The sequence below is a fragment of the Clostridium sp. AF19-22AC genome, assembly GCF_003479085.1.
GTDB classification, from domain to species: domain Bacteria; phylum Bacillota; class Clostridia; order Lachnospirales; family Lachnospiraceae; genus Faecalicatena_A; species Faecalicatena_A orotica.
On the sequence record NZ_QUGN01000010.1, the window covers coordinates 57672 to 115342 of the forward strand.

Below are 57671 nucleotides of genomic sequence, written 5' to 3' on the forward strand. Positions count from 1 at the left end.
GCTTCGGAAAACTGGGACAAACCGGTCATTGTTACAACAAATGTCCAGTTTTTTGAATCGCTCTTTGCAAACAGGTCATCTAAGTGCAGGAAATTACACAACATGGCAAATAGTGTCATTATTTTTGATGAAGCACAGATGCTTCCGAACGATTATTTGAAGCCGTGTATTGCGGCAATGGAGGAACTGATACAGCATTATGGGGCCAGTATTGTTCTTTGCACAGCGACACAACCAGCATTACAGCAGTTTTTTCAGAGCAGTATAGATGCGGTGGAATTATGCCCGAGACTGGACGAGCAGTTCCGGTTTTTTAAACGAGTTACACTGAAGGACCTGAGCCGGATTTCCGAAGAAGAATTAGCTGAGAAACTAGAGAAGGAGGAACAAGCGCTTTGTATTGTAAATACAAAAAAGAAGGCCCAAAGCATTTATCAGAGACTCAAAGGTGAAGGCGTCTATCATTTGTCCACAAGCATGTATCCGAAACATAGGAAGCAGGTACTAGAAGATATCAGAAAACGTTTAGATGGTGATAAAAAATGCATCGTCATTTCAACGAGCCTTGTAGAGGCAGGAGTGGATTTGGATTTCCAGTCTGTCTATAGACAATTAGCAGGAGTTGATTCCGTCATACAAGCCGCAGGAAGATGTAACAGGGAAGGAAAAAGATCAGCGGAAGAAAGTAATACTTACATATTCAGGCTGGAAGACAGGGGATATGTATCCGGGCAGCGGCAGCAGATCGCGGTGGCAAACGATTTGATTGAGGATGGGCGGGACATTTCATCACTAGAAGCTATCATGGAATATTTTGAAATGCTGTATCATTTCCGTGGGGAGGGTCTGGATAAGAAAAACATACTTGCACAATTCAGGCGTGGAAGGTATCCTTTCACAAAAGTCGCAAAGGAATTCAAATTAATCGAAGAGAATACAACGACAATCTTTATTAATCGGGAAGAAGAGGCAGATAATCTTCTTAAAGAAATACAACGTAATGGTTTTACAAAAAAACTGGTGCGTCAGGCAGGACAATACTGCATCAATGTATATGAAAATGATTTTGATAAATTAAATGCCGCGGGAATGCTGCAGGCAATCTCAGAAGACGGGGGAGAAGACTTCTTTCTGCTGCGGGATGACGGGCAGTATACAGAAGAGATGGGGCTGAGGCTGGATGTGGAGTATGGGAGGGCGGTAGTATTTTGAGTTGGGATAAAACAAAGAAGAGATAACTTATTAATATATCTATTAAAATATGGTATTATTAAAAATAAGGAACAATCACTTATAGAAGTTTTTTTATCATTTTACATAGCATGGGGGTATGCAATTTGGAGTATTTTTTATGAGCAAGGTTAATGTTTACTAGTTTCATTTACCATTAGCAATGAATAAATTCTAGATAATGCTCAATCATTAATTATTTAGTGCGAACCTGAAGTGAACATAAAAATACTGGGGGATTCGCACCAGAAAAAATGCACAAATTGAGTGTGTTTGTAAATGAAAGAAAGAAAAAAGAGCATAATGTAGACAAACTTCATTAATATTTAGTTAAAAATGTCTAAATATCTGAGGTGGAAATTGTCTATTTTGCAGTCGTTCCCCTTGCGGGGACGTGGATTGAAATGTCTTACCTAGTAAGAAGTGTTGCTATTGTCAAGGTCGTTCCCCTTGCGGGGACGTGGATTGAAATTAAGTCTACTCGTTATAAAAAGCCTGTAGTCTGGGTCGTTCCCCTTGCGGGGACGTGGATTGAAATAATATACCGGTATCTGTTTTTTGATCGGTATAGCGTCGTTCCCCTTGCGGGGACGTGGATTGAAATATAAGTCCCTGCCCCCGTATTGGCATACACTTGGTCGTTCCCCTTGCGGGGACGTGGATTGAAATATAAAAATACCTTCTTTCCGCCCCTTTTAAAAGGGGTCGTTCCCCTCGCGGGGACGTGGATTGAAATAATGGCAGGGGGTGTAAAAAATTGAGAAAATAAGTCGTTCCCCTCGCGGGGACGTGGATTGAAATTCCTGCTGGCTGCGGTTGCTTATCAGGCAGACAAGTCGTTCCCCTCGCGGGGACGTGGATTGAAATTCGGCAAAGGGTCCGGCTTTGACAGACAATTTTTCGTCGTTCCCCTCGCGGGGACATGAATTGAAATGAATAAAGGGGATGAGTCATCAAATGAAAAAGTTAAATTACAGGAAGGAGGAAAATGCATGGGGATCGGTGTGAAAGTTAAAGTGTGGGGGGATTTTGCCCTATTTTCTCGCCCAGAGATGAAAGTGGAAAGATGTACTTACGATGTCATGACACCTTCGTCAGCCCGGGGGATTTTGGAAGCCATATACTGGCATCCGGGATTAAGGTGGATCATTGACAGGATTTATGTGAACAAGCCAATTCAGTTTACAAGTGTGAGGCGAAATGAAGTAAAAAGTAAAGTCTCCGCAAATAATGCTCTGTCGGTATATAATGGAGGGGAAAAACCTTTATTTATGAGCAGTAAAGAAGAGATCGTGCAGAGGGCATCACTGATTCTTCGTGATGTGGAATATGTCATTGAGGCTCACTTCGAAATGACTGACAAAGCGAATGAAGGTGACAATCCGGGTAAGTTTAAGGACATTATGATGCGGCGTCTGAGAAAAGGAGAATGTTATCATATGCCGTATTTCGGCTGCAGGGAATTTCCGGCTAATTTTTGCCTTTGTGAAGAAGAGATTGTAACAGCCTATGAAGCAGTTGAGGAAAAGGACTTGGGGTTTATGCTGTATGATATGGATTATTCAGACCCCGAAAATATCCAGCCAATGTTTTTTAGGGCAGTTATGAAAAGGGGCGTACTGGATCTGAGAGACTGTGAGGTGGTTCGATGATACTGCAGGCACTTGTTAAACATTATGAGACCTTGGCAGAGGATGGAAAAGTTTCCCGACGGGGATGGTGTCACGCAAAAGTTTCTTTTGCATTGAATCTGGCAGAGGATGGAAGGCTGAAAGGTGTAGTCGATCTTAAGAAAGAGGAATACAGAGGGAAGAAGCAGGTGTGGGTTCCCAGTCTTATTGAAGTTCCGGAAATGGTTGCGAGATCTTCGGGAGTGTCCTCTAACTTTCTGTGTGACAATTCAAAATATTTACTTGGGATTGATAAAGAGGGGACGAACCAAAGAGTATTGGACTGTTTTCAGGCGGCAAAAGAAAAACATATTGATATTCTGGAAAATGTACATAATAACATGGCAGAAGCAATAAAAAAGTTTTTTGCAACATGGGAACCGGAACGTGCAAAAGAACATTATGAGCTTCAGGAATTATGGGACGAAATTACGGAAGGTGCGAATCTGATATTTTGTATGGGAGTGGATTATGCTCAGGATGATCCTGATATTAAAAAGGCATGGATGCAGGCTAATGAATCGAATTCAGGAGAGTCAGACGGCATTTGTCTGGTAACAGGAAACAGGGCGGAAATTGCAAGAATTCACAGTACGGTCAAAGGTGTTCCGGGCGCTCAGTCCAGCGGTGCGGCGCTGGTATCCTTTAATGCTCCGGCATTTGAGTCATATGGGAAGGAACAGAGTTATAATGCCCCAGTTGGAAAATATGCTGCATTTGCATATACTACGGCATTGAACTACCTGCTGTCCCAGAGAGAGTATACATTTCAGCTTGGGGATACTATGGTGGTGTTTTGGGCAGAAAATGGAGATAAAATTTATCAGGATGCTTTTTGCTGGTCTATAGACCCCCAACCGGATAATCAGGAAGTAATGAAAGGTATCTTTGATGCTTTAAAGGAGCATCGGGCAGTTGCAGTAGATGATATAGAGTTGGATACGAGCCAGCGATTCTATATTCTGGGGTTGGCGCCAAATGCGGCAAGGCTGTCTGTGAGGTTTTTTTATCAGGATTGCTTTGGCAGTATATTAAGTAATATAGCGAAACATTATGAACGCATGGAGATCGTGAAGCCATCCTGGGAAGAACGGAAGTATCTGGGAGTGTGGCAAGTGCTTCAGGAAACCGTGAACCAGAAATCGAAAGAGAAAAAGCCTGTTTCAAATATGGCTGCTTTGGTATTGCAGGCAATACTATCCGGCGGGAAATACCCGGTTAGTCTGTACAGCAACCTGATGATTCGCATAAGGTCGGAACAGGGCCGGATAACATGGGGCCGTGCGGCGATTATAAAAGCTTATCTGATCAGAAATTCTGTGATGGAGGAAGGAGAGAAATATATGAGAGTTAATGAAGAAAATCATGATGCGGCGTATGTCTTGGGAAGAGTTTTTTCTGTACTGGAAGCAATTCAGGAGGAGGCAAATCCGGGAATTAATGCAACCATAAAGGACAGGTATTTTAATGCAGCATGTGCTACTCCCGCATCTATATTTCCTGTGTTAATACAGTTGAAAAATAGTCATATTAAAAAGATTAAATCCTTAAGGAGGAGAGATTCTTCTGAAAAAGATTATAAGATGGATTCTGAAGAACGTTTGGCAAAGCTTTTGAAAGATATAGAAGAATTTCCAAAGAAACTAACACGGGAAGAGCAGGGGAGATTTATTTTAGGCTACTATCATCAGGTTCAGAAAAGATATGAGAAAAAGGAGGACAAGTAAATGAGTGAAGTGATTAAAAACAGGTATGAATTTGTGATTTTATTTGATGTGGAAAATGGAAATCCAAATGGTGACCCGGATGCGGGTAATATGCCAAGAATTGATCCAGAAAGCGGCTATGGACTTGTTACAGACGTCTGCCTGAAGAGAAAGATCCGGAATTATGTTGAGACTGTAAAAGAAGATGCAGAAGATGCTGCAGGATACAGAATCTATATTAAAGAAGATGTCCCTCTGAACCGAAGTGATAATGAGGCATACGAATATCTTGGAGTTAACGATAAGACTATAAAGGACCTGAAGAAAAAAGATCCGAAAGCAGATGAGAAAATCAGGGATTTCATGTGCAGTAACTTTTATGATATCAGGACATTTGGTGCTGTTATGACTACATTTGTAAAAGCGGCGCTGAACTGCGGTCAGGTCAGAGGTCCTGTGCAGCTTGGTTTCGCAAGAAGCATTGATCCTATTATCAGTCAGGAAGTAACAATTACAAGAGTGGCAATTACGACAGAAAAGGATGCCGAAAACAAGAGCACAGAAATGGGAAGAAAAAGTATCGTTCCATATGCGCTGTATCGTGCAGAAGGATATATTTCTGCAAATCTTGCCAGAAAGGTTACCGGATTTTCAGAGGACGACCTGGAGCTTTTATGGGAGGCGATCATTAATATGTTTGAACTTGACCATTCTGCAGCAAGAGGTAAAATGGCAGTCCGTGAATTGATTGTATTTAAGCATAGTAAAGAATTAGGAGACTGCCCGGCCTATAAGTTATTTGACGCGGTAGAGGTTAAGAGAAAAGAAGGTGTAGAATTTCCAAGGAAATATCAGGATTATACGGTGGAAATTCATGAGGATGCAATTCCGCAGACAGTGGAAATGACAAGGAAAATATAATGGAATACCGTGAAGATGAGTATTTAATGATATCCGGGATACAGCATTTTAAATTTTGTCGCCGGCAATGGGCACTTATCCATATTGAGCAGCAATGGGATGAAAATGTACATACTGCAGTGGGCGGGTTGATGCACAAAAAGGTACACGATCCCTATTTAACAGAAAAAAGAAAGGATGTGCTTATTACCCGCGCACTGCCGGTTTCCTCCAGAAATATGGGGGTCAGCGGTGAGTGTGATGTGGTGGAGTTTCATAAAAATGAAGATGGGATTAAATTGCAGGGGCACCGGGGATTGTATAACGTCTATCCTATTGAATATAAAAAGGGGAAGCCTAAAGCAGGTGAAGAAGATATATTACAGCTCGTGGCACAGGCGCTATGTCTGGAAGAGATGTTTTCTACATCTATCCCGGAAGGAGCTATTTTTTACGGGGAAACACGAAGGCGTGAAATTGTAGAAATAACAGACGGCCTCCGCCAGCAGGTAAATGAAATCTTTCATGAAATGCATCAGTACTATGAAAGACGCTATACACCAAAAGTAAAATACAGCAAGGCGTGTAACGCATGTTCGCTAAAGGACATATGTCTTCCTAAACTTGGGAAAGCAGTTTCCGTGAAGGATTACATGCATCAGATTTTGAATGAGGATGAAGAATGAAAAAATTATTGAATACGCTTTATGTAACCTCTGAGAACAGTTATTTGGCTCTGGACGGCGAAAATGTTGTTGTTTGGGATTCGGATAAGGAAATCGGGCGCCTCCCCCTGCATAATCTGGAAGGAATTGTATCTTTTGGATATAGGGGGACCAGCCCGGCATTGATGGGTGCCTGTGCAGACAAAAATATTTCCCTGTGTTATCTGACCCCGCAGGGAAAGTTTTTGGCAAGGGTTACAGGCAAGGTTAAGGGAAACGTGATTTTAAGAAAACAGCAGTATGAGAGCAGCCTTGATGAAGCGAGGAGTATGGAAATTGCCAGAAACTGCATTGTTGGCAAGGTTCATAATGCAAGATGGGTTCTGGAGCGTGTCACAAGAGATCACAGCATGCAGATTGATGTCGGTAAGGTTAAGGAAGCTTCTGATAATTTAAAAAGTTCGCTTGAACTTATACAGAATAGTGGATCAAAAGATCAACTGCGAGGTTATGAAGGGGAAGCGGCAAGCGTATATTTTAGTGTTTTTGACGAATTGATTCTTCAACAGAAAAAAGACTTTACTTTTCACGGAAGAAACAAAAGGCCGCCTATGGATAATATGAATGCCTTGCTTTCATTTGTCTATACATTATTGACAAATACAATTACCTCAGCCTTAGAAACTGTCGGACTGGACCCATATGTAGGATATCTACACACCGATCGTCCGGGAAGGGCATCATTATCTCTGGATCTTATCGAAGAATTGCGGGCAGTATTGGCAGACCGTTTTGCTCTGTCACTAATTAATAAAAAAATAGTGACAGGAAAGAATTTTGATAAAATGGAAAATGGTGCGGTTTTGATGGATGACGATTTACGCAGGACCGTACTGACAGAATGGCAGAATAAAAAGAAAGAAACCCTGACGCATCCATACCTGAAAGAAAAAATAGAATGGGGAATGGTTCCGTATGTACAGGCAATGCTGCTTGCGAGATATCTTAGAGGTGATCTTGATGGATATCCGGTATTTTTATGGAAATGAGGTGTGGAGATGCTGGTACTGATTACATATGATGTAAATACCGAAACTGCCGCGGGCAGAGGGCGGCTGAGAAAAGTCGCAAAGCAATGCGTAAACTATGGTAGAAGAGTACAGAATTCAGTTTTTGAATGTATTTTAGATAATGCTCAATGTGTTATGTTGAAAGCAAAGTTATCGGACATCATAGATGAAGAGGTAGACAGCCTCCGCTTTTACTATTTGGGAAATAACTATAAAACGAAGGTGGAGCACATTGGCGTGGACAGGGGAGTAGCGGCTGATCAGACATTAATTATGTAGTGCGAACCCGAAGTGAACATAAAAACTCTGGGAGATTCGCACCAGAAAAAATGCACAAAATGGGTGCGTTTGCAAATGAAAAAGCGAAAAAAGAGCGCAATGTAGACAAGGTGTTCTGATATTTAGGTGAAAATGCCTAAATATTGAGGGTGGAAATTGTTTATTTTGCCGTCGTTCCCTTCGCGGGAACGTGGATTGAAATATTTTTGCAGAGAGGGGGCATTATTTACATGATGTCGTTCCCTTCGCGGGAACGTGGATTGAAATATCCAATTTATCAATTATCCCTTGTAATGGGACGTCGTTCCCTTCGCGGGAACGTGGATTGAAATTTCCTTTGATGCCGCAGCTATGTAAAATGGAAGCGTCGTTCCCTTCGCGGGAACGTGGATTGAAATCCATGCTGATGCGTGGATGGCGGAAATGTAGATGGTCGTACCCTTCGCGGGAATGAGGATTGAAATCGATAATCCAAAATGTCTCATCAGAAAGGTCATAGTCGTTCCTTTAGCTGGAACGTCATTGAAGTTAAACAAACTAAGCTCTCGGCCAGCCCCCTGTATAGAAGGCGGTTCCCAAAAGATGCTAACACAAAAAATACTTCGGGGCATATCCCCGAAGTATAAATCATAATCTGGCTATAAAAGAACCGCCAAAAGATTCCATAGCATGCTATTGATTCCCTATTGCCCGGTATTTACTGGGTGCCGTCCCGAAATGTTTCTTGAAAAGCTTGCTGAAGTGGTAGGCATCGTCATACCCGACCATAGCTGCCACATTTTGTATACTAAGTTCAGGAGACTCCTCCATCAGTTCCCGTGCTTTTTCCATACGAAGTTCGATCAGATAATTAATAGGGGTATCACCAGTCTCGCTTTTAAAAATCTTGGAGACATAAAATGTACTCAGATACATGTTCTTCGCGATTTGGTCAAGCGAGATTTTTTCGTGATAATGTTCATTAAAGTAGCGGATCATCTGTTTTACGACGTATTTCTTGTTTGGAGATTCGAAGATACAGCCATTTTGTTCTTCCATGACTTCCTGCTGGTCTCTTAACAGGAGCAGGATAAACTGGATCAGGTAGGACTTCAGCATGAAGTAGCGTCCGGGGCGGCATGTATGAAATTCCTTCCCCATAGCAGAACAAAGACGGTACACATCCTGACGCATGCCGTCTTTCATAGGAATGATCATATTCCCGTTTGGCAGAGGCAGGGTATTTGGGGGCATATGCCGAATGTGTATATCGCTGAATCCGATGTAATACTCTGTTGCACAGCACTGCGGGCAAGTTACGAGACTTCTGTGATAAGTTCCGGGATTCAGGATAATCAGATCTCCGGCTTTGATCGGGTATTCTTTTCCGTCTATGTAATAAGTACCATATCCCTTTGTCACGACAGAAATCTCTAAATGTTCATGACTGTGGTAATTCTCTTCAGTTTCTGTACGCTTCAGATTACAGATAAATAAAAAAGTAGGGTTTAAGTCATCATAAGTCAGGTCATATTCCTGTCTGTACATAAAGTCACCTCCCGGATAAATGATATTTGATGCTGATAATTCGTCTGACACCGCATAGGATATAAGAGCGTCCTGAATTGCATGTACTAAAAATTATACTCCTGTACGGGGGGATAATTCAATGAAAATATAAACATTCCTGCAGAAAAGTCAAATGGATGATACTGGCAGTCATGCCCGTCCTGCGGGGTGTCCGGGGGAATAAAGCAAAATACTACATTTAAAGCACAACATATTACATTCTGCTTTTTCAGGGATTGATTATAATAGAACATGTTTACCGGAAATGTTTCCATCTCAGGAAGTTAACTGGAAACAAATTTAAGCAAAACAGGAGGTAACAAGACATGACGAAAAAGATGACAGAAGGCAGACCGTGGAAATTGATTGTGATGTTTACGATTCCCTTATTGATCGGGAATATTTTTCAGCAGTTATATAGTATGGTAGATACCTTGATTGTGGGAAGGACATTAGGGGTGCATGCACTGGCGGCAGTGGGGTGCACGGGCAGTATTAGTTTCCTGATACTCGGATTTGCAATGGGCGTGAGTGCCGGGCTCGCTATCATTACAGCCCAGCGGTTTGGGGCAAAAGATGAGGCCGGTGTCAGAAAGAGTGTGGCAGCAGGGGCGTGGATCAGCCTTGCAGTAACTGTTGTACTGACAGTGGTTTCCGTTCCTCTGGCAAGAAATATTCTGGAACTGATGCGGACCCCGGCGGAGATTATTGATTCGGCATATGAGTATATCGTGATCATTTTCTGGGGTATTATAGCCAGTATGCTGTTTAACTTTTTATCCAATATCATCAGAGCTCTGGGGGACAGCAAGACACCGCTTTTCTTTTTAATTATTGCATGTATTCTGAACATCGTGCTCGATTTCGCACTCATCATGGGAGCGAAAATGGGGGTGGCCGGGGCAGCCTGGGCTACGATTATTGCACAGATGGCGTCAGCGCTGATGTGCTTATGGTATATTAAGAAGAAACTTCCGATACTGCATCTGAAAAAGGATGACTGGAAGGTTTCTGGATGGGATATCGGCCAGCATTTTAAAGTTGCGATGCCGATGGGGTTCCAGATGTCTATCATTGCAATTGGTGCGGTCGTACTTCAGTTTGTACTTAACGGGCTTGGTTCGATTGCAGTTGCGGCATTCTCGGCGGCACAAAGGATCGACCAGATTGCGGCACAGCCGATGAACTCTTTTGGAACAACGATGGCGACCTATGCGGCACAGAATTATGGTGCAGGAAAGATAGACAGGATAAAACAGGGAGTTTTCCAATGCAGCCTGATATCTGTGGGATTCAGTATTGTGATGGCACTCGTGAATATTTTTGCCGGGTATCAGCTCGCGGGATTGTTTGTAGGATCAGGGGAAACAGGTGTCCAGAGTATGGCCCAGACATATCTTCAGATCAATGGAGTTATGTATTTTGTACTGGCACTGTTGTTCATCTATAGATTTACACTGCAGGGACTCGGAAAAGGATTTATGCCTACGGTGGCCGGGATTATGGAACTGGTTATGAGGACATTTGCCGCAATCTTCCTTACAGCCTCCATTGGTTTTGCTGGTGCGTGCTGGGCCAGTCCGCTGGCATGGATTGGCGCATGTATCCCACTTGCGGCAGCCTACTTTATGACAATGCGGAAGCTTACGCAGCAGAGGGCAGAAGCCTGTATGAAGTATGAGGAACAGACTGCTTCTTAAGAAAATAGTCTGATAACGTGAAAAAGGCTGTATCCGTCATGGATACAGCCTTTTTTCGAAGTTACCCGATACCGAGCACCCTTCCGTAAATATCATGAATGCATTTGGGTCAATGCTCCGCACAATCCGTTTCAGCTGGCTGACCTCATATTTTGAAATAACAACAAACAGAATGTACGATGTCTCATTTGTGTAGGCACCTGCCCCGTCCCAGTTAGTGACGCCTCTCCCAGTCTGTTCTATGATTGCCCTCGATATTCCGAGCTTTTTTGTAAAGATCATAACACTCATATTGATGTTCTGAATATGTACGCGGTCACATGCGATGGAGTACACAACACCGTAAATCAAAGAATAAATAACAATTTCAATATTAAACATCAAAAGGCAGATGCCATAGACAAAGAAATTGATGATGATGGATACTTTGCCTACACTGAATCCCGGGAATTTCTTTGTGAAATAAATTCCCAGAATATCCTGTCCCCCGCCGGAACTGCCGCCTCGTAAGATCATGCCAGAACCGGTACCTGCGATAATGCCCCCGATTACGCAGGCGGTCAGGTAGTCATCGATGACCGGGCTGGCCGGAACAGGCAAAAAGGTAAGCGCCGCTGTCTGTACAATAATTGTAATAACGGACCGTCCAAAGAATTCTTTACCCATCTTGCTCCATGCCATATAGATCAAAGGTATGTTGATTAAAAAATAAATGATACCGGCGATATCGGTCTGTCCAAAGGAAAAATGGAATACCTGGACAATCAGGGTACGGATCAGCTGTGAGATACCCATAAAGCCGCCGTTATATAATGAAAGAGGCGTGATAAAAACATTAAGCCCAAAGGCAAACATTACAGAACCCAGAATTGCATTGCCCATCCCATAAACACGCTGTTTCTGCATATTATCTAATTTATTAAAGAATGACATATTAATTTCCCCCACTGCTGTAATAAAGTTGTCTGACGCGTATCTATTCTAGCATTTTGATTTCCCCATTACAAGATAAAAAAAGCGAAATTTTATAATATTTCATTATATGCTTATAATCATGCATTATTGCACCGTAAAAAAGTGTGAAAAGAAAAGCAGAATGTAAATTGTTTCTGCCAGTATTGTCAAAATATGCTATAATATCTCCATTATGATTCATAATCGGGGTGTGTATATGATACATTGGTCACTTGCAGGGGAATACATGGCATTTATTGTCATTGTTGTGCTGATCTTATACTTTTATGAAAGGCGTACGGTTATTAACGCGAGAGAAAAATTATACCGTGTATGTCTTTGGCTTTCGCTGTTTTCTATTATTCTGGATGCGGTATGTGTGTTTGCGGCAGGGCACAGAGGTACCCCGTATGGGGTCAATATGGCTCTGAACAGCATTTATTTCATGCTCACGGTCATCATATGCTCAATAATTGCGGCATATGTGTTTATTATGATGCTGGCGCATGTATATGATAAGAAGTGTCTGATACGTGCCGTCAAAGGGCTGGCAGCAGTGAATATCATTTATTTTGCGGCACTGATTACTAATATCAGGACAGGAATTCTTTTCTATTTTGATAATGCCGGAAGGTACCACAGGGGAGTACTGAATGTATTGGGGTATGGAGTAATGGCGGCTGAGATTGTGATGGTTTACATCTGCTATTGCAGGAACCGTCCAAGTGTCAGTGAATCGATTGTAAGGATTATCCGCACATTACCTCCGATCATTGCACTGATGTGTATTTTCCAACTATGTTATCCTGATATGCTCATGAACGGGACTGGCATGGCTATTGCCAATTTGATTCTTTTCATTAGTTTCCAGAATCGGGAATTTAAGAAAGATCATCTGACAAAGGTAGGCAACCGGGAGAGCTTTTTTGAGAATATCTCCCTGCGGCTTGCAGGGAGACAGCATTTCCAGGTTGTTATGGCAGCACTTAGAAAGTTTGATGTCATCAACAAAAACTACGGACATCAGAAAGGCGATGAATTTCTCTATACAATTGCAACTGAATTGAGCAGGATTATTCCCAAGGCAGAAGTTTTCCGATTCGGAAATGTAGAATTTGCCCTCATTATTCCTTTTGAATCAGAAGAAAAGTCAAAAGAGAATTACAGCATTGTGAAAAAGAGATGCCAGGGCGTCTGGTCAGTGGGGGATATACATACACATATTAAAACGGCATTTATGTATCTTGACTGTGTTGGTCAGCAGCTTACACCGTCGCAGCTGATGGACCATTTGGAATATGCGATTCAGAAGGCGAAGGAAGCACCTGACCGCAGTATCCATTTTGCGGAGTCAGAGATACAGAAATATGAAGAAGATAAGAAGATTCTGGAGATCATGCAGCGGTCTGTGGAACTGAGAAGGTTCAGAGTCTGGTATCAGCCTGTTCGCCATAAAGACGGCAGTTTCAGTTCTGCAGAAGCATTGCTGAGACTGAATGACTATGAGGGCAATCCGGTGCCTCCGTCCAGATTCATCCCCATTGCTGAGGAATCCGGACTGATTGATGAACTGAGCTGGATTGTGTTGGAAGAAGTGTGTGAACTGTTAGAAAAGAATCCGGAGAGCAGTATTAAGAGTATTTCCATCAATTTATCTATGCAGCAGTTTGCGGATGCAGGAATTGAAAAACGGATTCTGGACTGCCTGAAACGACACCATCTGCAGCCCGGCAGACTTAAGATAGAGGTAACGGAACGGGTGCTTCTTCAGGATATGAGATACATGAAGAATGTGATGCATAATATGAACCGGGCTGGCATCGGGTTTTATCTGGATGATTTTGGAACTGGCTACTCGAATCTGGCCAGTGTACTAGAGTTTCCGTTCGAGTGTGTGAAAATAGACCGCAGCCTGCTGATAGGCTTCCCGGGGAATACAGATTCAGAAGTGCTTATAAAGACACTGATCGATCTTTTCCACAGCCTTGGCCAGGTCGTTGTAGTGGAAGGGATTGAGAAAGCGGATCAGGCAGAACTTCTGAAAGAGATGGGGGCGGACAGGATTCAGGGGTATTATTACAGCAAGCCTCTGCCGGAAGAAATATTTGCCAAAGATTATCTGTAAATATCTATCTATTTTCAGTTAAAATGAGTTATAATAAAGCTAACTAAAAGGCGGTAAATCTATTTGTCAGAGAAAAGGAGCTGAGAGTATGACAGAACACACGATTATAACAATTGGCAGACAGTTTGGCAGTGGCGGACATGAGATTGGAAACCGTCTGGCAGAACGTCTGGACATTCCTCTTTATGACCATAACCTGATCAGAATGGCTGCAAAGGAGCTGAAGGTCAGTGATGAGGAGGCGTCCCGTGTAGATGAGACGATTCTGGGTAAGTTTCTGTCGGCCTATGTGGTTGGCACAGGGGATTATACAGCGTTTATGGGAACGGATGTCTATGGCACACCTTTAAGTGACAGGATGTATGAGACGCAGACCGGTATCATAAAGAAGCTGGCAGACAGGAGTTCCTGTATTTTTGTTGGCAGATGTGCGGATTATGTGCTCGGGGATTATTCAAATTGTATTAATGTATTTATTTACTCTTATAAAGAAGACCGGATCCGGAGAATTTCTAATATTTATAAGTTGACTGAAAAGCAGGCCTGGGATAAAATCAAGAAGGTCGATAAGGAACGTAAACTGTATTATGAGGCACATACCGGGCGCGAATGGGGCAGTGCCGAGTCCCATGAGATGGTATTCAATGTAAGCCTGATGGGTGTGGATAGTGTAGTAGATGCACTGGAAGCCATTTACAGAACGTGGGAAGGTAGAAAGTAATGAATAAACATGGAAAGAAAATGGTTGCTCCGGTAATTATTACAGTACTTTTATTATTATATTTTATCGGCTTTGCTGTAGTTGTATTTTTACTCAGGCCGCCATTAGCAGCATGTATTATTGGAGCGGTTATCCCTCTTGCACTTGCAGGAGTAGCACTTGGGGTATGTATCCAGAGAATTAGAGAGATAAGGAGTGGAGAAGAAGATGATCTTAGTAAATACTGATTATATATCAGGAAAGAAGTTTGAAATGCTCGGACTGGTTAAGGGCAGCACCATTCAGTCAAAGAACGTAGGAAAAGACATTACACAAAGTTTTAAGACTCTGGTCGGAGGCGAATTAAAAGCTTACAATGAGATGATGAATGATGCAAGGGCCCTTGCGACGAAGCGTATGACAGAGGAAGCCGAGAGGCTGGGAGCGGATGCGGTTGTCAATATCCGTTATGCTTCCGCGGCCGTCATGGCAGGAGCGGCAGAAGTAATGGCCTATGGGACGGCAGTGAAGTTCGTGGATTAGAGATATGCAAAAAAGGGCTATTAGAAACAAAATAATTTCAATATTCATGGCGGCTTTTCTGCTTTGTATAGGCTGGATGACAGGCTTACAAGGAGCAGAAGCCGCCGGGACAGAAAGCAGTAATAGTTTACTTGAAGTGCACTACATAGATGTAGGGCAGGGGGATGCGACGCTCATCAAGTCAGATGGACATGCAATGCTGATCGATGCAGGAAATAACAACAAAGGAACTGCTGTTCAGAGTTATCTCCAGAAGCAGGGAATCAAGAAGCTGGATTATGTAATCGGGACCCATCCGGACGCAGACCACATTGGGGGACTGGATGTCATTATCTATAAATTTGACTGCACTACAGTAATGCTGCCAGATTACAGTAAGGATACGAAAACATATGAAGAGGTTGTAGACACACTGAAGGCAAAAAACTATAAAGCACTTCACCCGAAGACAGGAGACACCTATCAGCTGGGGGATGCTTCCTTTACAGTAACGGCTCCGTCAGACCGTAAATTTGACAGCGCAAATGACTACTCTATTGCAATCAGATTGGAACATGGAGACAACCATTTTCTGTTTGTGGGAGACGCAGAAGAGGAATCAGAACAGGAAATGTTGAAAACAAAGCAGAAACTGTCCGCGGATGTGTATAAAGTCAGTCATCACGGCAGCAGGAGCGGGACAACAGAGGGATTTTTAAAAGCTGTGAACCCGCAGTATGCAGTGATTAGCTGCGGGGAAGACAATTCATATGGACATCCCCATGCAGAAGTGATGAACCTGTTGAGAACAGAGGGAATTAAAGTTTTCAGGACGGATGAGCAGGGAACGATAGTTGCTGTCTCAGATGGTAAGAAGATTACATGGAATATGTCACCCGATGAAAGCTGGAGAGCAGGGGAACCAAAAGGAACCCGTTCAGATGCAGAACCGGCAGTAAAGAACACGAAAGAAGAGAAAAATGGCGGTTCCTATATTCTGAATACAAATACAAAGAAAGTCCATCGTCCTTCCTGCAGCAGTGTGAAAAAGATGGCAGATAAAAATAAGAAAAAAACAAAAAAATCTCTGAAAGAATTGGAGAAAGAAGGCTATACACCATGTCAGAACTGTATGGATAAATAAGATCAGTTTATGCGGGCATAAAAAAGAACCGGCCAGTAATAACGCTTTAAAAAGCGGATTACTGGCCGGTTCTTTGTCTGTTAATCAGTGTATTAAAAATCCGGCGATAAAGGTGACAACCGGTATGGTGACCATTGACAAAACGGTTGAGAAAGCAAATATTTCCGAGGCGTATGTATAATTTCTGTCATAGCGTATAGCCATCATAGTCATAGTCGTAGCAGTCGGGCAGGCGGCCGCGATCAGTGTGGTGTAGGCAATATCATGGCTGATTCTGGTGATATAAAGGAACAGGGTTACAAGCAGCGGCATCACAATCAGTTTTAAAAAGCTGACCCAGTATATATGCAGGTTGGAAAAAATCCGTTTCAAATCTGCCTGTGCAACAGAAAATCCAGCAACCATCATGGCGAGCGGTGTATTCATGTCTGCAACATAATTCATTGATGCGAGGACCGTCGCCGGAATACGGAACCTGATAAAAAATAATACAATTGCCGCAAGGGTGGCAATAATCATGGGTGAGAGAAGCCCCTCTTTAAGCTGTTTTAAGGAAAACTTATTCTCCAGAAGACTGAGTCCGTGTGTCCAGGTGAAAAGATTGAACACCGTCATATATGCCGTGAGGTAGAAGACTCCTTCGTTCCCAAGAACGCTGTATATCAAAGGAATGCCGATAAAACCACAATTGGAGTAGACAGCGCCGAAGCGGTCGAGATAATACTCCGGATTATTCTTCTCCGGAACAAGAAATCTTGCCATAACAATCCCGATGATGTGGGATACACAGGCAGCGACAAATGCAATCAGAAGACCTTTTACAAGGCCTGCGTTGTAATCGGTCTGATAGACAGTAATGATCAGACAAGGATTCACAACCATAAGCAGGAGATTGGAAATCGCTTTATTCCCCTCCTGTGTGACAACTTTCAGTTTATAACAGATGAAAGCCAGTATCATAATGATAAGCATTTTTAACAATTGGTTGAAGATCAATACAAACATAGTAATTACTTTACCCTCTCATAGATTAAGACAGCCTTCCGGCTGTCCAGTAAAGTATACTTGATATTTTCTGAAAAAGCAATCCTACAAAAAATAAGTAAAAGGAAAGAGGTTGTGCAAAATAGACAAAAAATAACGTAAGAAATTGACTATACTGTCGAAAAGATCTATTCCGTGTTGACTTAATTATAAAAAAATGATAAACTTAGTGAGAAATGAGAATTGGATTCACATATATGAATTATAAGAAAGGAAGGTATTTATCATGGCATTAATGGGAAGAAAGATTGCAGCAATCCGCGCATATGTAGTCGAGGGCGGCGGAGCAGATTATCATGACCAGAGTGAAGAACACTGGATTGTCAGACAAATTGCAACACCAATGAGCATCTATCCGGAGTATAAAGCGACAAGGACCAGCTTTGGAATCAATGCATTGAAAACTTTGGTAGTCGAGGTGGAAGCCGATAATGGAGTAACAGGATTCGGTATTACCACAGGCGGCTACCCTGCGGCATGGCTTGTGATGAACCATCTGGACCGGTTTGTAGTTGGAAAAGATGCCAATGAGATTGAAGCGGCATGGGACCAGATGTACCGTGCATCCCTGTATTATGGACGAAAAGGTGTAGTTATGAATGCAATCTCCGCGATTGACCTCGCACTATGGGATCTGCTCGGCAAACTGCGCGAGGAACCTGTGTATGCAATGCTGGGCGGAAAAGTCCGTGAAGAACTTACATTCTATGCAACCGGGCCGAGACCGGACCTTGCAAAGGACATGGGATTTGTCGGAGGAAAGATTCCGCTTGTTTACGGACCAGATGACGGAATGGAAGGCTTAAGGAAAAGTATTGATCTGGCAGCCGATATGCGTGAAAAATGTGGTGACGATTTCCTGCTGATGTGGGATTGCTGGATGGCACTTGATCTGTATTATGCTAAGAGATTGATGCAGGCATCTGCTGATCTGAAGTTTAACTGGATTGAGGAGTGCTTTAACCCGGATGACTACTGGTCTTACAGAGACTTAAAGAAAGCGGCCGGCAATCAAATCATGGTAACAGGCGGTGAACATGAGGCTTCCAAGTTTGGATTCCGCATGCTGATTGAAGACTGCGACCTTGACGTGATCCAGCCTGATGTCGGCTGGTGCGGAGGTATGACAGAGCTGATCAAGATTGGCAACATGGCTGAGGCCCACGGGAAACTTGTGGTTCCTCACGGAAGCGGCACATACAGTTATCATTATGTAACAACGAAGACAAACTCACCGATCACAGAATGCCTGATGATGGCTCCTCAGGCTGATAAGGTAGTACCTCAGTACTATCCACTTCTGAAAGACGAGCCGATGCCGGTTAACGGAAAACTGAAAGTCAGCGACAAGCCGGGATTTGGAGTTGAACTGAACAAAGACAAGACACTCATTGAAGTGAAGAAGGGCACAAGACTGTAAATACTGTCAGTAAAAGTGCCAGCATAGCAGTTATGCAGGAGGGTAAAGATGTCAACATCATTTTTAATCATAGGTTTGATTATATCTATTGCAGCAGTAGTTTTATTAATCATCAAAGCAAAAATGAATCCGGCCATTGCATTGATCCTTGGTTCATTGCTTCTCGGATTTTTAACAAAAGTTCCTCTGACAGATATTACAGGTGCTGACGGCACAGTAACGACTGGGTTAGTCAATGTGATCAATAACGGTTTCGGAAGCATGCTCGCAAGCATCGGTTTCCCAATCGGTCTGGGTATTATTCTGGGGCAGTTTGTCAGTGACACCGGAGGAGCCAGCGTAATTGCAGATAAACTGGTTTCACTGTTTCCGAATAAATGGGCAATGTATGCAGTCGGGTTTGCAGGATTTGTGCTCTCCATTCCTGTATTCTTTGATGTTACATTTGTGATTCTGATTCCGATCGGCGTAGCACTGATGAAAAAACTGAACAAGGGTATCGGCTATATCGTAGGCGCCATATCCATTGGTGCGGGTGTTGCCCACACATTAGTGCCTCCTACTCCGAACCCGCTTGTGGCACCAGAATATTTCGGATTTGATTTGGGCATTATGATCGCTGCCGGTCTGTTATTTGGTATTCCTATGACGCTGATAGCTGTTACTATACATGGAAAACTGATGGACAGAGGACTCTGGAATGCAGAGAAAGACGAAAATGGTAATGGACTGAGTGTGGATGAACTCATACTCCCGGAAAAGCTGCCCGGGTTCTTTCTCTCACTTCTTCCTATTATAATACCAATCATCTTTATTCTTATCAATACGGTTGCAGGAGCTGTAATGGATAAGACACCGGCATGGATTGATTTCCTCGGACAGAAAACGATATCCATGCTGCTCGGAACACTTGCAGGAATGGCTGTTTCTATTAAGATACTGGGGCTCAGACGGACCGAAGAAGTGGCAACAAATGCACTAAAGTCGGCAGGCATTGTTTTTTTGATTACAGGTGCCGGCGGTTCCTTCTCATCTGTTATTACGGCATCAGGAGTAAGCGAAGCGATTAAGGACATGGTTTCCAACATCTCTAATAATATCGTGCTGATCCTGCTGATTGGCTGGATACTCGGCCTTTTGTTCAGACAGATTACAGGTTCGGGTACGGTTGCATCACTCACAACATTTGCAATCATGCAGAGTGTAGCTGCTACGGTAGCGATTCACCCGGTGTTCATCGCACTTGCGTGTCTGGATGGGGCGCTGTTCGGGGCAACTGTAAACGACTCTGGTTTCTGGATTGTTTCAAATATGACAGGATTTAACTTTACAGGTGGTCTGAAGACCTACACGCTGGGTCAGGCGATTGCCTCTGTGGTAGGTATCATCCTGATTATCATAGTAGGGTTGATTTCATGCTTGTTCGTGTAGTATAACAGCAGTGACAGGAGCGGCGGCTGTGAGGCAGGTTCCGGGGAGACCCCGGAACCTGAAGGCTGCCGGCCATATTTTATGGCTCCTGTCCTACTTTGCGTTATTGGTTACTGTTCACACAAAGTTGACAAGGAAAGTTGGGCGTGGTAATGTAAATTTATCAATGAAACTATGTACACTTTCGTGTATATAGGCAGCAAATGATAAATTAGGCGTGTATCCGTAATATGAGAAAAATTTGGAGTCAGCCTTTATTTTGGGAAAAGGTCAGGTGTTTTTATGGCGGTAAAATCTGCGGAAAGAGTATTGAGGATTTTCGAACTTTTAGAAAGCAGCTCCGATGGGCTGACAAACAAGGATATCAGTGAGCGTTTGAACTATGCACCGAGCAGTACGATTGCGCTCCTGCAGACTATGGCGGAGAATGGATATCTCATTGCCGATGAACAGAAGAAGTATTCTCTTGGAGGAAAGCTTGTGAGTTTGGGAGCTGTGGCTGCTTCCAGATTTGATATAGGAAGGATGGCCACACCGTATCTGAAGCATCTCATGCAGACTTTGGGAGAAACATGTTTCTTAGGAGTTCTCTCACAGGGGGAGATCGTCTATATTGCAAAAGAGAACTGTGAACGTACGATTAATACAAATGCCCAGATCGGTTCCAGAAAGCCGGTCTATTGTACAGGTCTCGGAAAGGCATTTCTTTCTTTCCTGCCTCCGGAAGAAAGCCGTGATATTATGAATGGACTTGACTTCAAGGCATTTACAGAGAACACTGTAAGAAACAAAGAAGAACTGAGAAAACAGCTTCAGGAGTTCAGGCTTCAGGGTTATGCAATAGATGATCAGGAAATAGAAGAAGGACTGTGGTGTCTGGCCGTTCCGGTTTATGACGGTTATCACAGGATGGTTGCGGCAATCAGTGTGTCGGGACCGAAAGCAAGGATGATAGATAAGAAAGAACTGATAGCCGGTGAGATGCTGAAGGCGGGTAAGACGCTTTCAAGAGAATTGGGGTATCAGAAGGAGGAAAAATAGGATGAAGAAGCTATGTGGCGTAAACCCGCCGGTCATCACGATTTTTGACGATAAAAGTAAGATTGATATAGAAGCAAGTAAACGGCAGGCGGATTTTCTGATTGCAAATGGTGTGGATGGTCTGGCTTACCTAGGGACTTCGGGTGAATTCAGTATTATGACCGTTGAGGAGAAAAAGAGTTTTATAAAGGAAATGATACAGCATGTGAATGGCCGGGTAAATGTGATCGTAGGTGTCGGCGACACCTGTCTGGAAAATACGATGGAGCTCCTGAAATATGTAGAAGCAGCAGGGGCTGACGGGGTTCTGTTGATTAATCCGTACTTTAGTGTATACAGTTCGGAGATGGTTGAGGCATATTTCGGATATGTTGCTTCACACACATCACTTCCTATTATAATATATAATTTCCCGGACCTGACAGGATATTGCTTTAATCCGGACGTGGTTTGCAAGCTTGTGAAGGATAATCCGAATATCGTGGGAATCAAGGATACAATCAATGATTTTAACCATGTGCTTGCTATGCAGAAAGTAAAGGAAGTCAATCCTGATTTTTCTGTGTTCTCTGCTTACGAAAATCAGGCGATGGGCCTGTTGGTCTGTGGCGTGGACGGGTTTATCAATGCGACTGCCAACTTCGCCCCCGAATTTACAGTCAATGCATATCAGGCGGCAAAACGAGGAGATTACAATGAGGCGGCAGTCTGGTTTAAAAAGATGGTAAATGCGATGGATATATACGCTTACAGTTCCCCTCTGTTTCTGGCATGCAAGCAGGCGATGTATTACCGTGTGCTAAACAAGGACGGGCATGAGAGGCTTCCGGCGCTTTCACTTGATGCACAGGCAAAGGCAGATGTCTATAATAAGATGAAGGAATTACGGCTTCTGTAGAATATGTGAGAATGGAGTGAATGCACTATGATAATGGATAAACTGGAGCATATCTGTTATTATCAGCGGAGTGTTCCTGAATTATGGGATGCGGTCCGTTTTGTACAGCGTGTGGAAAAGGAGCATCTGCCGGTCGGGAGATATCCGGTCGGAAAGGGAGTTGCGTTTGTACAGGAAGGACAGACCCGGGGCTTTACAGAGGCGGACTTTGAAACACACAATAAATATCTGGATGTGCAGATACTGATAGAAGGCAGTGAAATGTGGGAATATGCGGATAAGTCGGATCTGACGGTCAGGACACCCTATGATCCCGAGAAGGATATTGAATGGCTGGAAGGAAGTGGGGACAAGATCAGGATGAAGCCGGGAATGTTTTATCTTGTTTATCCGACAGATGCTCACAAACCGTGTTGTCATGAGAGTACCCCTGTGTATTACCGTAAGGTGGTAGTGAAGATCCGGATCGATAAGCTGCTGCACAGGGTGGGTACAGACAGCATGGGCATGAATCAGAGAAAAATATCCTGGTAAAGGAGATTGAAGATGGACATAAAGATAGATGATATCGTAAAACAGGTTTTGTCTGAGGTGGGTACTCCTAAAGTGGATAAGACACCTTTTACGCTAGAGAGAAAACCTGTTTTTACGGGCAAGGAAACAGGAAGGACTGCAGTTCTTTCTTCTCCTGAAAATTATGAAGTTAAAGACTGTGAAATCCCAAAGATCAGTGGGAAAGAGATTCTCGTACAGGTCGAAGGCTGCTGTGTATCACCTTCCGATACTGCGGAATTTATGAAAGAAAAGAGAATCGGACAGGCTGTATTTACAGGACAGCAGGGAACCGGTGTGATCGTAAAACTCGGAAGCCCCGCTCTTCAGGATGCGAATGGAAATACACTGAAAGTGGGCGACCGGATTGTGGCTGTCAAAAAAGCAGGAGGCTCTGCTTCATCGTTTAGCGGAAACCGCATGCATTCGGGCATTATGTCAAATGGGTGGTTCTCAAACTATATAGTCCTTCAGGCAGGAAACCAAATATATCAGGTCAATGATCTGGATCTGGAGTCCCGTCTGCTGACTGAGACCGCTATAGCAGTAAACAGCGCTGTACAGAGGGCAGAAAAATTAAATCATTTAGAAGATACCAAAAAAGTAATCGTATTAGGATGCGGCCTGGAAGGGCTTACGGTAATCGCTGCGTTGAAATGTATGGGAATCAGTCAGATTATAGCAATCGACGGATCAGAAGCCAGACTAAAACTGGCAAAAGAATTCGGTGCCCCGGAAGTGATAGACTACCGTGACAAGAAAGGAATGCCGGCCATTCTGGAAAAGATCAAAAAATACACAGGTGGGACTCTGGCAGACACTGTCTTCCAGTGCACCATATCCTCCCTGGGGCGCAGCACAGCAAAACGCCTGATAAAACCTAGCGGCAGCGTATGCGAACTCGGCTACATATTAGGCAGGGGAAAAGCAACGGCAAAATTTTATGAAGAAACAATGCCGTCCGGAGGAAGATTTTACTCCTCGAGAGACTACGAAGAATGCTTTTTATTCTTAAAAAAAGCACAGGAAAAAGAAATACCCCTGTACAAATTAATCACCCACAGATACCTTCTCCCCCAGATCAACGAGGCCCACTGGGCCGCAATCCGCGAAGAAGGCCTGCTGGTATCCGTCTTCAACCGCTAGCCATATATTAGCTATTAATTGGCCTGTTACTGTCGTGTCAGATTCCGTCTGGAATCGCCCCCTTATTCTTATCGGATAATCGGATGAACCCAGCCCGTCAGGCGGCGCGCAGAGGGAGACAGCCCGTGGGATATGCTGTTTTACGGGCATAAAATAAGCTTTAGAGGTACTTAATGAAGCAAGGCCGGATTTTACAGATGGCATTTGATTCTCCAAAATCAAATGCCATAAAGAGCTGAGCTGCGTTTGCATCGGCAAACGGAGTGAATCTCTTTAGTTCTGTAAAATCCGGCCTTGCTTCATTTAGTACATCTTAGCGAATGACCAGCCTGAAAACAGCATATCCCACGGGCTGTCTCCCTCTGCGCGCCGCCTGACGGGCGGACTTCAATTATCCCCAAAGAATAAACCTTATTCCATCAGGGAAGCTACTATGCTGCTGACGAGTTTTCCGTCTGCCTTCCCTTTTACTTTTGGCATCAGTTCTTTCATGATCTTTCCTTTATCCTTTGCTGTCGGAGTTTCAATACCCAGATCTGCCAATACCCCGTTGATGATTTCTTTAATCTCATCTTCACCCATCATCTTAGGCGCATATTCCTCAAGAACTGCGAGGCGTTTCTTGCATTCGTCGATGATATCCGTGCGGTCCTGAGGTGTCATTTCCAGAGTTTCTTTTGTCTGTTTGATCTCTCTTAAAATAACCTGGGTCTCTTCCTCTTCAGTCAGGTCTGCACGTTTATCGATTGCCTTGTTCTTGAGAGCTGATAACAGAAAAGAGAGAGCTGCCTTTCTCTCCTTGTCTCCGGCCTTCATAGCTGCGACCATAGCACTTCTTACTTCTTCAATTTTAGTCATTCTTCATACCTCCATCTGGTTTATTGTCTACCGGTAACTGTTCATGGTTCTGAACAGTTACGTCTAACGGTTGATTCCGGACTGCAATTCGTCTGCCCATGTCTGCAGATTATAAGTATGCCCGTCAAATAATTTTAAAATCACGCCGGTAGGATTATCCTCGTTGGCAAAGGCATTGGCCTCGTCTGTGTCAACATGCATTGCCAGAGAAAAGCCCGGGCTGACGCGGACAACGACGTCTGAAAAAATCAGAGAACGCTCATAGCTTGTCGTGATGACAAAGACGATGTCATTATCCTTGACATGTGCCCTGACGGCATCGAGAGGTGTCATATGGATATGGCGTTTTGCCACAATGACCCCTTCTTTTAGTTCTATTCTGCCTTTTGGCCCCTCTAATATACATCCCGGAGTTCCTTTGATATCTCCGGACTGCCGGATGACGCTGGGAATCCCGAGCCTTCTGGCGTCAGTTACGGAAATCTCCACCTGGGTCGCCGGGCGGAACGGGCCCAGTACGATGACTTTTTCAAAACGCCCTTTCGGACCAATGACCGTGAGTCTTTCTTTACATGCATACTGTCCGGGCTGGCTGAGTTCCTTTACATAGTTCAGGCGCACGCCGGGACCAAATAATTGTTCAAAATCTTCCTGAGAGACGTGAATGTGTCTGGCGGAAGTTTCTATAGGGATTTTCAGGCTCATAATGATTAACTCCATCCTGTGCGTGTATTTAACATCACCTAAATTTTAGCAGAATCAAGTGAGGATTTCAATATGATCTTGCTTTACGAATTTCAAACAGCACAGGTGTCCGTCCGGCATCCCGCCCCGGCTTACGGCAGGCTTCGGTTCATCCGGTCAGTAATAGCGCGATCATGGGAGGGGAAATCGGCGGAGGGCTGCGGATGGATTCGCGTGGTGGGACTTTATGTGGGGAGGGACGTACACGAGGCTGACGCCCGTGTACTAAAGAAGTTGTGCTAAGATTGTGTTAAGAAGGGGAAGGGCTGGTTGACCGGGGGGATTTTTGCGTGATATTCTTGGAACGGAGTGCGTTGATGTTAAGTGAGGGTTAGGCGTACAGTATGGGGATACGAAGGAGTAAATGGGATTATGGGTATTAAGGATGTGCTGGCGCTTTTGGGCGGGCTGGCTTTGTTTTTGTATGGGATGCAGATGATGAGTAATGGGCTGGAGGCGGCGGCCGGGAACCGGATGAAGGCGATTCTGGAGAGGCTGACTTCGAACAGGGTGAAGGGGGTCCTTGTCGGGGCAGGGATTACAGCTGTGATTCAGTCTTCTTCGGCGACCACGGTTATGGTGGTCGGGTTTGTGAATTCGGGACTGATGACGCTGAAACAGGCTGTCTGGGTTATCATGGGGGCCAATATAGGGACGACGATTACAGGACAGCTGATTGCGCTGGATATTGGGGCCGTTGCGCCTGTGTTTGCCATTGCGGGTGTTGCTGCGATTATGTTTGTGAAAAATGAAAAGGTACATCATATCAGCAGTATTTTTGCGGGACTCGGTATACTTTTCATGGGAATGGACATGATGGGGAATGCAATGGAGCCTCTGCAGGATTCGGCGGCATTTATCCAGTTTATGACGACTTTTAGGAATCCTCTGGTGGGAATTCTGATTGGCGCCGTGTTTACAGCGGTAATTCAGTCCTCCTCCGCATCAGTCGGGATTCTTCAGGCACTGGCCGGGACAGGGATGATTCCTCTGTCAAGTGCTGTTTATATTCTGTTCGGGCAGAATATCGGAACGTGCATCACGGCGGTGCTGGCATCAATTGGGATGAAGGTGAATGCGAAGCGGACAACGATTATACATTTGATGTTTAATATTTTTGGTTCCGTTTTGTTTACGGTGGTCTGTCTGGTTACACCTTTTGTGAGCTGGATGGAGGCACTTGCACCGGGAAATCCGGTTTCGCAGATTGCAAATGTGCACACTGTTTTTAATATTGTGACCACACTGATCTTACTTCCGTTTGGAACATATATGGCGGCCGCGGCGGAGAAAATTCTCCCTGACAGCAGAAAGGAAGAGGACGAGGAATACAGGCTGAAGTATATTACCAGATTTGAACCGTCCTATGCGATCGGACAGGCGGCAGTGGCGATTTCCCAGGTGAAAAATGAGGTGGGGAGAATGCAGGCGATGGTCGAAAAAAATATTTCCAGTGCCTATAATGTCCTGATTAAATATAATGATAAGGAACTGAAAAAAATAGATGAGCGGGAAACATACATAGATTATCTGAATGCAGAAATATCAAGCTATATCGTGTCTCTGATGGCAAATGAAATGTCTCTGGCAGATTCGCGCCAGATCAACGGATACTATGTGGTCATCAGCAATCTGGAACGCCTTGGCGATCATGCGGTGAATCTGGCCGGATATGCAAAGGAATTGAAAGGCTGGGATGCCGGATTTTCAGAAACGGCCAGGGAAGAACTGGAGATTATGAAGAAGCAGTGTATGGATGCGCTGGATATCGTAAAAGAAATGCTTCCCGGTAATTCTGGCGTGATTCTTGAAAAGGCTTCGGCGATGGAACAGAAGATTGATGACACAAGGGATAAATACTTTAAGAAACAGATGCAGCGCCTGAAAAAAGGAAAATGTAAGCCTCAGACAGGCATCATATTTACAGAGATTTTGACGGATTTTGAAAGAATGGGGGATCATGTGAAAAATATTGCCGAACAATATGTAGAAATGGAAAACTGATGAAACAACGAATATTTTCCTCTGTTTAACAAATAATAGTAGCAGTGCTAATTATTACTATGACGTTAAATGGAGGAATTTTTTATGAAAGCTACAGGAATCGTAAGGCGGATTGATGACCTGGGAAGGGTGGTCATTCCGAAAGAAATACGAAGAACGCTGCGGATACGCGAGGGAGACCCGCTGGAGATATTTACAGACAGAGAAGGTGAAGTGATACTTAAGAAATATTCTCCGATCGGGGAACTGGGAACGCTGGCCAAGCAATATTCCGAAAGTCTGGCACAGACGATGGGATGCACAGTATGTATCACGGACACGGATCAGATCGTGGCGGCCTCAGGCAGCGGGAAAAAAGATCTGCAGGATAAGTATATCAGTAAAGAACTGGAAAAAGTGATTCAGACGAGAGAACAGGTGCTGGCAAAGTCAGATTCCGCTAAATATGCCGGAATCACGGCGGATGAAAAAGAATTCAAAGAAGAAGTGATCTGCCCGATCCTCTGTGAAGGGGATGCAATCGGGGCGGTTGTGTTCTTAAATAAAGACGACAAGAAAAAATTCGGGGAACTGGAACAAAAGGTTGCCCAGAGTGCGGCAGGATTTTTAGGACGGCAGATGGAGCAGTAAATGAAAGTGTTATAATAATAATAAAGACAGCGGCAGACATAAAATGCTGCTGTTTTTTTCGTTTAAGTTATATTTCCCGCGGGACAATCATATGCTGTATTAGTATATGATGGACGAGGAGGTTTGGGATGGAGAAAAAGACAAATAGAGGACGCGGGGCGGAAGGAAAAGCTGTCTGGATTCTGAAAGCCCTTTTGTGCGCCTATGTAGTAACAGGGATCCTGCTGCTTTTGCTGACACTTTTGCTTTATAAATTGAATCTGGATGAAGGAAAAGTAACAGGGGGAATTATTGCAATCTATGTCATTTCTACTTTTGTCGGCGGGTTTGCCGCAGGAAAGATGGCGAAGGTACGCAAGTTTGCGTGGGGACTGACGATTGGGATCCTGTATTTTGGACTGCTGCTTTTGATTTCTCTGGGGGTGTACCGGACACTACAGGGCAGCGGGGCCAATGTACTGACAACATTTTTGCTCTGTGCAGGCGGCGGAATGCTTGGGGGGATGATATCCTGATCCTGAGACATACGATTATGTTCACGAAAAAAACACTTTAAAAACATATAACAGTATGCTATAATGTTACGAGGTAAATACATGCCTGTAGCATGAATAGTAGGAGGAGAGAACCATGAAGCATATCAAGACATTGAATACACAGACATTGAACAATACAGTAAAAAAGGGCGGCTGCGGTGAATGCCAGACATCCTGCCAGTCAGCATGCAAGACTTCCTGTACAGTAGGAAATCAGACCTGCGAACATAAGAAATAAGATACATATAATTTAGTAAAGAACCATGAAAGGCAGCGACCTCGGCCGCTGCCTTACGCTTGTTACCGGGATTCTTTTTCCGGGGCATGTGAATTAAGATGAAAGTGGGGGTATCTGTTGTGATACATCAGTACCAGAATAATGGATATAACATTGTCCTCGATGTGAACAGTGGTTCTGTGCACGTGGTGGACAAGATTGCATATGACGTGATCGGCTGTCTGGAGGGTATGAATCCCCTTCATACCCCGGAAACTTTACGCAGTGATGAGACCCGGGAGTATCTCTGCGGGAATCTGGAAGATACCTATGCCAGAGAAGAACTTTGTGAAGTGCTGGAGGCCGTGGCTGAACTTGCAGAGGCAGGACAGCTTTTTGCAAGAGATATATATGAAGACTATATAGGGGAAGTGAAGCAGAGGAAGACCGTTGTTAAGGCTCTTTGTCTGCATATTGCGCATGACTGCAATCTGGCATGTAAGTACTGTTTTGCGGAAGAGGGGGAATACCACGGGAGACGTGCCCTGATGTCATACGAGGTGGGGAAGAAAGCACTGGATTTCCTGATCGAGAATTCTGGGAACAGGAGGAATCTCGAAGTCGACTTCTTCGGCGGGGAGCCGCTGATGAACTGGCAGGTTGTGAAAGACCTGGTGGCTTATGGGCGGGAGCAGGAAAAGCTGCACAATAAGCATTTCCGTTTTACCGTGACGACTAACGGTGTCCTGTTGAATGATGAGATTCAGGAGTTCGTGAACCGCGAGATGGACAATGTCGTGCTCAGTCTCGACGGCCGTAAGGAAGTAAATGACAGAATGCGCCCGTTCAGAAACGGAAAAGGCAGTTATGACCTGATTGTACCGAAGTTTCAGAAACTGGCGGAGAGCCGGAACCAGGAGAAGTACTATATAAGAGGGACGTTTACAAGGGAGAATCTTGACTTTTCAAATGATGTCATGCATTTTGCAGAGCTGGGGTTCAAACAGATTTCCATAGAACCGGTAGTCGGAGAGGACACAGACCCATATGCAATCCGGGAAAGTGACCTGCCGCAGATTTTCCGGGAATATGATATTCTGGCAAAGACTATGGTGGAAAGAGAGCGCAGGGGGGAAGGATTTACATTCTTCCATTTTATGCTGGATTTAGAAGGCGGTCCGTGTGTTGCAAAGAGACTTTCAGGCTGCGGCTCAGGGACAGAGTATCTGGCTGTTACGCCGTGGGGGGATTTATACCCGTGCCACCAGTTTGTCGGGGATGAAAAGTTCCTGATGGGAAATGTGGATGACGGAATCGTAAAACCGGAAATCGCGGATGATTTCAGAGGCTGCAGTGTCTATTCCAAAGAAAAATGCCGGAAGTGTTTTGCCAGATTCTACTGCAGCGGCGGCTGTATGGCAAACTCTTATAAATTCCACAATACGATTCATGATACGTATGATGTGAGCTGTGAGATGGAACGTAAACGTGTAGAATGTGCGATTATGATAAAGGCTGCATTGGCAGATGAAGAAAGGAATGTGACTCATGAAGAAAAGTAAAGGCATTATCAGCCTGATTCTGACTGCCCTGCTGATTGCCCTGTTGGGATTTACAACAGTGGTCGGATTCGGGAAAACAGGTTCAGGTGCCGCAAAGAATATCAAGCTCGGTCTTGATCTGGAAGGCGGCGTAAGTATTACATATCAGGTCAAAGGGGACACACCGTCCCAGGCAGATATGGATGATACCATTTATAAGCTGCAGAGACGTGTGGAAGGTTACAGTACAGAGGCTACCGTATATCAGGAGGGCGATGACCGTATCAGCATTGAGATTCCGGGTGTTAAGGATGCCAACAAGATTCTGGACGAATTAGGACAGCCGGGCTCACTGTATTTTATCAGAGAAAAGGACAGTGACGGCAACGCTAACTATTCACAGGTATCTGTTGGGGAATATAAGCTTAACAAGACGATCGATGAGCTAAAGGAGGATGGTTCCATCGTTCTCACCGGTACAGATGTTAAGAATGCATCTGCAGCAACAACGCAGGATTCAATGAATAACAAAAAGAATATCGTCGAGCTTTCCTTTACAAAAGAAGGAACTGAGAAGTTTGCGGCTGCAACAAAAGAAGCGGCAGGCAAAGAGACGATTGCAATTTACTATGATGGAGAACTCGTCAGTGTGCCGAATGTGGAGAATGAAATCCTTGACGGGCAGGCCCAGATCTCAGGAAGTATGGATTTTGAAGCGGCAGAACAGCTGGCATCCACGATCCGTATCGGTGGACTGAGTCTGGAACTCGAGGAGCTGCGTTCCAATGTTGTTGGTGCACAGCTGGGGCAGGAAGCGATCAGCACCAGTTTAAAGGCCGGCGCGATCGGACTTGCAATTGTGTTTATTTTCATGTGTTTTGTATACCTGCTTCCGGGATTTGCGGCAAGTATTGCACTGCTTATTTATACGGGGCTGATTCTTGTCCTGCTGAATGCATTTGATATTACACTGACACTTCCGGGTATCGCAGGTATTATCCTTGGTATCGGTATGGCGGTGGATGCGAACGTTATCATTTTCGCCAGAGTCCGTGAGGAACTGTCGGCCGGCAAGAACGTAAGGGCTGCGCTGAATGCAGGTTTCCATAAGGCGATGTCGGCGATTCTGGACGGAAATATTACAACCCTGATTGCAGCGGCCGTGCTGTGGCTGAAGGGAAGTGGAAGTGTAAAAGGATTCGCACAGACTCTGGCACTTGGTATTGTGGTTTCCATGTTTACCGCACTGGTGATTACACGTCTGATTGTGTATTCCTTCTATGCAGTGGGAATCCGCAATACAAAGGTTTATGGCCGTGTAAAACCGGAACGTAAGCCAATAGACTTCCTAAGTAAGAAAAAAATATTCTTTGCAATATCAATTGTAATTGTTCTGGCTGGATTTGTATTTATGGGAATTAACAGCAGCCAGGGCAAGGGTGCATTAAATTACAGCCTTGAGTTTAAGGGCGGTACCTCAACCAACGTGACCTTTGATAAAGATTACAGTCTGGAGGAGATCGACAAGAATATTGTGCCTCTGATTGAAGATGCAACAGGGGACAATAATGTACAGGTTCAGAAAGTAGAAGGAACCAATCAGGTAATCTTCAAGACAAAGACACTTGAACTTGACAGACGTGAAGCATTTAATAAGGCGATGACAGATGAGTTCAATGTAAATGAGGACGAGATTACAACAGAGAATATCAGTTCAACTGTAAGTTCGGAGATGAGACAGGATGCCATCGTTGCAGTTCTGATTGCAACAATTTGTATGCTGCTCTATATCTGGTTCAGGTTTAAGGACATCCGCTTTGCAACGAGTGCCGTGCTGGCGCTGCTGCACGATGTTCTGGTCGTACTTGCATTCTACGTTGTTGCAAGGGTATCAGTAGGTAATACATTTATCGCATGTATGCTGACAATCGTAGGTTACTCCATCAATGCCACGATCGTTATCTTTGACCGTATTCGTGAGGAGATGAAGACAAAGAAACGCGGCGAGGAACTCTCAGATCTCGTGAACAGATGTATTACACGTACATTGACACGTAGTATTTATACCTCACTGACAACGTTCGTGATGGTTGCAGTATTATATGTTATGGGTGTAAGTTCGATTAAAGAATTTGCACTGCCGCTGATGGTAGGTATTATCTGCGGGGCATATTCATCCGTATGTATCACAGGCGCACTCTGGTATGTGATGAAAGGCAAGGGACTGAAACAGGAAAAGAAGTAAGAACGTATATGCAGGAGGGGGCACCGCCGTGAATTGGCGGTGCCCCCTTTGCAGAATTAGATTACCCCACAGGTATTTCTGATAAAATTTTATACACAAGGAGGATAAAGGGTGGAAAAATGGTTTGTTTCTATGAAAAAAGCAGATTTTAACCAGATTGCCGAAAAGTACCGGATATCTCCGATTCTTGCAAGGCTGATCAGGAACCGGGATATGACGTCGGATCAGGAGATTGATTTTTATCTGAATGGTACGATCGCAGACTTATTTGATGGCATGCTTATGAAGGATATGGATAAAGCAGTAGAGATTTTGGCGGAGAAAATTCGTGAGGGAGCGCCAATCCGCGTAATTGGCGATTATGATATAGACGGTGTCAACGCGACATATGTACTTCAGGAGGGGATCGCGAAGCTTGGCGGAGATGTGGATACGGATATTCCGGACCGGATTAAGGATGGTTACGGGCTGAACCGTATGCTGATCGACCGGGCACTGGAGGAGGGGATCGATACCATTATTACTTGTGATAACGGGATCGCCGCATCGGAGGAGATTGCCTATGGGAAGAAGCAGGGGCTCACAATCATCGTGACGGATCATCATGAAGTGCCTTATCTGGATGCCGGAAGCGGGCGGGAGTACCTTCTTCCACAGGCAGATGCGGTCATTGACCCGCACCGGGCAGACTGTGACTATCCGTTTAAGGGCTTATGCGGGGCGGCAGTTGCCTACAAGCTGGTGGAGGCATTATATGAGGTGATGCAGCGCGATGTGGACGATGTGGATTACCTGATGCAAAATGTGGCAATTGCGACCGTCGGTGACGTGATGGACCTTGTCGGTGAGAACCGGATTTTTGTAAAGCAGGGTCTGGAAATGCTGAAACGAACGAATAATCACGGCCTGAAAGCACTGATGGAATGTACGGGTGTGCCCGTGGACCGTCTGTCAGCTTACCATATTGGTTTTGTAATCGGGCCGTGCATCAACGCAAGCGGCCGTCTGGACACTGCAAAACGGGCGCTTGAGCTTTTAAATGCGCCGAACCGCCGTGAAGCGGTCATGCTGGCGGAAGACTTAAAAGCCCTGAATGACAGCCGCAAGGAGATGACCGAAAAGGGTGTCGAAGAAGCTGTGGAGCAGATCGAAAATACTTCTATGGGTGAGGATAAGGTTCTCGTTATCTATCTTCCGGACTGCCATGAGAGTATAGCCGGGATTATAGCGGGAAGAATTAAAGAGAGGTATTACAGGCCGACCTTTGTTCTGACGGCAGGTGAGGAAGGTGTGAAGGGCTCGGGACGTTCCATCGAGGCCTATAATATGTTTGAGGAAATGTGCAAATGCCGAGCCCTGTTTACTAAGTTCGGCGGACATAAGCTGGCGGCGGGGCTTTCCCTCAAAGAGGAGAATGTAGGGCGGTTCCGGGAGGTGATTAATGAGCTTGCGGACCTGTCTGAGGAGGACATGCTGCCGAAGGTTTCTATAGACATGCAGCTTCCGCTTCCTTATGTGACGGAAGAACTTGTTTCCGAACTGGAACTTTTAGAACCGTTCGGCAAGGGAAATACGAAACCCGTGTTCGCAGAAAAAAATCTGAAAGTAATCAGCCCGAAAATTATCGGCAAGAATCAGAATGTTCTAAAGTTCAGGGTACAGGATCAGCGGGGCAATCAGATGGAGGCAGTTTATTTCGGTGATGCTGCCGCATGTATGGAGTATATGCGGGGGAAACCGGAGATGTCGTTTACCTTTTATCCGTCAATAAACGAATATATGGGAAACCGTACGCTTCAGATTACGGTGACCAACTACCAGTAAGGTCATTTTTTGGCGTTTTTGCGCCATTTTCTGTTTGAAATAGTTTGAAAAAAATAAAAATGATGGTATACTTAGGAATATGAAACTTACGATGGAAGAAAGGGGGAATTGATATGGCGGGGACTCCGGAATATGAATTGCTGAATATGAATCTGGAGATCGTAGACGGGCATGCCGTAAAAGCACCCGAAGATTATCAAGACCCTGAACAATTATATCAGGCCTTGATTGCCAGAGTCAGGAAATATCATCCGTCTGCGGATATTACAATGATTGAGAAAGCATACAGGGTCGGAAATCAGGCACATAACGGTCAGGTGCGCAAGTCTGGCGAACCTTATATTATCCATCCTCTGTGGGTCGGGATTATTCTGGCGGACCTTGAGATGGATAAGGAGACGATCGTGGCAGGCATGCTGCACGATGCAGTAGAAGATACGGAGATGACTCTCGAAGACGTGGCGAAAGAATTCGGAGATGAGGTTGCACTTCTCGTGGATGGTGTCACAAAATTGGGACAGTTGTCCTATTCCCAGGATAAACTGGAGGTTCAGGCGGAGAATCTGCGGAAGATGTTCCTTGCAATGGCAAAGGACATCCGTGTCATTATCATTAAACTGGCTGACCGGCTCCATAATATGCGGACGCTGGAATTTATGGTAGAGGCCAAGCAGAAGGAAAAGGCAAGGGAGACGATGGACATTTACGCGCCCATCGCGCAGCGCCTCGGTATCTCCAAGATTAAGACAGAACTGGACGATCTGTCATTAAAGTATTATCAGCCCGAAGTATATTATGACCTGGTAAAAAATTTAAATGAGAGGAAGACTGAGCGCGAGGATTTTGTACAGCAGATCGTGGCGGAAGTTTCTTCACATATGAGGAATTCTCATATTAACGCGAAGGTATACGGACGTGTAAAGCATTTCTTCAGTATCTATAAGAAGATGGTGAACCAGAATAAGACTCTGGATCAGGTATATGACCTGTTTGCAGTCCGCATCATTGTTGATTCCGTGAAGGACTGCTATGCGGCCCTCGGTGTAATTCATGAGATGTACACACCTATACCGGGCCGATTTAAAGATTATATTGCCATGCCAAAGGCGAATATGTACCAGTCCCTCCACACGACACTGATGGGGCCGTCAGGACAGCCGTTCGAGATTCAGATCCGCACCGAGGAGATGCACAAGACCGCTGAGTACGGTATTGCGGCACACTGGAAATACAAGGAAAGCGGAGACTCCACGAAGAGTGTGAAGGCCCAGGAGGAAGAGAAGTTGAGCTGGCTGCGCCAAATTCTGGAGTGGCAGCGTGACATGTCAGACAACCGGGAGTTTTTAAGCCTGCTCAAAGGTGATTTGGACCTGTTCGCGGAGGATGTATACTGCTTTACCCCAAACGGTGATGTGAAGAACCTGCCGAATGGTTCGACGCCGGTTGATTTTGCATATGCGATCCACAGTGCGGTAGGTAATAAGATGGTCGGCGCCAGAGTAAACGGAAAGCTGGTGAATATAGACTATAAGATCCAGAACGGTGACAGGATAGAGATTCTGACTTCCCAGAATTCCAAGGGCCCGAGCCGGGACTGGCTGAATATCGTTAAGAGCACACAGGCAAAGAATAAGATCAACCAGTGGTTTAAGAAAGAATTTAAAGAAGACAATATCGTGCGCGGCAAGGAGTTGATTAATGCCTACTGCAAGGCGAAGACGATTAGTCTGACGAATATCATGAAGCCGAAGTACCAGCAGATTGTGCAGAAGAAGTACGGTTTCAGGGACTGGGATGCCGTTCTGGCTGCGCTGGGGCACGGCGGGCTGAAGGAAGGCCAGGTTGTGAACCGCCTTGTAGAAGAGTACGAGAAGGAACACAAGAAGACGATCACGGATGAGACGATTCTGGAGAAGATTTCAGAAGCGAATAATCAGAAAGTTCACATTGCCAAGTCCAAGAGTGGTATTGTTGTAAAAGGAATCGATGATATGGCGGTACGTTTTTCGAAATGCTGTAATCCGGTTCCGGGAGATGAGATTGTTGGATTTGTCACCCGCGGGCGCGGAATGTCGATCCATAGGACGGACTGTGTGAATATGCTCCATCTGTCAGAGAAGGAAAGAGAACGCCTGATCGATGCCGAATGGGAAGAGACTGCAGAGGCGGAGAGCGGCGGGCAGTATCTGGCCGAGCTGAAGATGTATGCCCATGACAGGCAGGGACTTCTGATGGACATTTCTAAGATCTTTACAGAGGCGAAATTAGACGTGAAGTCCATGAATATCCGTACCAGTAAGAAAGGCACAGCCACACTGGACATGGGATTCATCGTGCACGGACGGGATGAGCTGAACAAAGTAATTGAGAAACTGCGCCAGTTAGACGGCGTGATGGATATTGAACGAACGGCAGGTTAAGTTGAGATGAAGATAGAAAAGTTTGTAATAGGTATCATAGGCACGAATTGCTATCTTGTGCAGAATGAAGACACAAAGGAATGTATTCTGATAGATCCCGCGGTTTTGAGGGCGGAGATTGTGAGCCATATTAAGAACCAGGGGCTGAAGCTGACAGCCATTCTGCTGACGCACGGACATTTCGACCACATCATGGGTGTGGACGGATTCCTGAAGGAATTTCAGGTTCCCGTATATGCGCATGAAAAAGAGGAGGCACTGCTTAGTGATGCTTCGCTGAACTCATCCTCCACATACGGGCGGGCATATACATTTTCGGATGCCGTATATGTGAAGGATAAGGAGAAGCTGAACGCAGCGGGATTCGATATAGAAGTTATCTATACGCCGGGGCATACCATCGGAGGCTGCTGCTACTATATTCCGGCAGAAGGGGTGCTGTTTTCAGGGGACACTTTATTCTGTTCCTCCATTGGCAGATCGGATTTTCCGACAGGGAATGCGGGACAGCTGATCCGTTCCATTCAGGAAAGGCTGATGTGCCTTCCGGATGAGACAAAGGTATATCCGGGACATATGGACGAGACGACGATTGATTTTGAGAAGAAGAACAATCCGTTTCTTTAATAGAGGGTACCAGATTGCGAATGAATAGCAGAAAGCGGGATTTTTAAAACTATTATGATTGAAATAAGCAGTAAAGATACACTGTATATGTATAATTTATATCATATCACGAAGGCCTTTTTCCCGAACACGGAGATCGGGCAAAAGGTGGATGAAGGGCAAGAACCTCTGGTAAAACTAACGTTGGAAGGGGGCTCTTGCTTTTCCATTACCGAAGGTGAAATCAACGCCCTTACGGACCGGCAGGAGCGCAAGAAGTTTGTGACCAGACATGTGTATGACTGGCTGTCCAAAGAGACTGGGATACAGCTTGCGTGGGGGATGCTCACCGGCGTAAGGCCCACGAAGCTCATCATGCAGCAAGTGGAAACAGGAATGCATGAAAAAGAAATTATTCAGTTTCTGAAAGAAGAATACGCGGTCAGCGCGAAGAAGGCACAGCTCGGACTGGAGATTGCAAAGAGAGAAAAGGCGCAGCTGGTCCGTCTGGACTATGACAATGGGTACAGTCTGTATGTGGGGATCCCGTTTTGTCCGAGCATCTGTTCCTACTGTTCTTTTAGTTCTTCACCTCTCGAAAAATGGAAAGACCGGATGGACGCTTATCTGGACGCGCTTTGCAGGGAGATTACGGCAATTGGCAGGGCGGTACAGGGTAAGAAACTGAATACCATTTATATAGGCGGCGGGACTCCGACGACACTTGAGGCAGATCAGCTGGAACGGCTGCTTCTGCATCTGGGGGACACCTTTTCTTACGGGGAACTGAAGGAGTTTACGGTAGAAGCCGGCAGACCGGACAGTATCACAAGGGAGAAACTGGAAGTGCTTTCCCGGTATCCCGTAACGCGTATTTCTATCAACCCGCAGACCATGCAGCAGAAAACGCTGGATGAGGTGGGGCGCAGACATACTGTTCAGGATGTGAAAGATGTGTTCCATATGGCGAGGAAACTTGGATTTGACAATATTAACATGGACCTGATTGCAGGACTGCCCGGTGAGAATGCAGGGGACATGCGTGATACCTTAAGACAGATAGAAGCACTCGGGCCGGACAGCCTGACTGTACATGCGCTCGCAATCAAACGGGCTGCCCGTCTAGGACAGGAACACTGCCGGATTGACCTGCACAGCGAGATTGAACAGATGGTGGAGGACAGCGCCGGGGCGGCAGAGAGGATGGGGCTTGTGCCTTATTATCTGTACCGGCAGAAGAATATTGCGGGAAATTTTGAAAATGTTGGTTACGCAAAGGTTGACAAAGCCGGAATATACAATATACTTATTATGGAAGAAAAACAGACAATCCTTGCGGCAGGGGCAGGTTCTTCTACAAAGATCGTGCTCCCGGAGAAGGTACAGATGGAGAACGGGAAGAAGAGCAATCTGGTCAGGATTGAGAATGTGAAAGACATTACGGAATATATCGGCCGTATTGACGAAATGATAGAGCGAAAAGGAGAATGGTTATGGCGTTAAAGAAGAAACCGGTCACCGGAATGAAGGACATGATGCCCGCTGAGATGGAGATCAGAGATTACGTGATAGGGCTCATCAAAGAAACTTACAAAGCATTTGGATTTTCATCCATAGAGACTCCCTGTGTGGAACATATTGAAAACCTGTGCAGCAAGCAGGGCGGGGATAATGAAAAGCTGATTTTCAAGATACTAAAAAGAGGCGAAAAGTTAAAGATCGATACAGCACAGACAGAGAGTGACCTGGTTGACGGGGGACTGCGTTATGACCTGACCGTGCCGCTGTCACGGTATTATTCAAATAATGCCAACGACCTCCCGTCACCTTTCAAGGCACTGCAGATGGGGAATGTGTGGCGCGCCGACAGACCGCAGAGAGGGCGTTTCCGTCAGTTTATGCAGTGTGACATTGACATTTTGGGCGAACCGGGCAATCTCGCGGAGATCGAGCTGATTCTTGCGACATCCACGCTGCTTGGAAAGCTGGATTTCAGAAATTTCACGATCCGCATCAATGACCGCAGATTTTTGAAGGCGATGGCGGCTTACAGCGGTTTCAAAGAAGAAGACTACGAGAATGTATTCATTATACTGGACAAGATGGACAAGATCGGCATGGACGGTGTTGCATCTGAATTAGAGGAGTGCGGATATGAGAAAGAATCGGTGGAAAAATATCTTCAGCTTTTCAAAGAAATTACAAACAACGTGGAGGGCGTACGCTACTGCAAAGAGAAACTGGAAGGCTTTCTCCCGGATGAAGCAGCGTCTTCACTGGAAATGATTATTACAAGTGTGGAAACGGCAAGAGAGGCTGATTTCAAGATCAGCTTCGACCCCACACTCGTACGTGGAATGTCCTATTATACCGGGACTATTTTCGAAATCTCTATGGACGAGTTCGGCGGTTCTGTAGGCGGCGGCGGACGTTACGACGAGATGATCGGGAAATTCACGGGACAGAATACCCCTGCGGTAGGTTTCTCAATCGGGTTCGAACGAATTGTCATGCTCCTGCTGGAAAGAGGCTATCAAGTGCCGACAAGCAGGTCTAAAAAGGCGTTCCTCATCGAGAAGAACATGCCTCAGGAAGGCATGCTGAAAGTATTAAGCCTTGCAAAAGAAGAACGTGCGGCAGGAAAACAGGTCATGATCGTTAATATGAAGAAAAATAAAAAATTCCAGAAGGAACAACTGGTGGAGCAGGGATATGAAGACATTGTTGAATGCTACCGCGACTCCATAAATGAACTGTAAATGTGAAAAAAGTGTGACGGGGGTCTGACCCCTTTGCAAAAGGGTCAGACCCCTCTGAAGAAGAGAGGATGGAAATTATGGCAGAATCAATGAAGGGCTTGAAGAGAACTCACCGCTGTGCGGAGCTGTCAAGCGTAAATACCGGTGAGAAAGTGACTGTAATGGGATGGGTTCAGAAGAACCGGAATAAAGGCGGCATTGTGTTTGTGGACCTCCGTGACCGTTCTGGTATCCTGCAGATTGTATTTGAAGGCGAAGATAAGGCAGAACTGATCGAAAAGGCGGCAAAACTCCGGAGTGAGTTTGTTATCGCAGTTGTAGGTAATGTTGAAGCCCGAAGCGGGGCAGTGAACGAGAATCTGGCTACCGGTGAGATTGAAATAAGGGCAGAGGAACTGCGGATTCTTTCAGAATCAGAAACCCCTCCGTTCCCGATTGAAGAAAACAGCAAGACGAAGGAAGAACTCCGTCTGAAATACCGTTATCTGGACCTGAGAAGGCCGGATCTCCAGCGGAACCTGATGATGAGAAGCAAGGTTGCGACTCTGACACGCCAGTTCCTGTCAGAGGAAGGGTTCTTAGAGATTGAGACACCGGTGCTTGGAAAGAGTACGCCGGAAGGCGCAAGGGATTATCTGGTACCGAGCCGTATACATCCGGGCAGTTTTTATGGACTTCCGCAGTCACCACAGCTGTTCAAGCAGCTGCTGATGTGCTCAGGATATGACCGTTATTTCCAGATTGCAAAATGTTTCCGTGACGAGGACCTGCGTGCCGACCGACAGCCTGAGTTTACACAGATAGACATGGAACTTTCTTTTGTGGATGTGGACGATGTGATTGATGTGAATGAGAGGCTTCTGGCGAAGTTGTTCAAAGAAGTTCTGGATGTGGAGGTTACACTCCCGATTCCAAGAATGACCTGGCAGGAAGCGATGGACCGTTATGGCTCTGACAAGCCGGACACCCGTTTCGGCATGGAGCTGACAGATGTAACGGATACGGTAAAGGACTGTGAATTTGTTGTCTTCAAAGGCGCCATTGAAAACGGCGGAACTGTCCGGGGCATCAACGCTAAGGGACAGGGCGGCATGCCGCGTAAGAAGATCGACAAGCTGGTTGATTTTGCAAAGGATTTCGGGGCAAAGGGACTTGCCTATATTGCACTCCAGACGGATGGGACGGTGAAGTCATCGTTTGCAAAATTCATGACAGAGGAGCAGATGCAGAACCTGATTCAGGCAATGGCCGGAGAGCCGGGAGACTTACTTCTCTTTGCAGCAGACAAGAATAAAGTTGTCTGGGATGTACTTGGGAACCTGCGTCTGGAAATTGCGAAACAGATGGAAATCCTGAATAAGGATGAATATAAGTTTGTATGGGTCACAGAGTTCCCGCTTCTCGAGTGGAGCGATGAACAGAACCGTTTTATGGCAATGCACCATCCGTTTACCATGCCGATGGAGGAAGACCTTAAGTACATCGATGACGATCCGGGAAGGGTCCGTGCCAAAGCTTACGATATCGTACTGAACGGGAACGAGATCGGCGGGGGAAGCGTCAGAATCTTCCAGAATGATATTCAGGAAAAGATGTTTGAAGTGCTTGGGTTCACAAAAGAACAGGCATATGAGCAGTTCGGTTTCCTTCTGGATGCGTTTAAATACGGTGTGCCCCCTCACGCAGGCCTTGCATATGGTCTGGACCGTATGGTCATGCTCATGGCAAAAGAGGACAGCATCCGTGATGTCATGGCATTCCCGAAGGTAAAGGATGCTTCCTGCCTGATGACGGAAGCACCAAGTGAGGTTGATGATAAACAGCTTGAGGAATTGGGACTGGAAAAATGCTCTGCTGAATAAAGTTGAGGATAAGGTCGTTCAGTGTCGATTATCAATAAAATAGAAGTCAGATAGGCCTTAGATTTTCGGAATATTCTTTTCAGAATCGGAAAGTGCCGGCGAGGCAGGGCGAAAATCCCTGTCCACCAGCACGTCAAGGCTTACATGAAATGCGTCTGCAATTGATATTAGGATAAAAATATCAGGGAGACGTTTCCCGAGTTCATAAGCGGATAAAGTGGCACGATGCAGGTTGATCTTTCGAGCTAAATTTAATTGTGTCATGTTGCGTTCTTTGCGCAGCCGTCTAATATTTCGGCCAATCGTATCATTAGTTATCATTATTTTCACCAAATTTTTGCACGGAGTTATTAAATTCTATGTTCATTCTATATGATAGCCTGTGAAATTACAAATGGAAAAGCGTGGTAGGCGGGCATCATAATGATGACATGGTTATGCGTTAGTAAGAAATAAATAATCGGGGGAGAAATCCAAACTGAGCAAAAAATTAGAAATTTAAAAAAAATATAAAAAACTTTAAAAAATGTGTTGACAATCTGAACTTCATATAGTATAGTAATTATTGTTCCGGTCAGGAAATATACAACATACGCGATAGTGGCTCAGTTGGTAGAGTACGACCTTGCCAAGGTCGGGGTCGCGGGTTCGAATCCCGTCTATCGCTCTTAAGGCTTCAGAAAGAAAAGACAAGTGTTAGGTAATCGGTTTAGAGACGATTATTTAACACTTGTTTTTATTTCAAAGGAAAGTTCATTTTATGAAACAAAGTGAAGCAAACAAAAAGACGGAGCCCCGGCTAATGGTGCCCGGTTTTCCGCCCTATCAATTCATCGATAGTTATATTGTAGATGTCCGCCATCGCCCATAAAGTATAGATATCCGGGATGCGGCTTCCTGTCTCATATGTAGACACGGTCTGGCGTGTCATATTCAGCGGCTTTGCCAGATCAACCTGAGTCATTCTGCGGGCCGTCCGATACATTCTCAGCCTGTTTCCTAGTTCTTTTTCTGTCATATCCTTCACCAACCATTTTTTGCTTTAAGTAATATCACCCTTGTATGCAAATATACGCGTTCTTTAAAGAACAAATATATTCTCAACAGGGATACCAAGTGCCTTGGAGAGAAGAAGTGCAGTCTCTACGGATGGATTCGTTGTAGTACCAGATTCAATTGCTGATATTGTAGTTCTTGGAACACCGCTCAATCTGCTCAGTTTTTCCTGAGACCAGTCTTTTTCCCAACGTATTGCTTGCAGTCTATTGTTCATATATTTACACACCTGGTTAATTATTTAGTATGCGTAAATCCCAGCCTTCGTTTACATACCAAATATTACCACATAAAGATGACCGATATCTGTCGACTTTTTTTGACAAATTTCGTAAGGTTCCATAAATTCAGTTGTTATATTAACGAGGGACTATTTTTGTCTATAGAAAAGAGACTTGAAACAGGTCTCTTCATGATAGCCGGGGTACTGCCAGTTGTTATGAAGTTAAGACTGTTTAATATTGTATGTTATTAATAATTTTTTTATTTATAATACTTTCTCATGTATTCATTTAGAATACCATCTTGTTTTAGAAAATTAAAGAACTATTTATATCTTTTCACTTTGTAATCATTATCGGTACCGATTCGACGGCACCGTGTATTTTTGTGAGACTGTTTATAAACGTGTCTGTGATCACTAAATTAGTTTGTGCATATCCAGATGTTCTGTTAAAACCCGCTGGTATTTTCTGCATATTTATGCTATAATATGTCCCATTCAAATACGCCCCGGTGTTTTTGCGGCGGAGCATGTGTCCTGATGTGCGTGATGTTATGCGTCTGTATGCTTTGCCCGCCCGCAGGGGGCGGTTATTCCGGAGGGGAAACTTCTGGCAGGATATAATACTTAGTGATAAAGAGGTGCAGAGATGGAAGAAAATAAGATAAAAGAAAATAAGATAAAAGTGGCCCTGCTTGGACTGGGAACGGTTGGCACAGGCGTTTATAAACTCATACACAGAAGAGGGGATGTGATGGAGCGCACGATTGGTGCCGAACTTGAGATTTCCCGGATTCTGGTACATAGCCTGAAGAAAGAGCGTCCGGGTATTGATGCATCTCTTTTGACAGATAACTGGCAGGAGATTCTGGCTGATGATGAGATTCAGATTGTGATAGAGGTGATGGGAGGCATCGAACCAGCCCGTACCATGATACTGGATGCGCTTCATGCGGGAAAACACGTCGTTACGGCGAACAAGGACCTTGTGGCAGAGTATGGCAAGGAGCTGTTGGATGCGGCAGAAGCCGGAAAGTGTGATTTCCTCTTCGAGGCCGCTGTGGCAGGCGGAATTCCGATTATCCGTCCTCTGAAACAGTGTCTGGCCGGAAATGAGATTTCCGAAGTGATCGGAATTGTAAACGGTACAACAAACTATATTTTAACAAAGATGTTTGAAGATAATATGAGCTTTGAAGAAGCTCTGGCAAAGGCGACGGAGCTTGGGTATGCTGAGGCCGACCCGACTGCTGATGTTGAGGGACTGGATGCAGGGCGCAAGGTTGCGATCATGGCTTCCATTGCCTTTCATTCCAGAGTTGTTTTTAAGGATGTTTTTACGGAGGGGATCACGAAGATTACTTCCAAAGATATCGCTTATGCGAAAGAGTTTGACAGTGTAATCAAGCTGCTTGGAGTGGCCCATAATACGGAAAATGGTATCGAAGTCGGTGTTTACCCGATGCTTTTGAATAAAGACCATCCGCTGGCGTCCGTGCGTGATTCTTTCAATGCGGTGTTTGTTCACGGCGATGCCGTGGATGACGCCATGTTCTACGGCAGGGGTGCCGGAGAACTGCCGACTGCAAGTGCGGTGATGGGGGATATCATTGATGTGGCCAGGGATATTCAGTATCATTGTAACGGTAGAATCAGCTGTACCTGTTATAAAGAGCTTCCGATCAAAGATTTTGATGATGTGAAGAATAAGTTCTTCCTCAGGATGCAGGTGAAAAACCAGCCCGGCGTTCTGGCCTGCATTGCAAAGGTCTTTGGAGACCATAAGGTCAGCATCGCGCGGGTTGTGCAGAAACATGCGAAGGAAAATGAGGCGGAGCTGGTTATTGTAACTGATAAGGTAAAGGAATACCATTTAAAGGACGCCCTGGGGGAATTAAGAGGAATAGACAGTATTTTGGACATCAGCAGCCTGATACGCGAGTACTAGGGCACAGGATGCTGCCAGAGCGTAGTTTTGTCCGTGGAAGAGGTGTGAAGTTGACACACCTCTTTTATAATGGTATAACAGAATATAGCACGCTATATATAAAAGGCGTCGGTATCTGGTAAATTTCATGGAGAGGAGAAAAGCATGGAGCGAAGAAACCAGCCGATCGGTTTTACCATTAAGCAGATCAATAACGTATTTGAAAAAGATTTGAATGAAAAGCTGAAAACAATTGGAATTACAGCATCGCAGTGCGCGGTTCTGGATTACCTGTTCCACACGAACAAGGAAGAGGTAAGCCAGCGTGATGTGGAGCGCCATTTGAGCCTGAAGAATCCTACTGTGACAGGACTGCTTAAAAGGCTGGATGAAAAAGGATTTATCTTCTGCGTTCCAAATACAACAGATAAACGTAAAAAAAACATTTATCTGACAGAAAAAGCCTATGACATCCAGCGCAGGATGGAGGCGGACCGCAGGAAAATGGACAGAGAAATGACACGCGGAATGACAAAAAAGGAAATAGCAGCTTTAACAAGAGGTCTTGAAAAGATGCTGTATAATATAGCTGATCCATAAATTTTCAGAATTATCAGAAAACGGAGGGCAAAGGGGTCAGACCCCTTTGCGGAATTTACAGAAGGGAGACGAAATTATGAGTAATGCAGATCGTATTTTTATTGATATGTGCCGTGATATTATTGAGAATGGTACGAGTACTGAGGGGGAGAAGGTGCGCCCGGTATGGGAGGATGGGACGTCCGCTTATACGATTAAGAAGTTCGGGGTGGTGAACCGTTATGATCTCTCGAAGGAGTTCCCGGCCCTGACGCTGCGGCGTACGGGGATTAAGAGCTGTGTGGATGAGATGCTCTGGATCTGGCAGAAGAAGTCGAATAATATCCATGACCTGAATAGTCATATATGGGACAGCTGGGCGGATGAAGATGGATCGATCGGAAAAGCCTATGGCTACCAGATGGGCGTGAAGCACGAGTACAGGGAAGGGATGATGGACCAGGTGGACAGGGTGATCTATGACCTGAAGAATAATCCGTACAGCCGCAGGATTATGACGAACATATATGTGCATCAGGACCTGCATGAGATGAATCTGTACCCGTGTGCATACAGCATGACGTTCAATGTGACAAAGGAAAAGGGCAGTGACAAGCTGACGCTGAACGGAATCCTGAACCAGCGTTCTCAGGATGTACTTGCGGCAAATAACTGGAATGTATGCCAGTACGCCGTACTTCTGCATATGCTGGCACAGGTATGTGATATGAAGGCCGGGGAATTTGTCCATGTGATTGCGGATGCACACATCTATGACCGCCATATCCCACTGATTGAGGAACTGATCTCGAGGGAGCCATATCCGGCGCCGAAGTTCTGGCTCAACCCGGATGTAAAGGATTTCTATGAGTTTACGAGGGAGGATGTGCGTCTGGATGACTATCAGACACATCCGCAGATTAAGAATATACCGATTGCGGTTTAATAAAGGGAGGAAAGAACAATGAATCTAATTGCAGCAGCTGATAAAAACTGGGGAATTGGCTATAAGAATAAGCTACTTGTAAGCATACCGTCTGATATGAAGTTTTTCCGTGAGACAACGACCGGGAAGGTGATTGTTATGGGCAGGAAGACACTGGAAAGCTTTCCGAACGGTATGCCGTTGAAGAACAGGACAAACATTGTCCTGACATCCAACAAAGATTACCGTGTTAAAGATGCAATTATTGTGCATACTTTAGAGGAACTGCATAAGGAACTGGAAAAATATAATTCGGAAGATGTCTATGTGATAGGAGGGGAAAGCGTGTACCGCCAGCTTCTTCCTTACTGTGACACGGCATATATTACCAAGATCGACCATGCATTTCAGGCAGATACGTTTTTCCCTAATCTGGATGAAATGGAAAACTGGGAGATGACACAGGTGAGTGAGGAGCAGACATGCTTTGATCTGGAATATATGTTCACGAAATATGAAAACCGTCTGTAAAGAAGCGGGATATCTGACGATAGAAGGTAAGTGAATATTGAATGATGATATATAAATGGTTAAAATGCAGGAAGTTTTCTGACTGGGCGGAACGTGGAAAGGTATGCAGCCTGATCCTCATACTGGTTCTTTCGGCGGTCTTCCTGCAGGGGTGTGCAAAGGAGGAACAGGAAAATGGCTCTGCGCACACGGAAAAACTGAAAGTGGTCACGACCATCTTTCCACAGTACGATTTTGTACGTCAGATTGCCGGGGACAAGGTTGATTTGAAGATGCTCCTGAAGCCGGGTGAGGAGAGTCATTCCTATGAACCGACGCCGAAAGATATCATTGATATCCAGAAATGTGACCTGTTTATCTACGTAGGCGGTGAGAATGATGAATGGGTCGAGGATATTCTGGACTCTATGGACCGCGGACAGCTCAGGACACTGCGCCTGGTTGACTGTGTGGATACTGTAGAGGAAGAACACGTTGCAGGTATGAAGGAAGAACGCCATGAAGAGGAAGAAGAGGGGGCTTTTGACGAACATGTGTGGACATCTCCTAAGAATGCGGTAAAGATTGTGGAAAACATTACAGAAATTCTCTGTCAGGAAGATTCTGTGAATGAGGAAACGTACAGGCAGGCGGAAAAAACATATACGGAAAAATTAAGAAATCTTGACAGTGAATTCCGAAAGGTTGTGAAAGACGCGCCGGGACATACTGTACTGTTCGGGGACCGTTTCCCGTTCCGGTATTTTGCCGATGCATACGGGCTTGATTATTATGCGGCGTTTCCAGGCTGTGCGTCAGATACAGAGCCAAGTGCCGCAACAATGGCATATCTGATTAATAAAGTGAAGGAAGAGAAGATACCTGTTGTGTTAAAAATGGAACTGAGCAATGATAATATTGCGAAAGCAATTGCAGAAGCTACAGGAGCAGAGGTAAAAGTTTTTTACAGCTGCCACAATATCACAGCTGAACAGTTCCGTGCAGGTGAAACATATCTGAGTATGATGGAGAAGAATGTTGGGACATTAAAGGAGGCGCTGTCGGATGGCATTAATTAAATGTGAGGACCTGTCCATCGCCTATGAGGGACAGACCGTCGTACACGATTTATCTTTCGAGGTCGGACAGGCTGACTATCTTTGCATCGTGGGTGAAAATGGGTCCGGGAAAAGTACACTGGTTAAGAGCCTTCTGGGACTGAAGTCGCCCGTGAAAGGATGCATTACATTAGGAGACGGACTGAAACAGAATGAGATCGGTTATCTGCCGCAGCAAAATGATGTGCAAAAGGATTTTCCGGCGAGTGTTTATGAAGTCGTGCTGTCCGGGCGGCTCAACAGCAGGGGCTTTCGCCCGTTTTACACGGCAGCCGATAAAGAAAAGGCGCGGGAGAACATGGAACTTTTGGGTATCCGTGATCTTGAAAAGCAGTGCTTCCGGGACCTTTCCGGCGGACAGAAGCAGAGGGTCCTCCTTGCAAGGGCGCTGTGCGCGACAAAAAAACTGCTGCTTCTGGATGAACCCGTAACCGGGCTGGACCCAATCGTGACACAGGAATTCTACCAGTTGATTAATGAAATCAATAAAAGATCAGGGATTGCCGTTGTTATGGTGTCCCATGATATAGAAAGTACGATGGAATATGCGAGCCATATCCTCCACCTTCAGGAGACGGCCCTGTTTTTCGGCCGTGCCGGGGAATATAAAAACAGTGAGGTCGGTAAAGCATTTTTGAAGGGCGGTGAGTATCATGGCTGAGAAACTGATCGAGATGTTTTCTTATCCCTTTATGGTCCGGGCAATTCTGGTCGGGTCACTGGTGTCTCTGTGTTCGGCACTTCTGGGGGTCAGCCTTGTATTGAAGCGTTATTCCATGATCGGGGACGGGCTTTCACATGTCGGGTTCGGTGCGCTCGCGATTGCTACTGCAATGAATGCGGCCCCGCTTGCTGTTGCCATACCGATTGTTATTCTGGCGGCTGTGCTGCTTCTTCGAATCAGCGGGAACAGCAAGATAAAAGGGGATGCAGCGATTGCGCTGATTTCTACAGGAGCGCTGGCCGTGGGGGTCATGGTGATTTCCATGACAACCGGGATGAATACGGATGTTTACAATTATATGTTCGGCAGTATACTCGCAATGAGCAGCGGGGATGTGGAGCTGAGTATCGCACTTTCAGCTGCCGTATTGATTCTGTATGTGATCTTTTATAACAAAATATTTGCGATTACTTTTGACGAGACATTTGCACAGGCGACCGGTGTAAAGGCGAATCTGTATAATACTCTGATCGCGGTTCTAACAGCAGTCACGATTGTGCTGGGAATGCGCATGATGGGGGCATTGCTGATTTCCAGCCTGATCATCTTCCCGGCACTGACGTCCATGAGAGTGTGCAAGACATTTAAAAGTGTCATAATAAACTCTGCAATAGTGTCGGTGATCTGTTTGTTTGTCGGGATATCTATTTCCTACCTGTGCGCGACTCCGGCAGGAGCGAGTGTCGTGATTGTAAACATGGGTGCCCTGCTTGTCTATACGATCGCCGGTGGGGTTAAGAGCGGTGCCCTGCGCAAAAAATAAACGTTACTGTGCACGCCCTGCGGGGATGCACAGCATCATTTGAACAGTAACCAGTAATCTGCTTAGGGAGGGAAACTCATGTTAGCTGCAGCTGCGGTCCTGATGGCCGGTTTCGGGTTGATTTACTTTTTCTGGAAGGAAAGCGGAAGCAGGAAGCCGCTTGTATTCAAGGCACTCGCCACCTTTATGCCTGTGCTGCTTGCACTGTACCGTGCGGCGGTGACGGAGGAAGTTTCAGCCTGGTGGATTTTTGCAGGCGTGGTCTTTTATATGGCGGCCGATGTCCTTCTGGAAATCTGGTTCCTCACAGGAGTGGCTTCCTTTGGTATCGGCCATATCTGTGTAATTACAGGATTTTTATACATGGGTGCGGCATCGTGGTATGTGGCCGGATGTTTTGTGATTCTTTACGGTATGATGTTTGTGGCCGTGAGGCGTTATTTAAAAGACCTTGAGAACCTGTTGGTTCCGGGGCTGGCCTATGCGGCCCTGCTCTGTGTGATGGCAGCAATGGCGGTGTCACTTGGCATACAGCATTTTGCTCTTCCTGCCGTGCTGACCGGGATCGGGGGCGTCTGCTTTGTTGTCTCGGACACGATCCTTGGATGGAGCCATTTGAGTGGAAAACGCCGGCGCGCATACAGCGCGGTCCTGCTTGTGCTGTACTATCTGGCGGTGTATCTTCTTGCAGCTGGGCAGTATTTTGTGGCATAGAAGTATTGTTTGTTACTGTTCATTTTGATAAAAGATAAGAAACATCAAGAATCCGGCATTGACAAAGTTAAATACACACATTATAATTAAAACTAACTTTTATGAAAACATAACTGGTGAAATGCTAAGACGGGGAGGAGTACATAATTCTCAGATGCCAAGAGAGAAGGCGGCAGGTGGAAGCCTTCGTGAAGGGATTATGGAAGTAGCCTCTGAGCAGTGGACCGAACAGGAAGAATCCTAAGTAGGCTCCAACGTAGTTCCTACGTTACAGGGAAGCAGTATCGGAAGAAGTTCCCGTACTGGCAGAGTGCAGAGAGTAGACTCTCTGAAGTTAGGTGGTAACACGGATTGCAGATTCGCCCTAAGCTAATTATAGCTTAGGGCTTTTTATTTCATAGGGAAGTACGTCCTATGAAATAAAAAGTCTTCCCGGCGGGATGCGCACTGCGGCGTAAGCTGTAGATGTCGCAGTGCGACCGCCGCAGGCGCGAGTTTCGCAAGCGAAACTCTATTTTAGCTTACAGGGGATTATTCAGGGCCTCTGGAAAGAAAACCACTGGGGAAGTTAAAGGAGGTATATGTATGAGACAGATTTCAGGTAACAAATTGTTGGTGAAGGCATTGAAAGAGGAGGGAGTGGACACACTCTTCGGTTATCCGGGAGCTTGTACGATCGATATCAGTGATGAATTGTATAAGCAGAGTGATATCCGGGTGATCCTTCCGAGACATGAGCAGGCGCTTGTGCATGAGGCAGATGCTTATGCGAGGACGACGGGGAAAGTCGGCGTTTGTCTGGTAACGAGCGGACCGGGAGCGACAAACCTTGTGACAGGGCTCGCAACCGCGAACTATGACAGCGTTCCGCTTGTATGTTTTACCGGCCAGGTGGCAAGACATCTGATTGGAAACGATGCATTTCAGGAAGTAGATATTGTAGGGATTACAAGAAGCATTACAAAATATGGTGTGACAGTACGGAATAGAGAAGACCTCGGACGAATCATCAAAGAAGCCTTTTATATCGCAAGAACAGGCAAGCCGGGGCCTGTACTGATTGATCTGCCCAAAGATGTTATGTCAGAGCTGGGAAGCCCGGAATATCCGGCAGACGTGAATATCCGCGGCTATAAGCCGAACACAAGTGTTCATATCGGCCAGCTGAAAAAAGCGATCAAGATGCTGAATAAAGCAGAGCGCCCGCTGTTCCTTGCGGGCGGGGGAGTGAACATCGCACATGCCAACGATATTTTTACCGAGGTTGTGGAGAAGACGAAGATACCGGTTATCACAACAGTAATGGGAAGAGGGGCCATCCCGACAAATCATCCTCTTTATATCGGAAATCTCGGTATGCACGGTGCATATGCGGCGAATATGGCTGTCAGCGAATGCGACCTTTTGTTTTCTATCGGCACCAGATTTAATGACAGGATCACAGGCAAACTGCATGCATTTGCCCCGAAGGCACAAATCGTACATATCGATATAGACACGGCGGCGATATCCAGAAACATCCATGTTGATATTCCAATCGTTGCCGATGCGAAAGAAGCAGTTTTAAAAATGCAGGAGTATGTTGAACCATGCGATACAGGGGAATGGCTGAAAGTAATTGATTCATGGCAGGAAGAACATCCCCTGACCATGAAAAAGCATGCACAGATGGGCCCGAAGGATATCATAGATGAACTGAACCGCCAGTTTGACGAGGCAATCGTAGTAACAGATGTAGGGCAGCACCAGATGTTTGCGGCGCAGTATGTGGAGATTACGGCTAAGAAAAAAATCATTATGTCCGGCGGTCTCGGTACAATGGGATACGGTTTCCCGGGAGCAATCGGGGCGAAACTGGGTAATCCGGATACACCGGTCATTGCAATCTCCGGCGACGGCGGAATGCAGATGAATATTCAGGAATTTGCAACGGCAGTACTGGAAGAACTTCCGATGGTGCTCTGTGTATTTAATAACACATATCTCGGCATGGTACGTCAGTGGCAGAAACTATTTTATGGCAAAAGATATGGAATGACAAATCTGCGTTCCGGAGCACTGTTCCGCAGGACAGAAGGACAGGAGATGCCGGAGTACACGCCGGATTTTGTAAAACTGGCAGAGAGCTACGGGGCAAAAGGCATCCGGGTAACGAAGAAAGAGGAAATTGCGGCTGCTTTTGAGGAAGCAAAGAAGAATACGAAAGTTCCGACTTTGATTGAATTTATCATTGACCCGGAAGAGATGGTATATCCGATGATCCAGCCGGGCGGTACGCTGGAAGAGATGATCATGGACTGCTAAACGTAAATGGCGGGGCAGGAAGGAAAAGCTGCTTTCTGCCCGCGAAAGGAGAGAAGAGTATGGATAATAACTTAAAAAAGAGATGGATTTCATTATATGTAGAGAACCAGGTGGGCGTGCTGTCTAAAATATCAGGGCTGTTTTCCGGAAAGTCATATAACCTGGACAGTCTGACAGTAGGTACGACGGAAGATCCGACGATTTCAAGGATGACCATAGCAACGGTTAGTGACGATGAGACATTTGAACAGATTAAAAAGCAGCTGAACCGTCTGGTGGAAGTCATAAAGGTGATTGATTTTACTGATATATTTGTGAGGATGAAGGAAATCCTGTATGTCAAAGTCAGAAAGTGCACGCAGGAAGATAAAGTGGAGCTGTTCCAGATCGCCGAGACTTTCAAGGCAAGGGTCATAGATTATGGAAAAGACAGCCTTCTTCTGGAATTTGTGCAGACTGCAACGAAGAATGATGCGGTCATCAAGCTGATGAAAGAAGAGTTTAAGAATATAGAAGTAGTACGCGGGGGAAGCGTTGGAATCGAATCAATCAGCATGATGGAACGTTAGAGTGTGTTTGATAATTTATAAGGCGTGAAAAGGAATAAAAAACAGAGCGCACTCTTGAATTTTGCAAATGAAAGTATTATAATTGGCACAAAGACAGTTTTGGACTGCATGAAAGCAGAGGAATGGAGGAGATACGGATGGATAAGAAAAACATTGACTGGGAGAATCTGGGGTTTGGATACATCACAACAGACAAGAGATATGTTTCCAATTTTAAAGATGGTAAATGGGATGAAGGCGGACTGACAGAGGATGCCAACATTACGATGAGTGAGTGTGCAGGCGTGCTCCAGTACGCACAGACGATTTTTGAAGGGTTAAAGGCATATACGACAGAGGACGGACGTATCGTCACATTCCGCCCGGACCTGAATGCCCAGCGTATGGTTGATTCTGCAAAGAGACTCGAGATGCCGTCTTTCCCGGCTGACCGTTTTGTGGAGGCTGTGGAGCAGGTTGTCAGAGCCAATGCAGCCTATGTGCCGCCATATGGATCAGGAGCGACTTTATATATTAGGCCATATATGTTTGGAATCAATCCGGTCATTGGAGTAAAACCGGCAGATGAGTACCAGTTCCGTGTATTTGCAACACCGGTGGGCCCGTACTTCAAGGGCGGTGTAAAACCTCTGACTCTCTGCGTATCAGATTTCGACAGGGCAGCGCCGAGAGGAACAGGACATATCAAGGCGGGCCTTAACTATGCAATGAGCCTTCATGCTATCGTAACAGCACATGCCAATGGATTTGATGAGAATATGTACCTTGATTCTGCAACAAGAACAAAAGTAGAAGAGACAGGAGGGGCGAACTTTATCTTTATAACAAAGGATAATAAAGTTGTAACACCTCATTCTGACACGATCCTTCCTTCCATTACAAGACGTTCCCTTCTTTATGTGGCAGAACACTATCTGGGACTGGAAGTGGAAGAGAGAGACGTATATCTGGAAGAGGTGAAGGATTTTGCCGAATGCGGATTGTGTGGAACGGCTGCTGTCATCTCACCGGTCGGCAAGATTGTAGACCACGGCAAGGAAATCTGCCTGCCAAGCGGCATGGAAAAGATGGGACCGACGATCCAGAAGTTGTACGATACCCTGACCGGAATCCAGATGGGGCATATCGAGGCACCTGAGGGATGGATCAGAGTAATTGAATAGAAAATATCGAAAATAAAATTGGCTGGTGCAAAGGAATGAAAAATTCTTTTGCGCCAGCCGTTTTTTATGCTGAGTAAATCTAAATTTCCCGGAAAAGCTCGGTCTGAAGAACTTCGTTCATATAATATTTGGCATTTGATGCGACTACGACTTCAAGTTTGTTATACATCAGGGAACTAGATGGATAGATATTCTTGTCAAGGTAGCGGTGAAGAATTTTAATGGCAAAATATCCCTGATTGAAAGGCTCATGGCAGATAGTTGCGGAGATATACCGGCTCTTTAGCCGTTCATAGATACTTTCGTTCAGATCGTATCCAATGATAACTGGAGCCGGGTCTAAATGTAGTGATTGTACAGCATCGGATACTTGAACGAGCGCATCAAAACTGACATAGATGCCTTGGAAATCTGCTGTCTCTGAAAGCAGTTCTGTCAATGTTTCATAAACATCTGACCCATCACGGTTGAAACGTTCGATACGCCGGATGTTTAATTGGTCATGTCTTGAAAGTTCTTTTCTGAAACCTGTAATTCTCTGTTCAATAGAATAAACCGAATCTTTCAGGGTTAACACTAGCAGATCGGAGGGAACCGGAAGGAAACGGGAAAATAATTCACCTGCCAGTATTCCGGACTGTATATAATCACAACCGATATAGCACAACTGATTAGCTGTGGGGATTTCTACATTAATGATTACAATAGGAAAACCACTGCTTGAGAGCCGGTCTATTTCACTGGCAAGGAGCTGTGGATTATTTGGTGCAATAGCAATTCCATGATATCCTTTCTGGGGCAGGGTGCGGATTAGCTCCAACTGTTCTTCTGGTTTAAAGATGTCTGTGACAAAATAGTCTACGATGACACCCTGGGAGGCGAGGTCGTTTTGCGCAGTACTGACTCCGTTCTCGACCAGTGCCCAGAAAAAGGATGGCTGAGAAAAGACAATGACTGCTATATGAAATTCTTTTTTCATAACGAGCGAACGGGCAGTTTCATTGGGGGTATAATTCAGTTCTTTTAATGCATCCAGAACCTTCTGCCTTGTTTCCGGCTTGACGTTTGGATGATTATTGAGAACACGGCTTACAGTTCCCCTTGAAATACCTAGTTTTTTTGCGATCTCTGAGGTAGTCATTGCTTACTCCTTTACTTCTTTTATTCTGATTTTCTGCCCTGTATGTTACATTGTAACAAAAAAATCTTATTAAATCAATAATATGTAAGCAGGGAGGAATTTTCTGAGTGGCGTACAATTTCAATCCTGCGGAAATATATTGAAATGTTACAATGTAATAATACGTATATTAAAAATATAACATTTGTAATATTGAAGGTCAAGGTATAATAATAAAATCAGCATAATACCGAAAACAAATGAAAATATTTGGCAATTTTGTACATAATAATTTGATTGACATGTAACAAAATGTGGGATATGATTAATTAAAAGATGTTACACGTGTATATGATTTCGGAGGAGAAGTATGGATACAAAGGCGTATATGATATGTCATACACACTGGGACAGGGAATGGTATTTAACAAAAGAAGAATTCAGGACAAAACTTGTAAGATTAATTGACGGACTTTTAAATATTGTCGAGAATAATTCCGAATATGTTTCATTTATGCTGGATGGACAGACCATCGTAATCGAGGACTATCTTGCAGTCAAACCATACAACAGAGAACGGCTGTTTCATGCGTTAAGAGAAGGTAAAATCATCTGCGGCCCCTGGTATATACTGCCCGATGAACTGTTGATCAGCGGAGAATCTCATATCAGGAACTATATAAAAGGAGTACAGGTAGTAAAGGATGCAGGGAAAAGGATGGATATAGCATATCTTCCGGATTCTTTTGGCCATCCGGCACAAATGCCCCAGATAGTCGAAGGGCTGGGGATGAATACGATGGTGTTCTGGAGAGGAATTTCAAATCAGGTTGAAAAGTCAGAATTTTATTGGGAATCTCCCTATGATGCATCAAGAATACTATGTGTACATATGCCTCACGGTTACGGAAACAGCGGGAATTTGAGCAGCAATATGGATGTGTCCGTACCGAGGGTAAAAGAACTTCTTCATAGTCTGAGGGAAAAATCCACTACAAACACTGTGCTTTTAATGAATGGATCCGACCATATTACCGGACAGGAAGATATCTGTGAGGTAGTAAAGAAGCTGAACGAACAAATCCCAGAGTGCCGGATCCAATTATCGACGATGGAAAACTATTTAAACGAGCTTCGAGAACAAATTGATAAACAATTCAGAATTCGGAGCGCAAAAGGGTCTGACCCCTTTGAACTTTCAACCTTCCGTGGAGAATTTCGCTCCGGAGAACGATCCATGCTGCTCGGTGGGACATTGTCAACCCGAATGTATTTAAAGCAGCAAAACGAAGTGGTGCAAAATAAAGCAGAACGATATCTGGAACCGATGCTTGCACTAGAGAAGATTTTTGGACAGGAATATGACAGCAGAGGATATATGGATTATATTTGGAAGAGAATTCTGGAAAATCAACCGCATGACAGTATCTGCGGGTGCAGTATTGATGCAGTGCACCGGGAAATGGTGACGCGGTTTGCATGTGTGGAGCAGTTAGAGGACATGCTGATGCAAGATGTGGTAATAAGGAGTGGAAAAGATCATAGAAAAGAGAATGATCGTGAGGCGGGAATTTTTTTGTTTGAGCCGACTGTCAGAAAATGTCCCGCATATGCAGAACTTGAAATTTGTCTTGATGAGATGCTGGTGCAGTCCGTTGATTTTACAAAGTCTGTGATTGTAGATTGTGAGGATCAGATATGCCATCCCCAAATACCTTCGGGAATTAGAATTACAGATGAAACAGGCAGAGTAGTTCCGCATGTGATACTTGAGGCAAAAAAAGATTACACGACGTTGTATCAAGATCATACTATGCCGGAAATTTACAAGGTGAATAAGATTCGGGCGGGAGTACTCCTTCCAGGTTTTACCTTCGGGTATCATCAGTTGTTTGTGCAGCCTGATGATACAGTATCTGTAAGGTGTCTGAGGACAGAGGAACCGGAGATTGAGAATGAATTTTATCGGATTCGGCTAGATGGTA

Annotated in this window: 52 protein-coding genes, 1 tRNA gene, 2 CRISPR repeat arrays and 1 other annotated feature (2 of these 56 cut by a window edge); of the genes, 44 read left to right on the plus strand and 9 right to left on the minus strand. The window is 45.0% G+C overall.

Annotated elements, in window-relative coordinates; genetic code table 11:
• From cas3 to cas2, 7 genes are all read left to right on the plus strand, one after another.
• A protein-coding gene (gene cas3, locus DWX43_RS12885) for a CRISPR-associated helicase Cas3' (protein ID WP_118620561.1) crosses the window boundary here: on the plus strand, window positions 1–1212 show its 3' portion. 927 nt of this gene lie to the left of the window's left edge; 1212 of the gene's 2139 nt are visible here — the last part of the coding sequence; the start codon falls outside the window, past its left edge; the stop codon is at window positions 1210–1212.
• Between the two features lie 392 nt (window positions 1213–1604).
• Window positions 1605–2164: a CRISPR direct-repeat array (repeat unit 32 nt; unit sequence GTCGTTCCCCTTGCGGGGACGTGGATTGAAAT).
• A gap of 58 nt (window positions 2165–2222) precedes the next feature.
• Window positions 2223–2882 (plus strand): type I-C CRISPR-associated protein Cas5c, encoded by a 660-nt coding sequence (gene cas5c, locus DWX43_RS12890; RefSeq protein ID WP_118620562.1) that lies wholly within the window; start codon window positions 2223–2225, stop codon window positions 2880–2882.
• Window positions 2879–4627, plus strand: a complete 1749-nt coding sequence (cas8c, locus tag DWX43_RS12895) for a type I-C CRISPR-associated protein Cas8c/Csd1 (RefSeq protein ID WP_118620563.1) — start codon at window positions 2879–2881, stop codon at window positions 4625–4627. Before cas5c ends, cas8c begins: the two co-directional genes overlap by 4 nt.
• Window positions 4628–5527, plus strand: a complete 900-nt coding sequence (gene cas7c / locus DWX43_RS12900) for a type I-C CRISPR-associated protein Cas7/Csd2 (RefSeq protein WP_118620564.1) — start codon at window positions 4628–4630, stop codon at window positions 5525–5527. It begins immediately after the preceding gene.
• Entirely contained in the window at window positions 5527–6192 is a 666-nt protein-coding gene (gene cas4, locus DWX43_RS12905; RefSeq protein ID WP_118620565.1) for a CRISPR-associated protein Cas4, read from the plus strand. Before cas7c ends, cas4 begins: the two co-directional genes overlap by 1 nt.
• Window positions 6189–7220 (plus strand): type I-C CRISPR-associated endonuclease Cas1c, encoded by a 1032-nt coding sequence (gene cas1c / locus DWX43_RS12910; protein ID WP_118620566.1) that lies wholly within the window; start codon window positions 6189–6191, stop codon window positions 7218–7220. Before cas4 ends, cas1c begins: the two co-directional genes overlap by 4 nt.
• A gap of 9 nt (window positions 7221–7229) precedes the next feature.
• Window positions 7230–7520 carry a CRISPR-associated endonuclease Cas2 gene (gene cas2 / locus DWX43_RS12915; RefSeq protein ID WP_118620567.1) on the plus strand — a complete coding sequence of 97 codons (291 nt, stop codon included), beginning with the start codon at window positions 7230–7232 and terminating at the stop codon, window positions 7518–7520.
• A gap of 167 nt (window positions 7521–7687) precedes the next feature.
• Window positions 7688–7984: direct repeats of the CRISPR family, unit length 32 nt; unit sequence GTCGTTCCCTTCGCGGGAACGTGGATTGAAAT.
• A 208-nt stretch (window positions 7985–8192) separates the two neighbouring features.
• Here the strand turns inward: cas2 and DWX43_RS12920 are convergent.
• Window positions 8193–9047 carry an AraC family transcriptional regulator gene (locus DWX43_RS12920; RefSeq protein WP_109733677.1) on the minus strand — a complete coding sequence of 285 codons (855 nt, stop codon included), beginning with the start codon at window positions 9045–9047 and terminating at the stop codon, window positions 8193–8195.
• A 347-nt stretch (window positions 9048–9394) separates the two neighbouring features.
• Between DWX43_RS12920 and DWX43_RS12930 the strand changes: the two genes are divergently transcribed.
• The gene (locus DWX43_RS12930; RefSeq protein WP_118620569.1) at window positions 9395–10768 is read left to right on the plus strand and encodes an MATE family efflux transporter; all 1374 of its coding nucleotides are present in this window, start codon (window positions 9395–9397) and stop codon (window positions 10766–10768) included.
• A gap of 36 nt (window positions 10769–10804) precedes the next feature.
• Here the strand turns inward: DWX43_RS12930 and DWX43_RS12935 are convergent, their stop codons facing one another.
• The gene (locus tag DWX43_RS12935; RefSeq protein WP_118620570.1) at window positions 10805–11701 is read right to left on the minus strand and encodes a YitT family protein; all 897 of its coding nucleotides are present in this window, start codon (window positions 11699–11701) and stop codon (window positions 10805–10807) included.
• 238 nt (window positions 11702–11939) lie between these two features.
• Here DWX43_RS12935 and DWX43_RS12945 point away from each other — a divergent pair, with 238 nt between their 5' ends.
• From DWX43_RS12945 to DWX43_RS12965, 5 genes are all read left to right on the plus strand, one after another.
• Window positions 11940–13847, plus strand: coding sequence for a GGDEF domain-containing phosphodiesterase (locus tag DWX43_RS12945; protein WP_118620571.1), 1908 nt, complete (start codon window positions 11940–11942; stop codon window positions 13845–13847).
• Between the two features lie 88 nt (window positions 13848–13935).
• Window positions 13936–14568 carry a cytidylate kinase-like family protein gene (locus DWX43_RS12950; protein ID WP_109733682.1) on the plus strand — a complete coding sequence of 211 codons (633 nt, stop codon included), beginning with the start codon at window positions 13936–13938 and terminating at the stop codon, window positions 14566–14568.
• Window positions 14568–14795, plus strand: coding sequence for a hypothetical protein (locus DWX43_RS12955; protein WP_109733683.1), 228 nt, complete (start codon window positions 14568–14570; stop codon window positions 14793–14795). The genes DWX43_RS12950 and DWX43_RS12955 overlap by 1 nt, the downstream gene beginning before the upstream one ends.
• Complete coding sequence (locus tag DWX43_RS12960) at window positions 14776–15090, plus strand: YbjQ family protein (protein WP_109733684.1); 315 nt, start codon at window positions 14776–14778, stop codon at window positions 15088–15090. Before DWX43_RS12955 ends, DWX43_RS12960 begins: the two co-directional genes overlap by 20 nt.
• 76 nt (window positions 15091–15166) lie before the next feature.
• Entirely contained in the window at window positions 15167–16213 is a 1047-nt protein-coding gene (locus DWX43_RS12965; RefSeq protein WP_243099312.1) for a ComEC/Rec2 family competence protein, read from the plus strand.
• An 84-nt stretch (window positions 16214–16297) separates the two neighbouring features.
• On the opposite strand, the gene DWX43_RS12970 is transcribed toward DWX43_RS12965, so the two are convergent.
• Window positions 16298–17218: an AEC family transporter gene (locus tag DWX43_RS12970; RefSeq protein WP_109733686.1), complete on the minus strand. Its 921-nt coding sequence runs from the start codon at window positions 17216–17218 to the stop codon at window positions 16298–16300.
• A 265-nt stretch (window positions 17219–17483) separates the two neighbouring features.
• Between DWX43_RS12970 and rhmD the strand changes: the two genes are divergently transcribed.
• The 6 genes from rhmD (at window position 17484) to DWX43_RS13000 (ending at window position 23745) form a co-directional block, all read left to right on the plus strand.
• Window positions 17484–18677, plus strand: coding sequence for an L-rhamnonate dehydratase (rhmD, locus tag DWX43_RS12975; RefSeq protein WP_118620573.1), 1194 nt, complete (start codon window positions 17484–17486; stop codon window positions 18675–18677).
• Between the two features lie 48 nt (window positions 18678–18725).
• Window positions 18726–20108 (plus strand): GntP family permease, encoded by a 1383-nt coding sequence (locus DWX43_RS12980; protein ID WP_109733688.1) that lies wholly within the window; start codon window positions 18726–18728, stop codon window positions 20106–20108.
• A gap of 282 nt (window positions 20109–20390) precedes the next feature.
• Window positions 20391–21149: an IclR family transcriptional regulator gene (locus DWX43_RS12985; RefSeq protein ID WP_109733689.1), complete on the plus strand. Its 759-nt coding sequence runs from the start codon at window positions 20391–20393 to the stop codon at window positions 21147–21149.
• A 1-nt stretch (window position 21150) separates the two neighbouring features.
• Window positions 21151–22047 carry a dihydrodipicolinate synthase family protein gene (locus DWX43_RS12990; RefSeq protein WP_109733690.1) on the plus strand — a complete coding sequence of 299 codons (897 nt, stop codon included), beginning with the start codon at window positions 21151–21153 and terminating at the stop codon, window positions 22045–22047.
• A gap of 27 nt (window positions 22048–22074) precedes the next feature.
• Entirely contained in the window at window positions 22075–22581 is a 507-nt protein-coding gene (locus DWX43_RS12995) for a YhcH/YjgK/YiaL family protein (protein ID WP_118620574.1), read from the plus strand.
• Window positions 22582–22593: 12 nt separating this feature from the next.
• The gene (locus DWX43_RS13000; RefSeq protein WP_118620575.1) at window positions 22594–23745 is read left to right on the plus strand and encodes a zinc-binding dehydrogenase; all 1152 of its coding nucleotides are present in this window, start codon (window positions 22594–22596) and stop codon (window positions 23743–23745) included.
• A 411-nt stretch (window positions 23746–24156) separates the two neighbouring features.
• Here DWX43_RS13000 and DWX43_RS13005 read toward each other — a convergent pair whose 3' ends face one another.
• The gene (locus DWX43_RS13005) at window positions 24157–24603 is read right to left on the minus strand and encodes a GatB/YqeY domain-containing protein (RefSeq protein ID WP_109733693.1); all 447 of its coding nucleotides are present in this window, start codon (window positions 24601–24603) and stop codon (window positions 24157–24159) included.
• 63 nt (window positions 24604–24666) lie between these two features.
• Window positions 24667–25308, minus strand: a complete 642-nt coding sequence (locus tag DWX43_RS13010) for a phosphate propanoyltransferase (RefSeq protein WP_109733694.1) — start codon at window positions 25306–25308, stop codon at window positions 24667–24669.
• Window positions 25309–25719: 411 nt separating this feature from the next.
• Here DWX43_RS13010 and DWX43_RS13015 point away from each other — a divergent pair, with 411 nt between their 5' ends.
• The 12 genes from DWX43_RS13015 to aspS all read left to right on the plus strand — a co-directional run bounded on the left by DWX43_RS13015 (window position 25720) and on the right by aspS (window position 41991).
• The gene (locus DWX43_RS13015) at window positions 25720–27351 is read left to right on the plus strand and encodes a Na/Pi cotransporter family protein (protein ID WP_118620576.1); all 1632 of its coding nucleotides are present in this window, start codon (window positions 25720–25722) and stop codon (window positions 27349–27351) included.
• A gap of 84 nt (window positions 27352–27435) precedes the next feature.
• Entirely contained in the window at window positions 27436–27981 is a 546-nt protein-coding gene (gene spoVT / locus DWX43_RS13020; RefSeq protein WP_109733696.1) for a stage V sporulation protein T, read from the plus strand.
• Between the two features lie 128 nt (window positions 27982–28109).
• A complete protein-coding gene (locus DWX43_RS13025; protein ID WP_109733703.1) occupies window positions 28110–28496 on the plus strand; it encodes a TIGR04086 family membrane protein in 387 nt (128 codons plus the stop codon).
• Window positions 28497–28611: 115 nt separating this feature from the next.
• Window positions 28612–28755 (plus strand): six-cysteine ranthipeptide SCIFF, encoded by a 144-nt coding sequence (gene scfA / locus DWX43_RS13030; protein ID WP_009002406.1) that lies wholly within the window; start codon window positions 28612–28614, stop codon window positions 28753–28755.
• A 119-nt stretch (window positions 28756–28874) separates the two neighbouring features.
• Window positions 28875–30296: a thioether cross-link-forming SCIFF peptide maturase gene (gene scfB, locus DWX43_RS13035; RefSeq protein WP_109733714.1), complete on the plus strand. Its 1422-nt coding sequence runs from the start codon at window positions 28875–28877 to the stop codon at window positions 30294–30296.
• Complete coding sequence (gene secD, locus DWX43_RS13040; RefSeq protein ID WP_118620577.1) at window positions 30283–32520, plus strand: protein translocase subunit SecD; 2238 nt, start codon at window positions 30283–30285, stop codon at window positions 32518–32520. Before scfB ends, secD begins: the two co-directional genes overlap by 14 nt.
• 111 nt (window positions 32521–32631) lie before the next feature.
• Window positions 32632–34344: a single-stranded-DNA-specific exonuclease RecJ gene (gene recJ / locus DWX43_RS13045; RefSeq protein ID WP_118620578.1), complete on the plus strand. Its 1713-nt coding sequence runs from the start codon at window positions 32632–32634 to the stop codon at window positions 34342–34344.
• 113 nt (window positions 34345–34457) lie between these two features.
• On the plus strand, window positions 34458–36764 hold the full coding sequence (locus DWX43_RS13050; RefSeq protein WP_118620579.1) for a bifunctional (p)ppGpp synthetase/guanosine-3',5'-bis(diphosphate) 3'-pyrophosphohydrolase: 2307 nt from the start codon (window positions 34458–34460) through the stop codon (window positions 36762–36764).
• Window positions 36765–36770: 6 nt separating this feature from the next.
• The gene (locus DWX43_RS13055) at window positions 36771–37391 is read left to right on the plus strand and encodes an MBL fold metallo-hydrolase (protein WP_118620580.1); all 621 of its coding nucleotides are present in this window, start codon (window positions 36771–36773) and stop codon (window positions 37389–37391) included.
• A gap of 87 nt (window positions 37392–37478) precedes the next feature.
• Entirely contained in the window at window positions 37479–38873 is a 1395-nt protein-coding gene (gene hemZ / locus DWX43_RS13060; protein ID WP_330582251.1) for a coproporphyrinogen dehydrogenase HemZ, read from the plus strand.
• Window positions 38864–40129 carry a histidine--tRNA ligase gene (gene hisS, locus DWX43_RS13065; RefSeq protein WP_109733709.1) on the plus strand — a complete coding sequence of 422 codons (1266 nt, stop codon included), beginning with the start codon at window positions 38864–38866 and terminating at the stop codon, window positions 40127–40129. Before hemZ ends, hisS begins: the two co-directional genes overlap by 10 nt.
• Before the next feature lie 77 nt (window positions 40130–40206).
• Window positions 40207–41991 carry an aspartate--tRNA ligase gene (gene aspS, locus DWX43_RS13070; protein WP_118620640.1) on the plus strand — a complete coding sequence of 595 codons (1785 nt, stop codon included), beginning with the start codon at window positions 40207–40209 and terminating at the stop codon, window positions 41989–41991.
• Between the two features lie 57 nt (window positions 41992–42048).
• Here the strand turns inward: aspS and DWX43_RS13075 are convergent, their stop codons facing one another.
• A complete protein-coding gene (locus tag DWX43_RS13075; protein ID WP_242996257.1) occupies window positions 42049–42312 on the minus strand; it encodes a helix-turn-helix transcriptional regulator in 264 nt (87 codons plus the stop codon).
• 273 nt (window positions 42313–42585) lie between these two features.
• Between DWX43_RS13075 and DWX43_RS13080 the strand changes: the two genes are divergently transcribed.
• A tRNA-Gly gene (locus DWX43_RS13080) sits at window positions 42586–42658 on the plus strand.
• A 132-nt stretch (window positions 42659–42790) separates the two neighbouring features.
• Here the strand turns inward: DWX43_RS13080 and DWX43_RS13085 are convergent.
• Together DWX43_RS13085 and DWX43_RS13090 are read right to left on the minus strand one after the other, a co-directional pair.
• The gene (locus DWX43_RS13085; protein WP_118620582.1) at window positions 42791–43009 is read right to left on the minus strand and encodes a helix-turn-helix transcriptional regulator; all 219 of its coding nucleotides are present in this window, start codon (window positions 43007–43009) and stop codon (window positions 42791–42793) included.
• A 63-nt stretch (window positions 43010–43072) separates the two neighbouring features.
• Window positions 43073–43264: a helix-turn-helix transcriptional regulator gene (locus tag DWX43_RS13090; protein ID WP_109733711.1), complete on the minus strand. Its 192-nt coding sequence runs from the start codon at window positions 43262–43264 to the stop codon at window positions 43073–43075.
• 655 nt (window positions 43265–43919) lie between these two features.
• Here DWX43_RS13090 and DWX43_RS13095 point away from each other — a divergent pair.
• From DWX43_RS13095 to DWX43_RS13145, 11 genes are all read left to right on the plus strand, one after another.
• Window positions 43920–45218, plus strand: a complete 1299-nt coding sequence (locus tag DWX43_RS13095; RefSeq protein WP_118620583.1) for a homoserine dehydrogenase — start codon at window positions 43920–43922, stop codon at window positions 45216–45218.
• A 144-nt stretch (window positions 45219–45362) separates the two neighbouring features.
• Window positions 45363–45797 (plus strand): MarR family transcriptional regulator, encoded by a 435-nt coding sequence (locus DWX43_RS13100; protein WP_109729810.1) that lies wholly within the window; start codon window positions 45363–45365, stop codon window positions 45795–45797.
• A gap of 76 nt (window positions 45798–45873) precedes the next feature.
• Complete coding sequence (gene thyA, locus DWX43_RS13105) at window positions 45874–46722, plus strand: thymidylate synthase (protein ID WP_118620584.1); 849 nt, start codon at window positions 45874–45876, stop codon at window positions 46720–46722.
• A gap of 18 nt (window positions 46723–46740) precedes the next feature.
• Window positions 46741–47232, plus strand: coding sequence for a dihydrofolate reductase (locus DWX43_RS13110; RefSeq protein ID WP_118620585.1), 492 nt, complete (start codon window positions 46741–46743; stop codon window positions 47230–47232).
• Between the two features lie 41 nt (window positions 47233–47273).
• On the plus strand, window positions 47274–48290 hold the full coding sequence (locus tag DWX43_RS13115) for a metal ABC transporter substrate-binding protein (protein ID WP_330582252.1): 1017 nt from the start codon (window positions 47274–47276) through the stop codon (window positions 48288–48290).
• Entirely contained in the window at window positions 48277–48990 is a 714-nt protein-coding gene (locus DWX43_RS13120; RefSeq protein WP_109729807.1) for a metal ABC transporter ATP-binding protein, read from the plus strand. Before DWX43_RS13115 ends, DWX43_RS13120 begins: the two co-directional genes overlap by 14 nt.
• Window positions 48983–49816, plus strand: a complete 834-nt coding sequence (locus DWX43_RS13125; protein ID WP_109729806.1) for a metal ABC transporter permease — start codon at window positions 48983–48985, stop codon at window positions 49814–49816. Before DWX43_RS13120 ends, DWX43_RS13125 begins: the two co-directional genes overlap by 8 nt.
• A gap of 78 nt (window positions 49817–49894) precedes the next feature.
• A complete protein-coding gene (locus tag DWX43_RS13130; RefSeq protein ID WP_109729805.1) occupies window positions 49895–50530 on the plus strand; it encodes a lysoplasmalogenase in 636 nt (211 codons plus the stop codon).
• 117 nt (window positions 50531–50647) lie between these two features.
• Window positions 50648–50900 (plus strand) — a binding site (T-box leader).
• 215 nt (window positions 50901–51115) lie between these two features.
• Window positions 51116–52834: a biosynthetic-type acetolactate synthase large subunit gene (gene ilvB / locus DWX43_RS13135; RefSeq protein WP_118620586.1), complete on the plus strand. Its 1719-nt coding sequence runs from the start codon at window positions 51116–51118 to the stop codon at window positions 52832–52834.
• 59 nt (window positions 52835–52893) lie between these two features.
• Entirely contained in the window at window positions 52894–53403 is a 510-nt protein-coding gene (ilvN, locus tag DWX43_RS13140; RefSeq protein ID WP_109729803.1) for an acetolactate synthase small subunit, read from the plus strand.
• Between the two features lie 122 nt (window positions 53404–53525).
• Window positions 53526–54566 (plus strand): branched-chain amino acid aminotransferase, encoded by a 1041-nt coding sequence (locus tag DWX43_RS13145; protein WP_279220792.1) that lies wholly within the window; start codon window positions 53526–53528, stop codon window positions 54564–54566.
• Between the two features lie 79 nt (window positions 54567–54645).
• On the opposite strand, the gene DWX43_RS13150 is transcribed toward DWX43_RS13145, so the two are convergent.
• Window positions 54646–55707: a substrate-binding domain-containing protein gene (locus tag DWX43_RS13150; RefSeq protein ID WP_118620588.1), complete on the minus strand. Its 1062-nt coding sequence runs from the start codon at window positions 55705–55707 to the stop codon at window positions 54646–54648.
• Between the two features lie 349 nt (window positions 55708–56056).
• Here DWX43_RS13150 and DWX43_RS13155 point away from each other — a divergent pair, with 349 nt between their 5' ends.
• On the plus strand, window positions 56057–57671 hold the 5' portion of the coding sequence (locus tag DWX43_RS13155; protein WP_118620589.1) for a glycosyl hydrolase-related protein. Its footprint extends 1112 nt past the window's final position; the window shows 1615 of its 2727 coding nt (coding positions 1–1615); the start codon lies at window positions 56057–56059; its stop codon lies off the right edge, out of view.

Excerpts from the sequence above, each read along its gene's own strand:
- DWX43_RS12935 (WP_118620570.1), bottom strand. The coding sequence starts at position 11,701 with ATGTCATTCTTTAATAAATTAGATAATATGCAGAAACAGCGTGTTTAT.
- DWX43_RS13150 (WP_118620588.1), bottom strand. The coding sequence starts at position 55,707 with ATGACTACCTCAGAGATCGCAAAAAAACTAGGTATTTCAAGGGGAACT.
- cas4 (WP_118620565.1), top strand. The coding sequence starts at position 5,527 with ATGGAATACCGTGAAGATGAGTATTTAATGATATCCGGGATACAGCAT.
- DWX43_RS13000 (WP_118620575.1), top strand. The coding sequence starts at position 22,594 with ATGGACATAAAGATAGATGATATCGTAAAACAGGTTTTGTCTGAGGTG.
- DWX43_RS12985 (WP_109733689.1), top strand. The coding sequence starts at position 20,391 with ATGGCGGTAAAATCTGCGGAAAGAGTATTGAGGATTTTCGAACTTTTA.
- rhmD (WP_118620573.1), top strand. The coding sequence starts at position 17,484 with ATGGCATTAATGGGAAGAAAGATTGCAGCAATCCGCGCATATGTAGTC.
- DWX43_RS13005 (WP_109733693.1), bottom strand. The coding sequence starts at position 24,603 with ATGACTAAAATTGAAGAAGTAAGAAGTGCTATGGTCGCAGCTATGAAG.
- DWX43_RS13125 (WP_109729806.1), top strand. The coding sequence starts at position 48,983 with ATGGCTGAGAAACTGATCGAGATGTTTTCTTATCCCTTTATGGTCCGG.
- scfA (WP_009002406.1), top strand. The coding sequence starts at position 28,612 with ATGAAGCATATCAAGACATTGAATACACAGACATTGAACAATACAGTA.
- DWX43_RS13095 (WP_118620583.1), top strand. The coding sequence starts at position 43,920 with ATGGAAGAAAATAAGATAAAAGAAAATAAGATAAAAGTGGCCCTGCTT.
- cas1c (WP_118620566.1), top strand. The coding sequence starts at position 6,189 with ATGAAAAAATTATTGAATACGCTTTATGTAACCTCTGAGAACAGTTAT.
- DWX43_RS13075 (WP_242996257.1), bottom strand. The coding sequence starts at position 42,312 with ATGATAACTAATGATACGATTGGCCGAAATATTAGACGGCTGCGCAAA.
- DWX43_RS12965 (WP_243099312.1), top strand. The coding sequence starts at position 15,167 with ATGACAGGCTTACAAGGAGCAGAAGCCGCCGGGACAGAAAGCAGTAAT.
- ilvB (WP_118620586.1), top strand. The coding sequence starts at position 51,116 with ATGAGACAGATTTCAGGTAACAAATTGTTGGTGAAGGCATTGAAAGAG.
- spoVT (WP_109733696.1), top strand. The coding sequence starts at position 27,436 with ATGAAAGCTACAGGAATCGTAAGGCGGATTGATGACCTGGGAAGGGTG.
- DWX43_RS12995 (WP_118620574.1), top strand. The coding sequence starts at position 22,075 with ATGATAATGGATAAACTGGAGCATATCTGTTATTATCAGCGGAGTGTT.
- DWX43_RS12930 (WP_118620569.1), top strand. The coding sequence starts at position 9,395 with ATGACGAAAAAGATGACAGAAGGCAGACCGTGGAAATTGATTGTGATG.
- DWX43_RS12960 (WP_109733684.1), top strand. The coding sequence starts at position 14,776 with ATGATCTTAGTAAATACTGATTATATATCAGGAAAGAAGTTTGAAATG.
- cas5c (WP_118620562.1), top strand. The coding sequence starts at position 2,223 with ATGGGGATCGGTGTGAAAGTTAAAGTGTGGGGGGATTTTGCCCTATTT.
- cas2 (WP_118620567.1), top strand. The coding sequence starts at position 7,230 with ATGCTGGTACTGATTACATATGATGTAAATACCGAAACTGCCGCGGGC.
- cas8c (WP_118620563.1), top strand. The coding sequence starts at position 2,879 with ATGATACTGCAGGCACTTGTTAAACATTATGAGACCTTGGCAGAGGAT.
- DWX43_RS12920 (WP_109733677.1), bottom strand. The coding sequence starts at position 9,047 with ATGTACAGACAGGAATATGACCTGACTTATGATGACTTAAACCCTACT.
- cas7c (WP_118620564.1), top strand. The coding sequence starts at position 4,628 with ATGAGTGAAGTGATTAAAAACAGGTATGAATTTGTGATTTTATTTGAT.
- DWX43_RS12990 (WP_109733690.1), top strand. The coding sequence starts at position 21,151 with ATGAAGAAGCTATGTGGCGTAAACCCGCCGGTCATCACGATTTTTGAC.
- DWX43_RS12970 (WP_109733686.1), bottom strand. The coding sequence starts at position 17,218 with ATGTTTGTATTGATCTTCAACCAATTGTTAAAAATGCTTATCATTATG.
- DWX43_RS13090 (WP_109733711.1), bottom strand. The coding sequence starts at position 43,264 with ATGAACAATAGACTGCAAGCAATACGTTGGGAAAAAGACTGGTCTCAG.
- DWX43_RS13050 (WP_118620579.1), top strand. The coding sequence starts at position 34,458 with ATGGCGGGGACTCCGGAATATGAATTGCTGAATATGAATCTGGAGATC.
- DWX43_RS13015 (WP_118620576.1), top strand. The coding sequence starts at position 25,720 with ATGGGTATTAAGGATGTGCTGGCGCTTTTGGGCGGGCTGGCTTTGTTT.
- DWX43_RS13130 (WP_109729805.1), top strand. The coding sequence starts at position 49,895 with ATGTTAGCTGCAGCTGCGGTCCTGATGGCCGGTTTCGGGTTGATTTAC.
- DWX43_RS13115 (WP_330582252.1), top strand. The coding sequence starts at position 47,274 with ATGATGATATATAAATGGTTAAAATGCAGGAAGTTTTCTGACTGGGCG.
- DWX43_RS13085 (WP_118620582.1), bottom strand. The coding sequence starts at position 43,009 with ATGACAGAAAAAGAACTAGGAAACAGGCTGAGAATGTATCGGACGGCC.
- DWX43_RS12950 (WP_109733682.1), top strand. The coding sequence starts at position 13,936 with ATGACAGAACACACGATTATAACAATTGGCAGACAGTTTGGCAGTGGC.
- DWX43_RS12980 (WP_109733688.1), top strand. The coding sequence starts at position 18,726 with ATGTCAACATCATTTTTAATCATAGGTTTGATTATATCTATTGCAGCA.
- DWX43_RS13145 (WP_279220792.1), top strand. The coding sequence starts at position 53,526 with ATGGAGGAGATACGGATGGATAAGAAAAACATTGACTGGGAGAATCTG.
- DWX43_RS13100 (WP_109729810.1), top strand. The coding sequence starts at position 45,363 with ATGGAGCGAAGAAACCAGCCGATCGGTTTTACCATTAAGCAGATCAAT.
- DWX43_RS13025 (WP_109733703.1), top strand. The coding sequence starts at position 28,110 with ATGGAGAAAAAGACAAATAGAGGACGCGGGGCGGAAGGAAAAGCTGTC.
- DWX43_RS13120 (WP_109729807.1), top strand. The coding sequence starts at position 48,277 with ATGGCATTAATTAAATGTGAGGACCTGTCCATCGCCTATGAGGGACAG.
- secD (WP_118620577.1), top strand. The coding sequence starts at position 30,283 with ATGAAGAAAAGTAAAGGCATTATCAGCCTGATTCTGACTGCCCTGCTG.
- hisS (WP_109733709.1), top strand. The coding sequence starts at position 38,864 with ATGGCGTTAAAGAAGAAACCGGTCACCGGAATGAAGGACATGATGCCC.
- DWX43_RS13055 (WP_118620580.1), top strand. The coding sequence starts at position 36,771 with ATGAAGATAGAAAAGTTTGTAATAGGTATCATAGGCACGAATTGCTAT.
- DWX43_RS12955 (WP_109733683.1), top strand. The coding sequence starts at position 14,568 with ATGAATAAACATGGAAAGAAAATGGTTGCTCCGGTAATTATTACAGTA.
- hemZ (WP_330582251.1), top strand. The coding sequence starts at position 37,479 with ATGTATAATTTATATCATATCACGAAGGCCTTTTTCCCGAACACGGAG.
- DWX43_RS12945 (WP_118620571.1), top strand. The coding sequence starts at position 11,940 with ATGATACATTGGTCACTTGCAGGGGAATACATGGCATTTATTGTCATT.
- ilvN (WP_109729803.1), top strand. The coding sequence starts at position 52,894 with ATGGATAATAACTTAAAAAAGAGATGGATTTCATTATATGTAGAGAAC.
- DWX43_RS13110 (WP_118620585.1), top strand. The coding sequence starts at position 46,741 with ATGAATCTAATTGCAGCAGCTGATAAAAACTGGGGAATTGGCTATAAG.
- DWX43_RS13010 (WP_109733694.1), bottom strand. The coding sequence starts at position 25,308 with ATGAGCCTGAAAATCCCTATAGAAACTTCCGCCAGACACATTCACGTC.
- thyA (WP_118620584.1), top strand. The coding sequence starts at position 45,874 with ATGAGTAATGCAGATCGTATTTTTATTGATATGTGCCGTGATATTATT.
- aspS (WP_118620640.1), top strand. The coding sequence starts at position 40,207 with ATGGCAGAATCAATGAAGGGCTTGAAGAGAACTCACCGCTGTGCGGAG.